59 protein-coding genes and 1 tRNA gene (2 of these 60 running past the window's edge) are annotated in these 55,314 nt (G+C 72.3%); 18 read left to right on the top strand and 42 right to left on the bottom strand.

Features of this window, described 5'->3' with window-relative positions:
- Positions 1 to 482, top strand: partial view of an alpha/beta fold hydrolase gene (locus H0S66_RS00775; RefSeq protein WP_179617049.1) — the final stretch only. 595 nt of this gene lie to the left of the window's left edge; the window shows 482 of its 1,077 coding nt (coding positions 596-1,077); its start codon lies beyond the left edge, outside the window; the stop codon is at positions 480 to 482.
- On the opposite strand, the gene H0S66_RS00780 is transcribed toward H0S66_RS00775, so the two are convergent.
- The 5 genes from H0S66_RS00780 to H0S66_RS00800 are packed head-to-tail and all read right to left on the bottom strand — an operon-like array spanning position 479 to position 4,412.
- Entirely contained in the window at positions 479 to 1,003 is a 525-nt protein-coding gene (locus H0S66_RS00780) for a ferritin (RefSeq protein ID WP_179617050.1), read from the bottom strand. The genes H0S66_RS00775 and H0S66_RS00780 overlap by 4 nt on opposite strands.
- 57 nt (positions 1,004 to 1,060) lie before the next feature.
- Positions 1,061 to 1,285: a hypothetical protein gene (locus tag H0S66_RS00785; RefSeq protein WP_179617051.1), complete on the bottom strand. Its 225-nt coding sequence runs from the start codon at positions 1,283 to 1,285 to the stop codon at positions 1,061 to 1,063.
- Between the two features lie 43 nt (positions 1,286 to 1,328).
- Positions 1,329 to 3,365 (bottom strand): protein meaA, encoded by a 2,037-nt coding sequence (locus H0S66_RS00790; protein ID WP_179617052.1) that lies wholly within the window; start codon positions 3,363 to 3,365, stop codon positions 1,329 to 1,331.
- Between the two features lie 51 nt (positions 3,366 to 3,416).
- The gene (locus H0S66_RS00795; RefSeq protein WP_179617053.1) at positions 3,417 to 3,725 is read right to left on the bottom strand and encodes an STAS domain-containing protein; all 309 of its coding nucleotides are present in this window, start codon (positions 3,723 to 3,725) and stop codon (positions 3,417 to 3,419) included.
- Between the two features lie 60 nt (positions 3,726 to 3,785).
- Positions 3,786 to 4,412: a hypothetical protein gene (locus H0S66_RS00800; RefSeq protein WP_179617054.1), complete on the bottom strand. Its 627-nt coding sequence runs from the start codon at positions 4,410 to 4,412 to the stop codon at positions 3,786 to 3,788.
- Positions 4,413 to 4,470: 58 nt separating this feature from the next.
- Here H0S66_RS00800 and H0S66_RS00805 point away from each other — a divergent pair, with 58 nt between their 5' ends.
- Positions 4,471 to 5,043, top strand: coding sequence for a cob(I)yrinic acid a,c-diamide adenosyltransferase (locus H0S66_RS00805; protein ID WP_179617055.1), 573 nt, complete (start codon positions 4,471 to 4,473; stop codon positions 5,041 to 5,043).
- 10 nt (positions 5,044 to 5,053) lie between these two features.
- A complete protein-coding gene (locus H0S66_RS00810; RefSeq protein ID WP_179617056.1) occupies positions 5,054 to 5,815 on the top strand; it encodes a hypothetical protein in 762 nt (253 codons plus the stop codon).
- A 9-nt stretch (positions 5,816 to 5,824) separates the two neighbouring features.
- On the opposite strand, the gene H0S66_RS00815 is transcribed toward H0S66_RS00810, so the two are convergent.
- The 25 genes from H0S66_RS00815 to argS form a co-directional block, all read right to left on the bottom strand.
- Positions 5,825 to 7,039, bottom strand: coding sequence for an MFS transporter (locus H0S66_RS00815; protein WP_179617057.1), 1,215 nt, complete (start codon positions 7,037 to 7,039; stop codon positions 5,825 to 5,827).
- Positions 7,040 to 7,377: 338 nt separating this feature from the next.
- The gene (locus tag H0S66_RS00820; protein WP_179617058.1) at positions 7,378 to 7,824 is read right to left on the bottom strand and encodes a DUF2550 domain-containing protein; all 447 of its coding nucleotides are present in this window, start codon (positions 7,822 to 7,824) and stop codon (positions 7,378 to 7,380) included.
- Between the two features lie 77 nt (positions 7,825 to 7,901).
- A complete protein-coding gene (locus H0S66_RS00825; RefSeq protein WP_179617059.1) occupies positions 7,902 to 8,300 on the bottom strand; it encodes a F0F1 ATP synthase subunit epsilon in 399 nt (132 codons plus the stop codon).
- Positions 8,300 to 9,754 carry a F0F1 ATP synthase subunit beta gene (gene atpD / locus H0S66_RS00830; RefSeq protein WP_179617060.1) on the bottom strand — a complete coding sequence of 485 codons (1,455 nt, stop codon included), beginning with the start codon at positions 9,752 to 9,754 and terminating at the stop codon, positions 8,300 to 8,302. Before atpD ends, H0S66_RS00825 begins: the two co-directional genes overlap by 1 nt.
- An 18-nt stretch (positions 9,755 to 9,772) precedes the next feature.
- Positions 9,773 to 10,687 (bottom strand): F0F1 ATP synthase subunit gamma, encoded by a 915-nt coding sequence (locus tag H0S66_RS00835; protein WP_179617061.1) that lies wholly within the window; start codon positions 10,685 to 10,687, stop codon positions 9,773 to 9,775.
- 2 nt (positions 10,688 to 10,689) lie between these two features.
- The gene (gene atpA / locus H0S66_RS00840; RefSeq protein WP_179617062.1) at positions 10,690 to 12,327 is read right to left on the bottom strand and encodes a F0F1 ATP synthase subunit alpha; all 1,638 of its coding nucleotides are present in this window, start codon (positions 12,325 to 12,327) and stop codon (positions 10,690 to 10,692) included.
- Positions 12,328 to 12,377: 50 nt separating this feature from the next.
- Complete coding sequence (locus H0S66_RS00845) at positions 12,378 to 13,196, bottom strand: F0F1 ATP synthase subunit delta (protein WP_179617063.1); 819 nt, start codon at positions 13,194 to 13,196, stop codon at positions 12,378 to 12,380.
- A 1-nt stretch (position 13,197) separates the two neighbouring features.
- The gene (locus H0S66_RS00850; RefSeq protein ID WP_179617064.1) at positions 13,198 to 13,737 is read right to left on the bottom strand and encodes a F0F1 ATP synthase subunit B; all 540 of its coding nucleotides are present in this window, start codon (positions 13,735 to 13,737) and stop codon (positions 13,198 to 13,200) included.
- A gap of 35 nt (positions 13,738 to 13,772) precedes the next feature.
- Positions 13,773 to 13,979, bottom strand: coding sequence for an ATP synthase subunit c family protein (locus H0S66_RS00855; RefSeq protein ID WP_219633601.1), 207 nt, complete (start codon positions 13,977 to 13,979; stop codon positions 13,773 to 13,775).
- Positions 13,980 to 14,100: 121 nt separating this feature from the next.
- Positions 14,101 to 14,892, bottom strand: coding sequence for a F0F1 ATP synthase subunit A (gene atpB / locus H0S66_RS00860; RefSeq protein ID WP_218876399.1), 792 nt, complete (start codon positions 14,890 to 14,892; stop codon positions 14,101 to 14,103).
- A 103-nt stretch (positions 14,893 to 14,995) separates the two neighbouring features.
- A complete protein-coding gene (locus tag H0S66_RS00865; RefSeq protein ID WP_246305189.1) occupies positions 14,996 to 15,238 on the bottom strand; it encodes an AtpZ/AtpI family protein in 243 nt (80 codons plus the stop codon).
- Positions 15,239 to 15,265: 27 nt separating this feature from the next.
- Positions 15,266 to 15,754: a hypothetical protein gene (locus tag H0S66_RS00870; RefSeq protein WP_179617065.1), complete on the bottom strand. Its 489-nt coding sequence runs from the start codon at positions 15,752 to 15,754 to the stop codon at positions 15,266 to 15,268.
- Positions 15,755 to 15,907: 153 nt separating this feature from the next.
- Entirely contained in the window at positions 15,908 to 17,053 is a 1,146-nt protein-coding gene (locus H0S66_RS00875; protein ID WP_179617066.1) for a glycosyltransferase family 4 protein, read from the bottom strand.
- A 10-nt stretch (positions 17,054 to 17,063) separates the two neighbouring features.
- Positions 17,064 to 17,741, bottom strand: a complete 678-nt coding sequence (locus H0S66_RS00880) for an L-threonylcarbamoyladenylate synthase (RefSeq protein WP_246305190.1) — start codon at positions 17,739 to 17,741, stop codon at positions 17,064 to 17,066.
- Positions 17,738 to 18,580, bottom strand: a complete 843-nt coding sequence (gene prmC, locus H0S66_RS00885; RefSeq protein WP_179617067.1) for a peptide chain release factor N(5)-glutamine methyltransferase — start codon at positions 18,578 to 18,580, stop codon at positions 17,738 to 17,740. The genes H0S66_RS00880 and prmC overlap by 4 nt, the downstream gene beginning before the upstream one ends.
- On the bottom strand, positions 18,581 to 19,654 hold the full coding sequence (gene prfA, locus H0S66_RS00890; protein ID WP_179617068.1) for a peptide chain release factor 1: 1,074 nt from the start codon (positions 19,652 to 19,654) through the stop codon (positions 18,581 to 18,583).
- Between the two features lie 109 nt (positions 19,655 to 19,763).
- The gene (rpmE, locus tag H0S66_RS00895) at positions 19,764 to 19,973 is read right to left on the bottom strand and encodes a 50S ribosomal protein L31 (protein WP_179617069.1); all 210 of its coding nucleotides are present in this window, start codon (positions 19,971 to 19,973) and stop codon (positions 19,764 to 19,766) included.
- Between the two features lie 130 nt (positions 19,974 to 20,103).
- Complete coding sequence (locus H0S66_RS00900) at positions 20,104 to 21,633, bottom strand: ATP-binding protein (RefSeq protein WP_179617070.1); 1,530 nt, start codon at positions 21,631 to 21,633, stop codon at positions 20,104 to 20,106.
- A gap of 14 nt (positions 21,634 to 21,647) precedes the next feature.
- Positions 21,648 to 22,019 (bottom strand): response regulator transcription factor, encoded by a 372-nt coding sequence (locus tag H0S66_RS00905; RefSeq protein WP_179617071.1) that lies wholly within the window; start codon positions 22,017 to 22,019, stop codon positions 21,648 to 21,650.
- Between the two features lie 151 nt (positions 22,020 to 22,170).
- Positions 22,171 to 24,030, bottom strand: a complete 1,860-nt coding sequence (gene rho, locus H0S66_RS00910) for a transcription termination factor Rho (protein ID WP_338037228.1) — start codon at positions 24,028 to 24,030, stop codon at positions 22,171 to 22,173.
- Between the two features lie 185 nt (positions 24,031 to 24,215).
- On the bottom strand, positions 24,216 to 25,127 hold the full coding sequence (gene thrB / locus H0S66_RS00915; RefSeq protein WP_179617072.1) for a homoserine kinase: 912 nt from the start codon (positions 25,125 to 25,127) through the stop codon (positions 24,216 to 24,218).
- A 4-nt stretch (positions 25,128 to 25,131) separates the two neighbouring features.
- A complete protein-coding gene (gene thrC / locus H0S66_RS00920; RefSeq protein ID WP_179617073.1) occupies positions 25,132 to 26,259 on the bottom strand; it encodes a threonine synthase in 1,128 nt (375 codons plus the stop codon).
- Positions 26,256 to 27,569, bottom strand: coding sequence for a homoserine dehydrogenase (locus H0S66_RS00925; RefSeq protein WP_179617074.1), 1,314 nt, complete (start codon positions 27,567 to 27,569; stop codon positions 26,256 to 26,258). The genes thrC and H0S66_RS00925 overlap by 4 nt, the downstream gene beginning before the upstream one ends.
- Complete coding sequence (gene lysA, locus H0S66_RS00930; RefSeq protein WP_179617075.1) at positions 27,566 to 28,984, bottom strand: diaminopimelate decarboxylase; 1,419 nt, start codon at positions 28,982 to 28,984, stop codon at positions 27,566 to 27,568. Before lysA ends, H0S66_RS00925 begins: the two co-directional genes overlap by 4 nt.
- 5 nt (positions 28,985 to 28,989) lie before the next feature.
- Positions 28,990 to 30,663, bottom strand: a complete 1,674-nt coding sequence (gene argS, locus H0S66_RS00935) for an arginine--tRNA ligase (RefSeq protein WP_179617076.1) — start codon at positions 30,661 to 30,663, stop codon at positions 28,990 to 28,992.
- A gap of 144 nt (positions 30,664 to 30,807) precedes the next feature.
- Between argS and H0S66_RS00940 the strand changes: the two genes are divergently transcribed.
- Together H0S66_RS00940 and H0S66_RS00945 are read left to right on the top strand one after the other, a co-directional pair.
- A tRNA-Arg gene (locus tag H0S66_RS00940) sits at positions 30,808 to 30,880 on the top strand.
- Between the two features lie 288 nt (positions 30,881 to 31,168).
- A complete protein-coding gene (locus tag H0S66_RS00945; RefSeq protein WP_179617077.1) occupies positions 31,169 to 32,695 on the top strand; it encodes a hypothetical protein in 1,527 nt (508 codons plus the stop codon).
- Positions 32,696 to 32,792: 97 nt separating this feature from the next.
- Here H0S66_RS00945 and H0S66_RS00950 read toward each other — a convergent pair whose 3' ends face one another.
- A complete protein-coding gene (locus H0S66_RS00950; protein ID WP_179617078.1) occupies positions 32,793 to 33,689 on the bottom strand; it encodes an LCP family protein in 897 nt (298 codons plus the stop codon).
- The gene (locus H0S66_RS00955; RefSeq protein WP_179617079.1) at positions 33,686 to 34,321 is read right to left on the bottom strand and encodes a hypothetical protein; all 636 of its coding nucleotides are present in this window, start codon (positions 34,319 to 34,321) and stop codon (positions 33,686 to 33,688) included. Before H0S66_RS00955 ends, H0S66_RS00950 begins: the two co-directional genes overlap by 4 nt.
- A 142-nt stretch (positions 34,322 to 34,463) precedes the next feature.
- Here H0S66_RS00955 and H0S66_RS00960 point away from each other — a divergent pair, with 142 nt between their 5' ends.
- From H0S66_RS00960 to H0S66_RS00970, 3 genes are read left to right on the top strand one after another with little or no spacing between them, the layout of a single operon-like run.
- Positions 34,464 to 38,228: a multifunctional oxoglutarate decarboxylase/oxoglutarate dehydrogenase thiamine pyrophosphate-binding subunit/dihydrolipoyllysine-residue succinyltransferase subunit gene (locus H0S66_RS00960; protein WP_179617080.1), complete on the top strand. Its 3,765-nt coding sequence runs from the start codon at positions 34,464 to 34,466 to the stop codon at positions 38,226 to 38,228.
- A 12-nt stretch (positions 38,229 to 38,240) separates the two neighbouring features.
- Positions 38,241 to 38,417 carry a DUF6104 family protein gene (locus tag H0S66_RS00965; protein WP_179617081.1) on the top strand — a complete coding sequence of 59 codons (177 nt, stop codon included), beginning with the start codon at positions 38,241 to 38,243 and terminating at the stop codon, positions 38,415 to 38,417.
- A gap of 48 nt (positions 38,418 to 38,465) precedes the next feature.
- The gene (locus tag H0S66_RS00970) at positions 38,466 to 39,113 is read left to right on the top strand and encodes an acetoacetate decarboxylase family protein (protein ID WP_179617082.1); all 648 of its coding nucleotides are present in this window, start codon (positions 38,466 to 38,468) and stop codon (positions 39,111 to 39,113) included.
- Between the two features lie 36 nt (positions 39,114 to 39,149).
- Here the strand turns inward: H0S66_RS00970 and H0S66_RS00975 are convergent, their stop codons facing one another.
- The 3 genes from H0S66_RS00975 to H0S66_RS00985 are packed head-to-tail and all read right to left on the bottom strand — an operon-like array spanning position 39,150 to position 41,675.
- On the bottom strand, positions 39,150 to 39,377 hold the full coding sequence (locus tag H0S66_RS00975) for a hypothetical protein (protein WP_179617083.1): 228 nt from the start codon (positions 39,375 to 39,377) through the stop codon (positions 39,150 to 39,152).
- A 46-nt stretch (positions 39,378 to 39,423) separates the two neighbouring features.
- The gene (locus H0S66_RS00980) at positions 39,424 to 40,536 is read right to left on the bottom strand and encodes a fatty acid desaturase family protein (protein ID WP_179617084.1); all 1,113 of its coding nucleotides are present in this window, start codon (positions 40,534 to 40,536) and stop codon (positions 39,424 to 39,426) included.
- Between the two features lie 26 nt (positions 40,537 to 40,562).
- A complete protein-coding gene (locus tag H0S66_RS00985; protein WP_179617085.1) occupies positions 40,563 to 41,675 on the bottom strand; it encodes a ferredoxin reductase in 1,113 nt (370 codons plus the stop codon).
- A gap of 182 nt (positions 41,676 to 41,857) precedes the next feature.
- On the opposite strand from H0S66_RS00985, the gene H0S66_RS00990 reads away from it, so the two are divergent.
- Positions 41,858 to 42,478 (top strand): TetR family transcriptional regulator, encoded by a 621-nt coding sequence (locus H0S66_RS00990; RefSeq protein ID WP_179617086.1) that lies wholly within the window; start codon positions 41,858 to 41,860, stop codon positions 42,476 to 42,478.
- A gap of 585 nt (positions 42,479 to 43,063) precedes the next feature.
- Positions 43,064 to 43,390, top strand: a complete 327-nt coding sequence (locus H0S66_RS19990) for a hypothetical protein (RefSeq protein WP_218876400.1) — start codon at positions 43,064 to 43,066, stop codon at positions 43,388 to 43,390.
- Here H0S66_RS19990 and H0S66_RS01000 read toward each other — a convergent pair.
- The 5 genes from H0S66_RS01000 to H0S66_RS20230 all read right to left on the bottom strand — a co-directional run bounded on the left by H0S66_RS01000 (position 43,359) and on the right by H0S66_RS20230 (position 47,410).
- Positions 43,359 to 44,048, bottom strand: a complete 690-nt coding sequence (locus H0S66_RS01000; protein WP_179617087.1) for an SDR family oxidoreductase — start codon at positions 44,046 to 44,048, stop codon at positions 43,359 to 43,361. The two genes, H0S66_RS19990 and H0S66_RS01000, sit on opposite strands and share 32 nt — an antisense overlap.
- A gap of 13 nt (positions 44,049 to 44,061) precedes the next feature.
- Positions 44,062 to 45,030 (bottom strand): zinc-binding dehydrogenase, encoded by a 969-nt coding sequence (locus H0S66_RS01005; RefSeq protein WP_179617088.1) that lies wholly within the window; start codon positions 45,028 to 45,030, stop codon positions 44,062 to 44,064.
- Positions 45,031 to 45,040: 10 nt separating this feature from the next.
- The gene (locus H0S66_RS01010) at positions 45,041 to 45,835 is read right to left on the bottom strand and encodes a serine hydrolase domain-containing protein (RefSeq protein ID WP_180923739.1); all 795 of its coding nucleotides are present in this window, start codon (positions 45,833 to 45,835) and stop codon (positions 45,041 to 45,043) included.
- 80 nt (positions 45,836 to 45,915) lie between these two features.
- Positions 45,916 to 47,124, bottom strand: a complete 1,209-nt coding sequence (locus H0S66_RS01015) for an NAD(P)-dependent malic enzyme (RefSeq protein ID WP_179617090.1) — start codon at positions 47,122 to 47,124, stop codon at positions 45,916 to 45,918.
- A 157-nt stretch (positions 47,125 to 47,281) separates the two neighbouring features.
- A complete protein-coding gene (locus tag H0S66_RS20230; protein WP_258017048.1) occupies positions 47,282 to 47,410 on the bottom strand; it encodes a S26 family signal peptidase in 129 nt (42 codons plus the stop codon).
- Positions 47,411 to 47,706: 296 nt separating this feature from the next.
- On the opposite strand from H0S66_RS20230, the gene sodN reads away from it, so the two are divergent.
- The 3 genes from sodN (at position 47,707) to H0S66_RS01035 (ending at position 49,544) form a co-directional block, all read left to right on the top strand.
- On the top strand, positions 47,707 to 48,108 hold the full coding sequence (gene sodN / locus H0S66_RS01025; protein WP_179617091.1) for a superoxide dismutase, Ni: 402 nt from the start codon (positions 47,707 to 47,709) through the stop codon (positions 48,106 to 48,108).
- A gap of 140 nt (positions 48,109 to 48,248) precedes the next feature.
- Entirely contained in the window at positions 48,249 to 48,668 is a 420-nt protein-coding gene (locus H0S66_RS01030) for an ATP-binding protein (protein WP_179617092.1), read from the top strand.
- A 3-nt stretch (positions 48,669 to 48,671) separates the two neighbouring features.
- A complete protein-coding gene (locus tag H0S66_RS01035) occupies positions 48,672 to 49,544 on the top strand; it encodes an RNA polymerase sigma factor SigF (protein ID WP_258017050.1) in 873 nt (290 codons plus the stop codon).
- Positions 49,545 to 49,642: 98 nt separating this feature from the next.
- Here H0S66_RS01035 and H0S66_RS01040 read toward each other — a convergent pair whose 3' ends face one another.
- The gene (locus tag H0S66_RS01040) at positions 49,643 to 50,047 is read right to left on the bottom strand and encodes a hypothetical protein (protein WP_179617093.1); all 405 of its coding nucleotides are present in this window, start codon (positions 50,045 to 50,047) and stop codon (positions 49,643 to 49,645) included.
- Positions 50,048 to 50,287: 240 nt separating this feature from the next.
- Between H0S66_RS01040 and H0S66_RS01045 the strand changes: the two genes are divergently transcribed.
- Positions 50,288 to 50,539 (top strand): WhiB family transcriptional regulator, encoded by a 252-nt coding sequence (locus H0S66_RS01045; RefSeq protein WP_068113543.1) that lies wholly within the window; start codon positions 50,288 to 50,290, stop codon positions 50,537 to 50,539.
- Between the two features lie 19 nt (positions 50,540 to 50,558).
- Here H0S66_RS01045 and H0S66_RS01050 read toward each other — a convergent pair whose 3' ends face one another.
- Positions 50,559 to 52,037, bottom strand: coding sequence for a sensor histidine kinase (locus H0S66_RS01050; protein ID WP_179617094.1), 1,479 nt, complete (start codon positions 52,035 to 52,037; stop codon positions 50,559 to 50,561).
- 89 nt (positions 52,038 to 52,126) lie between these two features.
- Between H0S66_RS01050 and H0S66_RS01055 the strand changes: the two genes are divergently transcribed.
- The 4 genes in view from H0S66_RS01055 to H0S66_RS01070 are tightly spaced (at most 24 nt apart) and all read left to right on the top strand, a layout consistent with a single transcriptional unit that may run on beyond the window.
- Complete coding sequence (locus H0S66_RS01055; protein ID WP_179617095.1) at positions 52,127 to 52,978, top strand: DUF2785 domain-containing protein; 852 nt, start codon at positions 52,127 to 52,129, stop codon at positions 52,976 to 52,978.
- Positions 52,979 to 53,002: 24 nt separating this feature from the next.
- Positions 53,003 to 54,718, top strand: a complete 1,716-nt coding sequence (locus H0S66_RS01060) for an acetolactate synthase (RefSeq protein ID WP_258017051.1) — start codon at positions 53,003 to 53,005, stop codon at positions 54,716 to 54,718.
- A gap of 5 nt (positions 54,719 to 54,723) precedes the next feature.
- Entirely contained in the window at positions 54,724 to 55,209 is a 486-nt protein-coding gene (locus H0S66_RS01065) for a GNAT family N-acetyltransferase (RefSeq protein ID WP_258017052.1), read from the top strand.
- Positions 55,206 to 55,314, top strand: the 5' end (the start) of a protein-coding gene (locus H0S66_RS01070; RefSeq protein ID WP_179617097.1) for a thioesterase family protein. 272 nt of this gene lie beyond the right edge of the window; only the first 109 of its 381 coding nucleotides appear in the window; it begins with the start codon at positions 55,206 to 55,208; its stop codon lies beyond the right edge, outside the window. Before H0S66_RS01065 ends, H0S66_RS01070 begins: the two co-directional genes overlap by 4 nt.

Here is a 55,314-nt window from a genome sequence, read left to right on the forward strand (position 1 = left end):
ACGTCGAGGGCCTGGTGCTGATGTCGTGGACCGACACCCAGTTCACCAGCCGCGCCGTCGCCGAGGCCACCCGCCAGGGCACGACCTGCCTCTCCGCCGACTACGCGAGCTTCGGTGAGACCCGCGCCGACTACCGCGACCTGCTCTTCGCCTCCGCGCCCGCACGGGTGCAGCGCCAGGCCGCGCGCCAGCGCAACGACGTGCCCTGCGGCGACGTGCTGAGCCTGGGCGCGATGGTGACGTCGCTGACCCTGGGCACCGGTGACATCGAGGCGCCGGCCCTGCTCCTGTTCGGCGACCAGGACGTCCGCACCCGTGCGGGCGCCGCCGAGCGCCAGGCCGACCGGTTCCGCTCCAGCGAGGCGGTGCGCACCCGCACCTTCAGCGGCGCCGGCAGCGCGCTGCCGCTCGAGCGGTCGGCTCCGCGGGTGCGGCGCGAGGTGCTGTCCTTCCTGACCACCACCCGCGGCGGGCGCGACTAGGAGCCGGCGGCGCGGGGCGCGGTGGGGTCGTCGATCCCGGCGTCCTGCTCGCGCGCGACGTACTCCTCGATGTCCTCGACGTCGTCGAGGTTGCGTCGCACGACGGCCAGGAGGTCCGACATGGTCGCGATCTCCTCGACCTGCTCCTTGATGAACCACTGGAGGAACTGCTCGGAGGCGAAGTCCTGCTCCTCGCGCGCGGTGCGCACCAGGTCGTAGATCTGCTCGGCGACCTGGCGCTCCTGCTCCAGCGCCAGGGCGACCGGCCCCACGACGTCGTCGAAGGAGCACTGCGGTGCCGGCACGCCGGGGATGACGACGGACGCGTCGGTGTCGAGCAGGTACTGCATCATCATCATGGCGTGGTCGCGCTCCTCCAGCGCCTGGGCGTAGAAGAACGCCGCCATCTGCGGCATCGTCTCGGCGTCGTAGTGCACGGCGCAGGCCAGGTACTGCTGGTGGGCGGCCAGCTCGTGGCCGATCTGGGCGTTGAGCTGGTCGACGAAGCGCGGTGCGGGCACGGGGTTCCTCCGGAGGTCTGGCAGGTGAGGGTGGCAGGTGGCGGGCGACCCCGCAGGTCAGGCCGAGGCGGCCAGCTGCTTCTTGGTCACCTTCGAGCCGTCGAGCCGCACGAGCCGGCGCTTCTTGACGGTGTAGCCGGAGGGAAGGGTGCCCTCCTTGAGCATGCGCAGGGGGCAGCGGCCGCACTTGCTGCGCGACTCGCAGCACTCGGTCTTCGGCAGGCGGACCACGGTCGCGCCCTTGCTGCCCTTGCCGCTCTTCTTGCCCTTGCTCTTGCCCATGCAGGCACGGTAGCACGCAGTTAGGTGAGGCTTACCTGCTCGCTCAGCGGTCGGTCGGCAGGTCGTTGGCCCGGCGGATCACGTCGACGATGCCGCCCATGATCTCGGTCAGGCCGAAGTCCTTGGGCGTGTAGACCGCTGCGACACCCTGCTCGGCGAGCTTGCGGGCGTCGGAGTCGGGGATGATGCCGCCCACGATGACGGGGATGTCACCGGCCCCGGCCTCGCGCAGCCCGGCCAGCACCGCCGGCACCAGCTCCATGTGGGAGCCCGAGAGGATCGAGAGGCCCACGCAGTGCACGTCCTCGGCGACGGCCGCCGAGACGATCTGGGCCGGGGTGAGCCGGATGCCCTGGTAGACGACCTCGAAGCCGGCGTCACGGGCGCGCACCGCCACCTGCTCGGCACCGTTGGAGTGCCCGTCGAGACCGGGCTTGCCGACCAGCAGCCGCAGCCGCCCGCCCAACTCCTCGCCGGTGGCCCGGACCCGCTCGCGCACGGCGGTGAGCTCGGTGCCCGCCTCCGCCACGCCCACGGCACCGGAGACCCCGGTCGGGGCGCGGAACTCGCCGAAGACCTCGCGCAGCGTGCCGGCCCACTCACCGGTCGTGGCGCCGGCGCGGGCCGCGGCCAGCGTCGGGCCCATCAGGTTCTCGCTGCCCTTGGCCGCCGCGGCCAGGGCGGCCAGCGCGTCGGCGACCTCCTGCTCGTCACGCTGGGCCTTCCAGGCGCTCACCGACTCGCGCGCCGACTGCTCGGCACGGGGGTCGGCGGTCATGATGGCGCCGTCGAGGTCGGAGGTCAGCGGCGAGGGCTCGGTGGTCTCGTACCGGTTGACGCCGACGATGATCTCCTGGCCGTCCTCGATGCGTGCGCGGCGCGCAGCGTGCGCCGAGACCAGCTCCTCCTTCATGTAGCCCGACTCGACGGCCGCGATCGCGCCGCCCATCGCCTGGACCCGGTCGATCTCGGCCTTGGCGCCGGCGACCAGCTCGGCCACCTTGGCCTCGATGACCGTGGAGCCCTCGAAGATGTCGTCGTACTCGAGCAGGTCGGACTCGAAGGCCAGCACCTGCTGCAGGCGCAGCGACCACTGCTGGTCCCAGGGCCGCGGCAGGCCCAGCGCCTCGTTCCACGCCGGCAGCTGCACGGCGCGGGCGCGGGCGTTCTTCGACAGCGTCACCCCGAGCATCTCCAGCACGATGCGCTGCACGTTGTTCTCGGGCTGCGCCTCGGTCAGGCCCAGGGAGTTGACCTGGACGCCGTAGCGGAACCGGCGCATCTTGGGGTCCTGCACGCCGTACCGCTCGCGGGTGATCTCGTCCCACAGCTCGACGAAGGCGCGCATCTTGCACGTCTCCTCGATGAAGCGCACCCCGGCGTTGACGAAGAAGCTGATGCGCCCCACGACCTTCTCGAAGTCCTCGTCGGCCACCTGGCCGGACTCCTTGACCTGGTCGAGCACCGCGATCGCGGTGCACAGCGCGTAGGCCAGCTCCTGGGTCGGGGTCGCCCCGGCCTCCTGCAGGTGGTAGCTGCAGATGTTGATCGGGTTCCACTTCGGGATCTGGTGGACCGTGTAGGCGATCATGTCGCTGATCAGGCGCAGGGAGTGCTCGGGCGGGAACACGTAGGTGCCCCGCGACAGGTACTCCTTGATGATGTCGTTCTGGGTGGTGCCGGCCAGCTGGGCGGCGACCTCCTCGGGCGACAGGTCGGGGTTCTGCTCCTCCGCGACCACCTGGTACATCGCCAGCAGCCACATCGCGGTGGCGTTGATGGTCATCGACGTGTTCATCGACGTCAGCGGGATGTCGGCGAAGAGGTGGCGCATCTCGCCCAGGTGCGGCACCGGCACGCCCACCTTGCCGACCTCGCCGGTCGACATGACCGAGTCGGGGTCGTAGCCGGTCTGGGTCGGCAGGTCGAAGGCCACCGACAGGCCGGTCTGGCCCTTCGACAGGTTGTTGCGGTACAGCTCGTTCGACGCCTGGGCGGTCGAGTGGCCGGCGTACGTGCGCATCACCCAGGGGCGGTCCTTCTCAGGACGCTCGAGCAGGGGTCGGTCCTTCTCCGTCATGGACAGAGGGTAGAACGGGATCTACGCGCTGGTAACCGCCTCCGGTGTGGCTTATCCGACACCGAGCGCGGGCCGGTCGACGTCGACGACCCGGATCAGGTGGGACAGGTGCAGCAGGCGACGCACGGCAGGGCCGCACCCGCGCAGGGTCAGGTGGCCGCCGCGCAGGTCGGCGGCCCGGCTGGCCACGGCCAGCACCCGCAGCGCGGTCACGTCGGCGCCTTCGACGGCGCTGAGGTCGACCACGACGTGCTCGTGGTGGGCCAGGTGCTCGTAGACCGCCGTGCGCACCTCGGTCGTGCTGCGCACGTCGAGGTCGCCGACCAGTCTCACGGTCGCTCCGTCGGTGCTGATCTGCATGTGCCCTCCCACCCTGCCGGGCCCGCTCCCCCGATGGAACGGGACTCCGCGAGGTCGTCCTCACCCACCTTGACGCGTCAGCGGCCCGGATGGTTGCACCGAACGGGCACTTTTCTCGCGTGTCGCCCCGACCAGGGCCAGACCCGCGGTGCCCACGGCCAGCAGGGCCATCCCGGCGACGCCCTCGGGGGCGAAGATGTGGCCCGCGTGGACCAGCCAGGCGCCGGGCAGCAGCGGCAGCCCCGCCAGCGCCCGCGGCCCCCGTCGCACCACCTGGTCGGCCAGCAGCAGCACGACGCAGACCAGCAGCGCCCACGAGCCCACCTCGCCCAGGGGCGTGCCGATGCGGAACATCTGGCTGACCGCGGGCGGGCGGGGCACGTCGGGGCCCAGCTGGTGGGTGACCCAGCCGGCTCCGATGCCGCTCACGACGTCGAGCGCGGTGTAGAAGGTCGCGTAGACGTAGGCCGAGACCCGCACCAGCCAGGCCAGCGGGTCGCTGCGCCCACGCACCAGGACCGCCAGCGCCAGCCCCACGAGCGGGAAGACCAGCAGGCCCGGCAGGTGCAGGGCGTACCAGCGCCAGGCGGTCTCGTAGGACAGCGAGTGCGGGTGGAAGAGCCCGGCCACGGCCAGGCTCAGGCCCGGCAGGCCCAGCAGCAGCGGCCAGAGGAAGTCACGTCGCACGACGCGAACCTACGCACGGCCCGCTGGCGCCGCGACCACCCGTGGCTACCCTTCAGCCATGGTCAACCTGACGCGCATCTACACCCGCACCGGCGACGCCGGCGAGACCCGGCTCGGCGACATGAGTGTCACGACGAAGACCGACACCCGGCTGCAGGCCTACGCCGACGTCGACGAGGCGAACGCGCACCTGGGCCTCGCGGTCGCGCAGGGCGACCTCGAGGAGGAGGTCGTCGCCGTGCTCGTGCACGTGCAGAACGACCTGTTCGACGTGGGCGCCGACTTCTGCACCCCGGTCGTGCCCGACCCCGAGTACCCGCCGCTGCGGATCACCCAGGACTACGTCGACCGGCTCGAGGGCTGGTGCGACGTCTACAACGAGCCGCTCGAGAAGCTGCGCTCGTTCATCCTGTCCGGCGGCACGGTCGGGGCCGCGCACCTGCACGTCGCCCGCACCGTCGTACGCCGCGCGGAACGCTCGGCGTGGGCGGCGCACGCCGAGCACGGCGAGAGCATGAACCCGCTCGCGATCACCTACCTCAACCGCCTCTCCGACCTCGTGTTCATCCTGGCCAGGCACGCCAACCGCGAGCGCGGCGACGTGCTGTGGGTGCCCGGCGGAGAGCGCTGAGGAGACGACGATGACCCCCGACCGGTTCTGGCGGCTCATCGACCTGCTCGACGGCACCGCCGACGAGGAGTCGGTGCAGCTGATCGAGGCGGCGCTGGCCCCGGGTGAGGAGGAGACCTTCGCCGACGCCGTGCTCGACCACGTCGACCGGCTGCTGGCGCGCCGCGAGGCCCTCGTCGCGCACGCCTGCGACAGCCCGTACCCGGTCGCGGCGGCGGTCGTGGCGGCCGGGCGCGAGGTCTACGAACGCGAGCTGACGCTCGACGGCCCGCTCGACCCGGCGCAGTGGCAGGCGCACGAGTCGGAGGAGCTGCTGGTGGTGGGGCTCGGCGAGCCGGACCCGTCCCGGCCCCGCGGCAGCGACCAGACCTGGGCCGAGCAGCTGGGGCTGCACCTGCAGTGGCGCTCCACCCAGGTGCCGGAGGGAGTCCTGACGAGCTGGGGCGCGGAGATCGCCGAGCTCGACGGCGTGGTCGGCGACGACCCCTCCTTCGGCCGGATCCCGACCGACGACCCGCAGTGGCACGAGGCGCTGAGCCGGCTCGCCGCCGACCCCGAGTTCCACCGGCGTCGCGAGGCCGTCGCCGACCTCGAGCTGCACGTCGTGGTGCGCGACACCGACGAGGCCACGCTGAGCGCCTACCCCGACGCCGAGGCCGCCGAGCACGTGGTGCTCGTCGTCCCGGTGGGGGCGCTGACCGCCGATGCCGACCGCGCCGAGGCCTACGTCGAGGCCGTGGTCACGATGCTCGTGTCGTTGACCGAGGGGTAGGCGCCAGGGCTAGGACCCGACGACGTCGCTGCGCACCCGGGTGGCCCCGACGCTGAGCGCGGCCGGGAGCATGAGCGCGGCGACGACCAGGAGCACCTCCAGGGTGCCGATGCGGTCGGCGAGCCGGCCCAGCAGCGGCGGCCCGGCCAGGAACGCCCCGTAGCCGATCGTCGAGACCACCGAGACCCGCAGCGCCGCCCCCTCCGGGTCGTCGGCGGCGGCGCTCATGCCGACCGGGAAGCCCAGCGAGGCACCCAGACCCCACACCAGGATGCCCAGCGCGACCAGCACGAGCGTGCCACCCAGCGCGGTCAGCAGCGCGCCCAGCAGCGCCAGCCCGGCACAGCCGAGCAGCACGGGGGCCCGCCCCCACCGGTCCAGGAGCAGGGGGCCCACCAGCCGCCCCACGGTCATCGCCACCACGAAGAGCGTGAAGCCGGCCACCCCGACCCACTGCTCGACGCCGTAGCCGTCGATGAGGGCCAGCGACAGCCAGTCGTTGGCGGTGCCCTCCACCATCGCGAAGCACAGCACCATCACCCCGATCGCGAGCGTGCGCGGCTCGGTCCACGCCGAGCGACGCACGGGACGCACCAGCGGCGAGAGGGGCTCCGCGGCCGGGGGCTGCGCCGGCCAGAAACGGGCTGCACTCCCCCAGGCCAGCACCAGCGCGACGACGCTGACCGCCAGCAGGTGTGCCAGCAGGGGCAGCCCCAGCGCCAGGACCAGCACGCCGACCCCCGCCCCGAGGATCGAGCCCAGGCTCCAGCCGGCGTGGAAGCGCGGCATGATCGTGCGGGCCAACCGCCGCTCGACCTCCGCGGCCTCGACGTTCATGGCGACGTCCCAGACGCCGATGCCGGTGCCGTGCACCAGCAGACCCGCCGCCGTGAGCGGCAGGGAACCGGCGGTGACCCCGACGGCGGCCACCGCCAGGCCGCAGGTGTCGAGGCCGGCGCCCAGACGCACGGTGGCGCCGGCCCCGATGCGGGTGATGACGTGGCCGGTGCTCGGCAGCGCCACCAGCGACCCGATCGCCACCGCGAGCAGCAGCAGGCCCAGCGCCCCGTTGCTCAGGGCCAGGCGCTCGCGCACGTCGGGCAACCGCGAGACCAGCGAGGCGAAGACCAGCCCGTTGAGGACGAACGTGAGCGCCACCGCGTCGCGGGCGCGCCGGAGGGTGGGGTCGGTCCCGTCCAGGGCCCGGTCAGCGGTGCGGAGCATGCGGCCATGGTGCCAGTTGACCGGTCAACCAACCAAGCGACGAGCAGTCCCGTCAGCAGCGAGGCCCCCACCGTTGGTTGAGCAGCGAGGGCCGCGCCGTTGGTTGAGCAGCGAGGGCCGCGCCGTTGGTTGAGCAGCGAGAACCGAAGGCTCGAGCGTCGTCGAAACCCCGCAACCACACGGCGTACGGCGGGCGCGGTCCTCACCGGGTCTCGACGACGCTCCTCGCTGGCGCTCGTCCCTGCTCGACCAACGGGATCGTTGGTTGAGCAGCGAGGGCCGAAGGCTCGAGCGTCGCCGAAACCCCGTGAGCACACCGCGTACAGCAAGCGGGGAGCTCAGCGGGAGCCGGGCATCTCCGCGCCCGGGGGGCGGGCCTCCAGCCACGACTGGAAGCCGGTCAGCGAGGAGGCGCTCATGGCCAGCTCGACGTCGCCCGCGTCGCTGCGGCACACGATGACCACGTGGTCGGGGAAGAGCGAGGACTGCTCGGGGCCCTCGGTCGCGCGCCGGCGCTCGTAGGTGAGGTCGGTGCGCTGCCAGGTGCGCTTGGGGCGGGGCGAGAGGGAGAAGATGCGGAACCACTCCAGCTGCTCGCCGGAGTAGCGCCCGATGCCGAGAAGCCAACCGCGCCCGGCCCTGTCGGACCGGACGCGGTGGCTGAGCTCGAAGGTGCCGCCGTCACGTGCGATGACGCGACGACGCACGACCAGGGCGAGGCCGTAGAGGAGGACGAGCACCAGGAGCACACCGGCTGCGTCGAGCAGCCACTGCCACACCGGCATCCACGTCCCCCTGCCTGAGTCCCGACCGCGTTGAGGACATCACCTTAGCGGCACGGTCGGGACCCTGGCAGGCGGGGTCAGCCCGCCTTCTCGGCTGCCCGGATGCGCGCCTGCGCACGACGCAGGTGCAGCTCACGCTCGTCGCCGGTGGGCATGCCCTCGGCAGCCTCCAGCGCCGCGTGCGCCTCGTCGATCTTGATCTCCTCGGCCAGCAGGGCGTGCTGGGTCAGGATCGAGACCCGGTCACCGGCGACGGAGAGGAACCCGCCGTCGACGGCCGCGTGCACGACCCCCTCGACCGCGCTGATCTCGACAGCGGCCTCGGTGAGCAGCGACAGCAACGGGGCGTGACCGGGCAGCACGCCCAGGTCACCCTCCGTCGTGCGGGCGATGACCATCGACGCCTCGCCGGACCACACGGTCCGGTCGGCGGCGACGAGCTCGACCTGCAGGCCGGTGCCGACGTCGTCCGCCATCAGAGGTTCTTCTGGATCTCGGCCCACTTCTTCTCGACGTCGTCCAGACCGCCGCACATGAAGAAGGCCTGCTCGGCCACGTGGTCGTACTCGCCCTCGGCGATCTTGTTGAACGCCTCGATCGTGTCGGCGACCGGCACGGTCGAACCCTCGATGCCGGTGAACTGCTTGGCCACGTAGGTGTTCTGCGACAGGAACCGCTGGATGCGGCGGGCGCGGGACACGATGACCTTGTCCTCCTCCGACAGCTCGTCGACACCGAGGATGGCGATGATGTCCTGGAGCTCCTTGTTGCGCTGCAGGATCTGCTTGACGCGGATCGCGCAGTCGTAGTGCTCCTTGCCGATGTACTGCGGGTCGAGGATCCGCGACGTCGAGGTCAGCGGGTCCACGGCCGGGTAGATGCCCAGCGAGGCGATCTCGCGCGACAGCTCGGTCGTCGCGTCGAGGTGCGCGAACGTGGTGGCCGGCGCCGGGTCGGTGTAGTCGTCGGCGGGGACGTAGATCGCCTGCATCGAGGTGATCGAGTTGCCTCGCGTCGAGGTGATCCGCTCCTGCAGCACACCCATCTCGTCAGCCAGGTTGGGCTGGTAGCCCACGGCCGAGGGCATCCGACCCAGCAGGGTCGAGACCTCCGAGCCGGCCTGGGTGAAGCGGAAGATGTTGTCGATGAAGAGCAGCACGTCCTGGTTCTGCACGTCGCGGAAGTACTCCGCCATCGTCAGCGCCGAGAGCGCGACCCGCAGGCGGGTGCCCGGCGGCTCGTCCATCTGGCCGAAGACGAGGGCGGTCTGCCCGAGGACGCCGGCCTCCTCCATCTCGACGATGAGGTCGTTGCCCTCACGGGTGCGCTCGCCGACACCGGCGAACACCGACACACCACCGTGGTTCTTGGCCACACGGGCGATCATCTCCTGGATGAGCACCGTCTTGCCCACGCCGGCGCCGCCGAACAGGCCGATCTTGCCGCCCTGCACGTAGGGGGTCAGCAGGTCGATGACCTTGATGCCGGTCTCGAACATCTGGGTCTTCGACTCGAGCTGGTCGAAGGCCGGAGCCTTGCGGTGGATGCCCCACCGCTCGTGCTCGGCGAGCTGCTCGCCCTCGCTGAGGTTCAGCACGTCGCCGGTCGCGTTGAACACGCGGCCGAGCGTCACGTCGCCCACCGGCACCATGATCGGCTCACCGGTGTCGACGACCTGGCCGCCGCGGACGAGGCCGTCGGTCGGCTTCAGCGAGATCGCGCGGACCATGCCGTCACCGATGTGCTGGGCCACCTCGAGGGGCAGCACCGTGGTCTCACCGTTGAGGACGACCTCGGCGGTGAGCTTGTTGTAGATCTCGGGCATGTTGTCGACGGGGAACTCCACGTCGACGACCGGGCCGATGACGCGGGCGATGCGGCCCACGCTGGCCCCGCCGGCCTGGGTGGTCTCTTCAAGCGTTGCAGTCATGTCTCTCACTCACTCCACTTATTCGGCACCGGCGTTGGCGTCGGCGAGCGCGTTGACGCCACCGACGATCTCGCTGATTTCCTGGGTAATGCCGGCCTGGCGGGCCTGGTTGGCGATCCGCTTGTACTTCTTGATGAGCTCTTCGGCGTTGTCGGTGGCCGACTTCATCGCCTTCTGGCGGGCGGCGAGCTCGGAGGCAGCCGCCTGCAGCAGGCAGAAGAAGATCCGCGACTGCACGTACTGCGGCAGCAGCCCGTCCAGGACGGCCTCGGGCGAGGGCTCGAACTCGTAGAGCGGCAGCAGCTCGGACTCGTCGGGGGCCTCCTCGCCCTCGACGACCTCGAGCGGCAGCAGCCGCACCGCGGTCGGCTCCTGGGTCAGCATCGACACGAAGCGCGTGTAGACCACGTGCACCTCGTCGACGTCACCCTCCTCGCCCTGCTCGCGCAGGAACCGCTCGATGAGCGTCTCGCCGATCTCGGCCGCGACGTCGTACGAGGGCTGGTCGGAGAAGCCGGTCCAGGTCTGCTCCACGGGGCGCTGGCGGAACTTGTAGTACGCCTCGCCCTTGCGGCCCGCGATGAAGGTGTCGATCTCCTTGCCCTCCTCGCGCAGCCGCTCGGCAAGCCTCTCGGCCTCCTTGAGCACGCTCGAGGAGTAGGCCCCGGCCAGGCCACGGTCGCTCGTCACGATCAGGACGGCGGCCCGCTTGGGGTTCTCCTCCTCCTTGGTCAGCGGGTGGTCGACGTCCGAGAACGTCGCCACCGCCGACACCGCACGGGTCAGCTCACGGGCGTACGGCGCTGCCGCCTGTGCCCGCTGCTGCGCCTTGACGATCCGGGACGCAGCAATGAGCTCCATGGCGCGCGTGATCTTCTTCATCGACTCGGTCGACTTGATCCGCGCGCGGTACTCACGCAGCGATACGGCCATGGTCAGCCCCGCTTCTGCTTGACGATCTGCTCCTGGCCGAGCTCGTCGTCCTCCATCGCCTCGGCCTCGGCCTCGTGGCCGACCTTGATCGAGCCGCCGTCGGAGGTCTCGAACTGGTTGAGGAAGGAGTCGTACGCGCTCTCCAGGCCGGCCTCGTCCTCGAACTTCTGCGTCTCGCGGATCGAGGACAGGATGCCCTCGTGCGAGCGGCGCACGTAGTCGATGAACTCCTGCTCGAAGCGGATCACGTCGCCGACGGGCACGCGGTCGAGACGACCGGTGGTGCCCAGCCACATCGAGACCACCATGTCCTCGAGCGGGTACGGCGAGTAGGCCGGCTGCTTGAGCAGCGCCATCAGGCGCTGGCCGCGGTCGAGCTGCTGGCGCGAGGCGGCGTCGAGGTCGGAGGCGAACATCGCGAACGCCTCCATGGCGCGGAACTGCGCCAGGTCGACCTTGAGCGAGCCGGTGACCTTCTTCATGGCCTTGGTCATCGCCGCACCACCCACGCGCGAGACCGAGACACCCACGTCGATGGCGGGGCGCTGGTTGGCGGCGAAGAGGTCCGACTGCAGGAAGATCTGGCCGTCGGTGATCGAGATGACGTTGGTCGGGATGAACGCCGAGACGTCGTTGGCCTTGGTCTCGATGATCGGCAGACCGGTCATCGAGCCCGCGCCGAGCTCGTCGGAGAGCTTCGCGCAGCGCTCGAGCAGCCGGCTGTGCAGGTAGAAGACGTCACCGGGGTAGGCCTCGCGGCCCGGCGGGCGACGCAGCAGCAGCGACACGGCGCGGTAGGCCTCGGCCTGCTTGGTCAGGTCGTCGAAGACGATCAGGACGTGCTTGCCGTCGTACATCCACTGCTGGCCGATGGCCGAGCCGGTGTAGGGGGCGAGGTACTTGAAGCCGGCGGAGTCCGAGGCGGGCGAGGCCACGATGGTGGTGTACTCCAGCGCGCCGGCCTCCTCGAGGGCGCCACGCACCGAGGCGATGGTCGAGCCCTTCTGGCCGATCGCGACGTAGATGCAGCGCACCTGCTTCGTCGGGTCGCCGGAGTCCCAGTTCTGCTTCTGGTTGATGATCGTGTCGATCGCGATCGTGGTCTTGCCGGTCGCGCGGTCGCCGATGATCAGCTGACGCTGGCCGCGCCCGATCGGGGTCAGCGAGTCGATCGCCTTGATGCCGGTGGCCATCGGCTCGTGCACCGACTTGCGGTCCATGACCGTCGGGGCCTGCAGCTCCAGGGCGCGGCGGCCGGCGGAGGAGATCTCGCCGAGACCGTCGATGGGGTTGCCGAGCGGGTCGACGACGCGACCCATGAAGCCGTCGCCCACCGGGACCGAGAGGATCTCGCCGGTGCGGCGCACCGTCTGACCCTCCTCGATCTTGTCGAAGTCACCCAGGATGACGACGCCGATCTCGCGGGTGTCGAGGTTCAGGGCCAGGCCCCGGGTGCCGTCCTCGAACTCCAGCAGCTCGTTGGCCATCGCCGACGGCAGGCCGCTGACGCGGGCGATGCCGTCACCGGCGGAGGCGACGTAGCCGACCTCTTCACGGCTCGACGCGTCGGGCTGGTAGTCGGCGACGTACTTGGCGAGCGCGTCACGGATCTCGTCCGGACGGATGGAGAGCTCCGTCATCTTGGTGCCTTCTCTCTTGTGTCTCTACGAAGTCGGGTTGGTGCGGGCGGTCAGCCGACGAGGCGGCGGCGGGCGTCGTCGAGACGGCTGGAGATCGTCCCGTCGATGACGTCGTCGCCGATCTCGACCCGGATGCCACCGATCACGGCGGGGTCGACGACCACGTTGAGGTGGACGGGACGGCCGTACTGGCGCTCGAGGGCGCCGGCGAGCCGGGCGCGCTCGTCCTCGGGCAGGTCGCGAGCGACCCGCACCGTGGCGACGCCCTGCTGCTGGGCGGCGGCGGCGACCTTCTGGTACTCGGCCAGCGCGACCGCCACCGTGCGGTAGGTGCCGGCGAGCGCCTGGGTGACCAGGCTGGTCGTGGCGGGCAGGGCCTTGTCGCCGAGGAGGTCCTCGACGAGGCGGGCCTTGTCCTGGTGCGAGCGGGCGGGGTCGGAGAGGGCGTCACGCAGGGCGGGCGTCGTCTTGACGGCCTGCCCGAACGCGAACATCTCGTCGGCCAGGCGCGAGGCCTCGCCACCGGCCGAGCGCACCAGCGCCACGACGCTGAGGTGCTCGAGGGCGTCGGCGAGGTCGCGGGTGGCCGTCCAGCGACGGCTGACCGCCGAGCGCAGCAGGCCCATGGCCTGCTCGCTCACCTTGCCGCCGACGACCTGGCCCACCAGGCCCTGACGGGCCTCGGGGGCCACCGAGGCGTCGGTGACGAAACGGCGCAGCGCACCCTCGCCCCGCAGGGTCGTCGCGACCGAGAAGAGGTCGCGACTGACCTGCGCGGCGACCTCCGGCGAGCCGGAGACGGAGGTCTCCAGCTCACCGGTCAGCGTGGCGACGGCGTCGGCCGATGCTCCGCGGAAGTCCGAGGTCATCTCAGTTGACCCCCGGCGTCCCGGTCTCGAGGTCGGCGAGGAAGCGCTCGACGACGCGGCCCTGACGGGCCTCGTCCTCCAGGCTCTCGCCGACGATGCGACCAGCCAGGCCGGTGGCCAGCGATCCGACCTCGGCACGCAGCGAGGCGACGGCCTGCTGGCGCTCCGCCTCGATCTGCGCCTTGCCGGCCTCGACGATGCGGGTCTGCTCGGCCTGCCCCTGCGCACGCAGGTCGCTGACGATCGCAGCGCCCTGCTCGCGTGCCTCCTCACGGATGCGCGCCGCCTCGTGGCGGGCGTCCGCGAGCTGGGCCTCGAGCTCGGCGAGCTTGGCGTCGGCCTCGGCCTGCTTGGTCTCGGCCGCCGCGAGGCCGCCCTCGATGGCGGCGGTGCGGTCGGCGTAGGCCTTCTCGAAGTTCGGGACGACGAACTTCCAGATCAGGCCGAGCAGGATGAGGAACCAGACTGCGCCGAGGATGATCTCGGACAGGTGCGGGATCAGCGGGTTGAGCTCTTCCGCTGCCCGAACGGACTCAGACATGTATCACCTCGTGAGGTAGGGCGCCGAGGCGTAGGTCACTGGATGGCGAAGGCGAGCGCGATGCCGATGATCGCCAGGGCCTCGGCGAGCGCGAAGCCGAGGATCGCGATCGACTGGAGGCGCGACTGGGCCTCGGGCTGGCGGGCGACACCGTTGATGTAGGCAGCGAAGATCAGGCCCACAGCGATCGCGGGACCGATCGTGGCGACGCCGTAGCCGAGCATGTTGAGAGAGCCGGTCACAGCTTTCCTTTCGTCGTGACGCAGGGCGCGTCGTGGAGTCTCATGACTTTGTTGACCATATGAAGTTGTGGGAATCGGGGGTGCGGGGCGGGCCCGCACGGTGCGCCGGGGCGCGTGCGGCTCAGTGCTCCTCGGCGACCGCACCGGCGACGTACATCGCGGTGAGCAGCGTGAAGACGTAGGCCTGCAGGAACATCACCAGCAGCTCGAGGGCGCTGACGAGGAAGAACATCAAGATGGCGCCGACGCCGCCGACGATGTTGAGCACCGAGGGCGAGGCCTCCACCAGCAGGTACTCCCCGCCCAGGGCGAAGAGGATCAGCAGCAGGTGGCCGGCGAACATGTTGGCGAAGAGTCGCAGCGCGAGCGTGACGGGGCGCACGACGATGTTGGAGAGGATCTCCAGGGGGACGATCAGCAGCAGCATCACGCCGCTGACGCCGGCGGGCACCGCGACGTGCTTGAGGTAGCCCAGCGCGCCGTGCTTCCAGATGCCGACGCCGTTGTAGAGCAGCCACGAGAGCAGTGCGAGGCCGTAGGCGTAGCCCGAGTGCGAGAACGTCGGGAACTGCACGATCGGGATCATGCCGAAGTAGTTGTTCACCAGGACGAAGGTGAACAGCGCGAAGAGGTAGGGCACGAACTTCATGAAGTGCTCGGAGCCGATCGACTCACGAGCGATCGAGTTGCGCACGCCGCCGTAGACGAACTCGCCCGCGAACTGCATTCGCCCGGGGACGACGGCGGCCTTGCGCGACATCGCGTAGAAGAGCGCGAAGATCAGCACCACGGACAGGCTGATCATCACCATCGGCTTGGTGACCTCGCCGACGATCGGCGGCAGGTCGAAGTCAGCCGGCCCGGGTGGCGTGAAGCCTCCCTCGGCCATGATCACCGCAACGGTGTCAAGCATCAACGCCCTGTCTCCTTCGTGTCGCATTCTGTGCAGAAGATCGTGCCGGTGCTGCTGGTCTTGGTGGTGCTGGGGTACGAGCCGGGGTTCGTGCCGGAGCTGCTCACGCGTCGTGCTCCGCGGGCTTCTCGGGTGCCCGTCCGAAGCGGACGATCACCACGTAGAAGCCGAGCACCGCGCCGAGCACGAGTCCCACCGGCAGCAGGAACGAGGTTCCCAGCCAGCGGTCCCCCGCCCACCCGAGGCCCCCGTAGAGGAGCACACCGGCGCCCAACGACCCGAACGCGGCCCAGGGGTCCGTCGACGGCTCGCTCGAGCGATCGGGGACGTGGTCGTTCGGCGCCATGGCGATCCGGACGATAGCAGTCGCGCGTCACGTCGCGTCACCCGCGTCCTGCTCGGTGCCGGCCGCCGGGCGGACCGGCGTGCGCAGGTCGTAGACCGGGATGCGCACGCGCACCGCGGCGGTGACCTGCCCGGCCATCCACGCCAGCACCACGGCCAGCAGACCGCCGAAGAGCCAGCGTCGCTCAGCGACCCCCGCGAAGGCCGGCTGCTGGGACAGCGTCACCAGCAGGACCACCACGAGCATCAGCTGGAGCGTGTAGGTCAGCAGCGCCACCATGAGCGAGGCGTGCGGCATCAGGCCGCTGACCACGTCGACGGTGACCGAGCCGAAGAGCAGCACGGCCAGGACGGCCAGGGACCCGATGAGCGCGGCGCCCGCGGCGTCACCGCCGGCGAGGACCAGGCCGGCGCCCGCGACCAGGAGGCCGGGCACCAGCGCCGCCGTCGCCACGGCCCCGTGCAGCGCGACCGCGCCGGGGCGGCGGTCCTGCGTGGCGGTCGTCGCGGAGGTCATCGGCGGCCGTTCTCTGGGGGGCAGACGGAGGTCGAGTCGGTGCTCGCGGACCCTGCCGCAGCACCTCGTGAAAACTATCACAAGGGGTCCGTGCCCCGGCAAGTGGAACGATCCAGGCCGGTCCGGAGGGTTGTCCGCGGGGTCCGTCGCGGGTCAGGGCGAGGGGCCGACCGGCACGGCGTGGCCCGGGCGGTGCAGCACCGGCAGCAGGAAGGTCAGGGCCACGGTCAGGGCGCCTCCCCCGACCAGGGCGGCCACCACCCAGGGTCCGGAGTACAGGCTGGCCAGCACCGTGCCGAAGGCGACCAGGGCCGCCCACATCCACATGATCAGCACCGCCCGGCGCTGCGAGTGCCCGATCTCGAGCAGGCGGTGGTGCAGGTGCTGCTTGTCGGGCGCGAACGGCGAGCGGCCGGCGCGGGTGCGGCGCACGACCGCGAGGACCAGGTCGAGCAGTGGCACGACCAGGATCGTCACCGGCAGCAGCAGCGGCAGCAGCGTGGGCGCCAGGCTCGCCTGCGACCCCGCGCCGCCCTGCGAGAGCTCGGAGCCGGCGAACTGGCCGGTCAGGGTGACGGCGCTGGCCGAGAGCACCAGCCCGATCAGCATGGATCCCGAGTCGCCCATGAAGAGCCTGGCGGGGTTGAAGTTGTGGGGCAGGAAGCCCACGCACGCTCCCGCCAGCGCTACCGCCAGCAGGGCCGCGGTCGTGGCCCGCGAGGTGTTGTTGAGGCTGGTGAGCTGGTAGCAGAAGACGAAGAAGGCCAGCGCGCCCACGCCGACCACCCCCGCGGCGAGCCCGTCGAGGCCGTCGACGAAGTTGACCGCGTTGATGGTCGCCACCACCAGGAAGCCGGTCAGCAGGGCGCGCTGGGCCGGGTCGAGCGAGAAGACCTGGCCGTCGGGACCGGTGAAGAAGTAGAACTGGACCCCGAAGGCCACCAGGAAGCCGGCCGCCAGCAGCTGCCCGCCGAGCTTGGTCAGCGCGTCGAGCTCGAAGAGGTCGTCGAGCACCCCCACGGCGCAGATCAGCGCACCCGCGATGATCACCACGCCGGCGTCGCGGAAGACGAACGGGCCGCTCAGCGACAGGAACGGCAGCTCCCTGGCCACCAGGTAGGCGGCGACCAGGCCGCCCAGCATCGCCAGCCCGCCCAGGTAGGGGATCGGCTCGGCGTGCACGTCGCGGTCGCGGACGCGGGCCACGGCGCCGGTGCGCAGGGCGATCTCGCGGGCGATCACCGTCAGCAGGTAGGTGACCGCCGCGGCGACCAGGAAGACCAGGATGTACTCGCGCACGCTCGGCCGCTCAGTCCTCGGCGGTCAGGGTCGCGCCGAGGGGCTCCAGGACGGCGTTGAGCTGCTCCAGCGACAGCGCGCCGACCCGCAGGACGCGTCCCTGCGGCCCGGTCACGTCGACGATCGTCGAGGGCTGCGCCCCGTCGTCGCCGCGGGGGCTCGGGCCGGCGTCGACGATCACGTCGACGTGCTCGCCGAGCATCTCCTCGGCGGCGTCGGCGTCGGTGGCGGCCGGGAGCCCCGTGCGGTTGGCCGAGCTCACGGCCAGGGGGCCGGTGCGCTCGAGGAGCTCGCGGGTCACCTCGTGGTCGGGCATCCGCACCGCCACGGTGCCCCGGGTGTCGCCCAGGTCCCACTGCAGCGAGGTCTGCTGGTGGCACACGATCGTGAGCGGACCCGGCCAGAACGCCTCGACCAGCGCCCGCGCGTAGCCGGGCACCCGCACCGTGAGGGCGTCCAGCGTGGTCGCCGCGCTGACCAGCACCGGGGGCGGCATGTCGCGACCGCGCCCCTTCGCCTCCAGCAGGGCCCGCACCGCGGCCGGGTCGAAGGCGTCGGCCCCGATGCCGTAGACCGTGTCGGTCGGCAGCACGACGAGGCCGCCGCGCTGGATCGCCAGGCTGGCGGCGTCGAGCGCCTTCTCGCGCTCCTCGGGTGTCGAGGTCCCGTGGCGTTCCATGGGGCTCATCGTGCCAGCCTGGCCGTCACGAAGCGCGCACGCCCTGCCAGGTCGTGGTGGTCGCGCACGTCGCGCCAGCGTCCCGTGCGGCTGAGCACCTCGGGCGCCGAGGCACCCTGCACGTCGGCGTGCTCGGCTCCCAGCACTCCCCCGGGCCGCAGCAGCACCGCGGCCCGGCGCTCCAGCACCCGCAGCGCGTCGAGGCCGTCCTGGCCGGAGAAGAGCGCCAGGTGGGGGTCGTGGTCGCGGGCCTCGGGCGAGACCGACTCCCAGGCCTCCAGCGGCACGTAGGGCGGGTTGCAGACGACCACGTCGACCGTGCCGACCAGCTCCTCGAGCTCGGTGGCCATGTCGCCGAGGCGCAGGTCGACCCCGGTGCCGGCCAGGTTGCGCTCAGCCCAGGCGTGCGCGTCGGGATCGAGCTCGACGGCGTGCACGTGCGCGTGCGGCACCTCGTGCGCCACCGCCTTGGCGACCGCCCCCGAGCCGGTGCACAGGTCGACGACGACCGGCTCGTCGAGGGCCAGGGCCTGCTCGACGGCCCAGCCGGCCAGCAGCTCGGTCTCGGGCCGGGGCACGAACACGCCCGGCCCCACGGCCAGCTCGACGTGGCGGAACCAGGCGCTGCCGGTGAGGTGCTGCAGCGGCTCGCGGCTCGCGCGCCGCGCCACCAGGGCGTCGTACGACGTCACGGCCCGGGGCTCGACCTCGTCGACCAGCACCAGCCGGCCGCGGTCGGTGCCGAGCACGTGGGCCAGCAGCTCGGCCGCGTCGTGCTCGGGGCTGGCGACCCCGGCGGCGCGCAGCCGCTCGACGGCCGAGGCCAGGACGGCCCGGCGCGCAGGCACTCAGTCCTCCAGCGCCGCGAGGCGCGCGGCCATGTCGGTGTCGATGCACGACTGCAGCACCGGACCGAGCTCCCCGTCGAGCACCTGGTCGAGGTTGTAGGACTTGTAGCCGGTGCGGTGGTCGGAGATGCGGTTCTCGGGGTAGTTGTAGGTGCGGATCCGCTCGGAGCGGTCCACGGTGCGCACCTGGCTGCGCCGGGCGTCGCTGGCCTCGGCGTCGGCGGCCTCCTGGGCGGCGGCCAGCAGGCGGGCGCGCAGGATGCGCATCGCCTGCTCCTTGTTCTGCAGCTGGCTCTTCTCGTTCTGGCAGCTGGCCACCATGCCCGTCGGCACGTGCGTGATGCGCACCGCCGAGTCGGTGGTGTTGACGCTCTGCCCACCGGGCCCGCTGGAGCGGAAGACGTCGATGCGCAGGTCGTTCTCGTCGATGCTGACGTCGACCTGCTCGGCCTCGGGCAGCACCAGCACCCCCGCGGCGCTGGTGTGCACCCGGCCCTGCGACTCGGTCACCGGCACCCGCTGGACCCGGTGCACCCCGCCCTCGAAGCGCAGCCTCGCGTACGGCGCCTCACCGGGCTCGGGCGTGCCCTTGGCCTTGACCGCCACGGTCACCGACTTGTAGCCGCCCAGGTCGGACTCGGTGGCGTCGAGGATCTCCACCGCCCACCCGTGGCGCTCGGCGTAGCGGGTGTACATCCGCAGCAGGTCGCCGGCGAAGAGGGCCGACTCCTCGCCGCCCTCCCCCGACTTCACCTCGAGCAGGGCGTCCTTGTCGTCGGCCTCGTCGCGCGGCACCAGCAGGCGCCGCAGCCGCTCGGCAGCCTCCTCGCGGCGCGCGTCGAGCTCGACCGCCTCCTCGGCGAACGACGGGTCCTCCCCCGCCAGCTCGCGGGCCGCACCGGCGTCCTCGCCGAGGCGCTGCCACTCGCGCCAGGTGCGGATCACCGCGGACAGCTCGGAGTAGCGACGGTTGAGCCGCTTGGCCAGGCGCGCGTCGGCGTGCGTCTCCGGCTCGGCCAGCCGCGCCTCGAGCTCGGCGTGCTCCCCGAGCATGCTCTCGACGGCCTCGAACATCGGTGGGCTCCTGTGCGGCTGGCTGGGGTGGGCGGGCCTACGACGGCTGGGACAAATGACGAGCGCCGGTCCACCGCTGCTGGGCGGTGGACCGGCGCTCGTCAGGGTGCTACTTCTTCTTGGCGTAGCGGGCCTCGAAGCGGGCCACGCGGCCGCCGGTGTCGAGGATCTTCTGCTTGCCGGTGTAGAACGGGTGGCACTGCGAGCAGACGTCGGCACGCATGGTGCCGGAGGTCGCGGTGCTGCGGGTGGTGAAAGTGCTGCCGCAGGTGCAGGTCACCTGGGTCTCGGTGTACTCCGGGTGGATGTCCTTCTTCATGCTTCCCTCTTTCGTCGGGGCCGCCGGGTCGCCGCCGTGGTGTCCGCGGGTGCGGTGCGGTGACGTGAACCGGAGCCGGTCGTATTGTGCCAACCAACGGCGGCACCTTCCAATTCCGTGCTAGCCGGGGCTACGACGGACCGGTCTGCACCGGGAGGCGCAGCACCACCCGGGTGCCGCGGCCCTCCTCGGAGTCGATGCGCACGTCGCCGCCGTGCTTGTCGACGATGGTCTGCACGATGCGCAGCCCCAGGCCGGTGCCGGCGATCTCGTTGGTCACCGCGTTGGAAGCCCGGAAGAAGCGGCTGCCCAGCCGCTCGAGCTCGGCGGCGGGGATGCCGATGCCCCGGTCGCGCACCGCCACGACGGCCGTCGCGCCGTCGTCGGACTCCTCGACGGACAGCGACACCGAGACACGGCCCTGGTCGAGGCTGAACTTCACCGCGTTGCTCAGCACGTTGAGGAAGGCCCGGCCCAGCATCGGACGGTCGGCCAGCACCATCACGGGTGCGGCGCCGAGGTCCTGCTCGAGCGAGATGCCCCGGCCCGAGGCGGTGATGGAGACGTCGGTGACGGCGTCGCGCACCAGCGGCACCAGGTCGACCGACTCCAGCGTGGTCGTCCGGTTCTCGGCCTTCGACAGCGTCAGCAGGTCGTCGATCAACGTCTTGAGCCGCGCCACGTTGCGCCGGCTCGCCTCGAGGATGCGCTCGTGGCGCGGCGTCATGGTGTCCTCGAACTCCTCGGCCACCATCTCGAGGTAGCCGTGGATCGTGGTCAACGGGGTCCGCAGCTCGTGGGAGACGTTGGAGACGAAGTCGTCACGGGCGGTGTCGAGCACCCGCAGCTCCTCGGTCACCTTCTGCTCCACCGCGCGCGCCCGCGACTGGGCGTCGGCCAGCTCGTTGAGGGCCAGCGCCACCGAGCGCACCTCGCGCGGGCCGTCGAGGCGGGCTCGCGCCGAGGGGTCCTTGGCCATCTGGTGCACCACGGCCTCGAGGGCCACCAGCGGACGCGACACCTCGGCCAGCAGCCGGCGGCGCGAGCGACCGACGACCAGCCAGCCCAGCAGCGTCAGCACCGCTACCGAGGCGATGGTGGCCCGCAGCCGCCACGTCGCGTCGGCGCTCGCCTCGCGCACCCGGCTGCCGAAGAGCCCGGAGGTCTCCTGGTGGGCGGCCCGCACCTGCTCGAAGAGGCGCTGGCCGTTGCGGTAGCGAGCCATCCGGAAGGTCTCGGCGCCACCCGGGGCCCGGACCCGGGGCTGGGCGTAGTCGTCGAGCCAGCGCTCCGCCGCGGCTCGCTGCTGCTGCACCAGGCCCAGCAGCCGCGCGTCGTCGGCGGCGTACTGCTCCACGACCTGCTGGTGGCCCGGCAGGCGGGCGAGCGCCTGCTGGTAGTCGTCGAGGGCGCCGGGATCACCGCTGCGCGCCCACGCTCCGACAGCCGACTCCAGGTCGGTGAGGTCCTGCAGCACCGACTGGTTGGCCACGGAGGCCGGCTGGAGCCCCTCGGTGAGGTCGTCGACCGCGCGCGTGGAGAGCACCACACCCAGGATGGCGATCAGCGCCAGCACCCCGAGCAGCACCGCCAGGCGGTGCAGCGCCGGGGTGACCGTCCGGGCGACGGTGCGCGGGCTCGCGCTCTCGGCGACGACCACCGGGTCCTGGCCGCTCAGACCGACCGCGACAGCAGCGCCTCGACCCGAGCAGCGAGCTCGCGTGGGCTGAAGGGCTTGGTGATGTAGTCGTCGGCACCGGAGTCGAAGCCCGACTCGACGTCGGACTCCTGGGCGCGCGCGGTGAGCAGGATGACCGGCAGGTCGGCCAGCCCCGGGTCGGCACGGATGGCCCGGATCGCCTCGAGCCCCGAGACCCCCGGCATCATCACGTCGAGCACGGCCAGGTCGGGACGCGCCGCCTGGCAGGCCTCGACCGCTGCGGCGCCGTCGGCCACCGCGGTGATCTCGTGGCCCAGGGTGGAGAGCTTGAACTCCACCAGCTCTCGGATGTCGACGTCGTCGTCAGCGACCAGGATGCGTGCCACGGTACGAGGCTTCCTCTCTCTCCGGCTGACCCTCCGGCCTCCCGAGGAGAGCCGCCAGCATGTGGGTGACAGCGTATCCACATCGCTGTCGCGACGATGGGCACACCGCCGATAAAGGTGTCGGCTCCCCGCCCGGGGGCGCCGGTTCTGCTCAGCCGCGCGCGGCGCGGCGCGGCGAGCGCTGGAAGGCGCTGAGCATCTCGTAGTTGGTCTGGGTGCTCGTCAGCCGCTCGCGCAGCTCGCGCACCGCCTCCACGACCCCCTGGCCGGCCAGCGAGTCGAGCAGCGACTGCACGACCGGCAGCTCGCCCTCCCCCAGCAGCAGCTCGGTGTGGCGGGTGCCCGAGCGGGCCACGTCGACAGCGGGGAAGACCCGCTGCTGGGCCGCCTCGCGCGCCAGCCGCAGCTCCATGTTGGCGGTGCCGGTGAGCTCCTCGAAGATCACCTCGTCGACCTTGGAGCCGCTCTCGACGGTCGCCGTCGCGAGGACCGTCAGCGACCCGCCGTTCTCGATGTTGCGCGCGGCACCGAAGAACTGCTTCGGCGGGTGCAGCGCGGTCGAGTCGACCCCGCCCGAGAGCACGCGGCCGTTGCCGGTGCCGGCCAGGTGGTAGGCGCGACCCAGGCGGGTGATGCCGTCGAGGAGCACGACGACGTCGTGGCCGAGCTCGACCAGCCGCTTGGCGCGCTCGATGGCCAGCTCGGCCACCACGGTGTGGTCGGAGGGCTGGCGGTCGAAGGTCGAGGAGATGACCTCGCCCTTGACCGAGCGCTCGTAGTCGGTGACCTCCTCGGGCCGCTCGTCGACCAGCACCACCATCAGGTGGCACTCGGGGTTGTTGGCGCTCAGCGACGCGGCGACGGCCTGCAGCACGGCGGTCTTGCCGGCGTGGGCGGGCGAGCTGATCAGGCCACGCTGGCCCTTGCCGATGGGGGCCACCAGGTCGATGGTGCGCCCGATGAGGTCGTCGGGACCCTTCTCGAGGCGCAGCCGCTCCGAGGGGTGCAGGGGCGTCATCTTCTCGAACTCGACCCGGGTGCGGGCGGCCTCGGGGTCCGCCCCGTTGACGCTCTCGATGCGCACCATCGGGTTGAACTTCTCCTTGCGCTCGCCCTCACGGGGCTGGCGCACCTGCCCCACCACGGCGTCACCGCGGCGCAGCCCGAACTTGCGGACCATCGACAGCGACACGTAGACGTCGTCGGCGCCCGGCAGGTAGCCGCTGGTGCGCACGAAGGCGTAGTTGTCGAGGACGTCGAGGATGCCCGCGGCCGGCACCAGGACGTCGTCCTCGAGCACGGTGGTGTCGGGCTCGTTGCGGCCCCCGCCGCCGCCTCCGCCGCCCGTGGTGCGACCCCGGTCGCGGTCACGCCCACGCCGGCGCCGGCTGCGGCCGCGGCCGTCACCGTCGTCGTCGCCCTGGTCCTGCTGGTTCTGGTTCTGGTTCTGCTGGTTCTGGTTCTGCTGCTTGCCCTGGTTCTGCTGCTTGTCCTGCTGGGACTGCTGCTGCTTGTTCTCCTGCTGCTTGTCCTGCTTGTCCTGCTGGGACTGCTGCTGCTTGTCCTGCTTGTTCTCCTGCTGGCCACGACCCTGCTGCTCGCGCGACCTGCCCTGGTCCTTGGCCTGCTGGTCCTTGGGCTGCTGGTCCTTGGGCTGCTGGTCCTTGGGCTGGCGGCGCGGCTGCCCCTGCTGCGGGGCCGGCTCCTGCACCGGCTCCGGGGCCGGCTGCTCGGCGCGCGAGCGGGTGCGCTGCCGCGTGGTCGTGGTCGTGGTCGTGCGGGTCGCCCCGGCCGGGGTCCCGGCCGGCTCCGACGACTCGGTCGAGGACTTGCCCGACGACTGGGCAGCCTTGATGGCCTCGACCAGCTGGGCCTTCTTCATCGAACCGGCGCCCGAGATGCCCAGGCCCCCGGCCAGCGACTTGAGGTCGGCGATGAGCATCCCGTTGAGCCCCCCGGAGCGCTTCTTCGGCGTGCTGGCCTCGGTGGCGGGGACGGAGTCTTGCGTCACGTGGGTCCTATCGACGTCTCACGGAGCCGACCGGCGCGGGCCGGAGGCTGCTGGTCACTGGTCCGCGCACCGCACGGCGGTGAGGGGACGCACCGCACAGATCGCGGGTGCACGCCGGAAGAGCTGGTCGTCGGCGCGGCGCCACAGTAGCACCGGCCGGCGCCGGTGCGGCTCCACCGGTCGCCTCACAGCACCCGTACGCCGTCGGTGTCGACCGCGAGGTACGACGACCACCACCCCGCGGGGCAGCGCTCCAGCAGCGACGCCGTCAGCGCGGTGCCCGGGCCGTCGCAGAAGGCCAGCACCGTGGGCCCGGCCCCGGAGACGACGGCGGCCACGCCGTCGGCGCGCAGCTCGTCGACGAGTGCGAGCGACTCGGGCATGGCCGGGCGGCGGTAGTCCTGGTGCAGGTAGTCACGGGTGGCGCGCAGCAGCTGCTCGGGCTGCCCGGCCAGCGCGGCGACCAGCAGGGCCGCGCGCCCGGCGTCGGCGGCCGCGTCGGCGTGCGGCACGCTCGCCGGCAGCAGGCCCCGGGCGGCCTCGGTCGAGACCGGGGTCGGCGGCACCATCACGACCGCACCCACCCGCGGGTCGACCGGGCAGCGCACCGCGTAGAAGCCGCCGTCGTCCTCGCTGCCCGCGACGACGAACCCGCCCAGCTGGGCCGGGGCGACGTTGTCGGGGTGCCCCTCCATGGCTGCGCACAGGTCCAGCACCGCCTCGTCGTCGAGCAGCAGCCCGCCGCCGGCGACCAGGGCGCGCCCCAGGGTGACCCCGGCGACGATCGCGGCCGAGGAGGAGCCGAGCCCGCGGGCGTGCGGGATGACGTTGTGGCAGCGCAGCCTCAGGCCGGCCGGGCGCACCCCCATGGCGTCGAAGGCCGCCTGCATCGCGCGCACCACCAGGTGCGTGGCGTCGCGCGGCACGTCGTCGGCCCCGGCGCCCTCGACGAGCACCTCGACCCCGTCGCCGACGACCTCGGCCTCGAGCTCGTCGCGCAGGTCGAGCGCCAGGCCCATCGAGTCGAAGCCGGGGCCGAGGTTGGCCGAGGTGGCCGGCACGGAGACCCGGACCGGCCCGGTGACGAAGGAGGTCATCGGGTCAGGCGAGACCGGCGGCACGGGCGGCGGCGACCACGTCGTTGTCGATGACGGTGTCGACGATGCCCGGGCGGCCCTGCTCGGCCTGGGCGACCGAGAACGCCTCGAGGGCCGTGGCGGTGTCCTTGAGGCCGTGACCGGTCACGGTGACCACGACGGTCGAGCCGGCGTAGGACTCCCCCGCCTCCAGCTCGGCCAGCAGGCCCGCGACGCCCGCCGAGGAGGCCGGCTCCACGAAGACGCCGTCGTGCTGGGCGAGCAGCCGCTGCGCGGTGAGGATCTGCTCGTCGCTGACCGCGGCGAACCGGCCGCCGGACTCCTCGGCGGCCTCGACCGCCAGCGTCCACGACGCGGGGTTGCCGATGCGGATCGCGGTGGCCTTGGTCTCGGGCTCGGGGAAGGGCTCGCCGGTCACCAGCGGGCTGGCGCCCTCGGCCTGGAAGCCGCGCATGACGGGCCGCTTGGTGGCGCGGCCGAGCTCGGCGAACTGCCGGTAGCCCATCCAGTACGCCGAGATGTTGCCGGCGTTGCCGACCGGCAGCAGGTGGTAGTCGGGGGCGTCGCCGAGGAAGTCGACGATCTCGAAGGCGGCGCTCTTCTGGCCCTGCAGGCGCACCGGGTTGACCGAGTTCACCAGGGCGACCGGGTACTGCTCGGCCAGCTCCTTGGCGATGTGCAGGCAGTCGTCGAAGTTGCCGCGGACCATGATCACCTGGGCGCCGTGCACGATGGCCTGGGCCATCTTGCCGGCGGCGATCTTGCCCTCCGGGACCAGCACGAGCGGGGTCAGGCCCGCCTTGGCGGCGTACGCCGCCATCGAGGCGGAGGTGTTGCCCGTGGAGGCGCAGACCACGGCGCGGGCGCCCTCGTGCTTGGCCACGGAGATGGCGGCGGTCATGCCGCGGTCCTTGAAGGAGCCGGTCGGGTTGTCGCCCTCGACCTTGAGGTGCACCTCGGCGCCGGTGAGGCCCGAGAGCCACTCGGAGTGCACCAGCGGGGTGCCGCCCTCGCGCAGCGTCACCGCGGGGGCGTCCTGGGGGATCTCGAGCAGCTCGCGGTACTCCTCGATGACACCGCGCCACTGGTGGGTGGCACGGCCGGCCTCGCGGTCGAGCTGGTGGGTGCTCACTCTGCTCCTCCTTCGACGCGCATGACCGAGCTGACCTCGCGCACGCTGTCCATCTGCTGCAGGTGCTCGACCGTCGCGCGCAGCTGGGCGTCGGTGGCCTCGTGGGAGACCACGACCAGCTGGGCGTCGTCGTCGCGGCCCTCCTGGCGCACGGTGCGGATCGAGACGCCGTGCTCGGCGAACGCGGTCGCGACCGTGGCCAGCACGCCGGCGCGGTCGTCGACGTCGATGGCCACGTGGTAGCGGGTGCGCGCCTCGCCCATCGGCAGCACGGCCCGGTCGGCGTACGCCGACTCGCCGGCGCCGGTGACGCCCTCGCGGCGGTTGCGGGCCACGGTGACCAGGTCGCCGAGCACCGCGGAGGCGGTCGGCGAGCCGCCGGCGCCGGGGCCGTAGAACATCAGCTGGCCGGCGGCCTCGGACTCGACGAAGACCGCGTTGTAGGCCTCGCGGACCGAGGCGAGCGGGTGGGTGCGCGGGATCATCGCCGGGTGCACCCGCACCGAGACGGCCTCCTCGCCGCCGGGCTGCTCGCGCAGCTCGCAGATCGCGAGCAGCTTGACCACGCAGCCCATCTCGGTCGCCGAGGCGACGTCGGCGGCGCTGACCTCGGTGATGCCCTCGCGGTGCACGTCGGAGGCGGTGACCCGGGTGTGGAAGGCCAGCGAGGCCAGGATCGCGGCCTTGGCCGCGGCGTCGAAGCCCTCGACGTCGGCGGTCGGGTCGGCCTCGGCGTAGCCGAGCTCCTGGGCCTCCTCGAGCGCGTCGCCGAAGCCGGCGCCGGAGGAGTCCATCTTGTCGAGGATGAAGTTGGTGGTGCCGTTGACGATGCCCAGCACGCGGGTCACCTTGTCGCCGGCCAGCGACTCGCGCAGCGGGCGCAGGATCGGGATCGCGCCGGCCACGGCCGCCTCGTAGTAGAGGTCGCGCCCGGCCTTGGCGGCCGCCTCGAAGAGGGTCGGGCCGTCCTCGGCCAGCAGCGCCTTGTTGGCCGTCACCACCGAGGCGCCGTTCTCGAGCGCCGAGAGGATCAGGCTGCGGGCCGGCTCGATGCCGCCGATCACCTCGACGACGAGGTCGACGTCGTCGCGGGCCACCAGGCCCTCGGCGTCGGTGGTCAGCAGCCCCTCGGGCACCTCCACCTCGCGGGCCGCGTCGAGGCGGCGCACGGCCACCCCCACCAGCTCGACCGGCGCGCCCACGCGGGCGGTCAGGTCGGCGGCCTGCTCCTCGAGCAGGCGCACCACCTGAGAGCCCACCGAGCCACAGCCCAGCACGGCCACCTTGAGCGGCTTGCCACTCTCCGTCACGACTCGATCACCTCGGGGTCATCCACGTCCGTTGCCAACAGGTCCTGCTCAGTCTCACGTCGTACGACGACGCGCGCGACCCCGTCCCGGACAGCGATCACCGGCGGACGGAGCGTGTGGTTGTAGTTCGAGGCCATCGAGCGGCAGTACGCACCGGTGCCGGGGACGGCCACCAGGTCGCCGGGAGCGACGTCGCCGGGCAGGAACTCGTCCTTGACCACGACGTCGCCGGCCTCGCAGTGCTTGCCGACGACCCGCGCCAGCACCGGGGCGGCCGCGGAGGCCCGCCCGGCCAGCGTGCAGGAGTAGTCGGCGTCGTAGAGCGCGGTGCGGATGTTGTCGCTCATCCCGCCGTCGACCGAGACGTAGGTGCGCACGGCACCGCCGTCGAGGCGCACCGGCTTGACGGTGCCGACCTCGTAGACGGTGCACACGGACGGGCCGACGATCGCGCGCCCCGGCTCGATGGACAGGGCGGGGGCCTCGATGCCGAGCGCGCGGCACTCGTGCTCGACGATCGCGGACATCTCCGCGGCCAGCTGCGCGGGCTCGGCCGGGTCGTCCTGGGTGGTGTAGGCGATGCCGAAGCCACCGCCGAGGTCCATCTCGGGCATCGCGACGCCGAGCTCGTCGGCGACCCGGGCGTGCAGGGCCAGCACCCGGCGCGCGGCGACCTCGAAGCCGGAGGAGTCGAAGATCTGGCTGCCGATGTGGGAGTGCAGGCCCAGCAGCTCGAGCCCGGGCGCCTCGTGGACGCGGCGCACCGCCTCGAGCGCGTCGCCCGAGGTGATGGAGAAGCCGAACTTCTGGTCCTCGTGGGCGGTCGCGATGTACTCGTGGGTGTGCGCCTCGACGCCGGCGGTGACCCGCACCATCACCCGCACCGTGGTCCCCATCCGCGTGGCGACCTCGGACAGGCGCTCGATCTCGGCGGTGGAGTCGGCGATGACCCGGCCGACGCCCAGCCGCACCGCCCGCTCGATCTCGGCGGGCGACTTGTTGTTGCCGTGGAAGCCGACCCGCTCCATCGGGAAGCCGGCGCGCTCGGCGACGGCCAGCTCGCCGCCGGTGCAGACGTCGAGGCACAGCCCCTCGTCGGCGACCCAGCGGGCGACGGCCGTGCACAGGAACGCCTTCCCGGCGTAGAAGACGTCGTAGTCGGCGAACGCGTCACGGAAGGCCGCGGCGCGCGAGCGGAAGTCGGCCTCGTCGAGGACGTACGCCGGGGAGCCGTGCTCGGCGACCAGGTCGGGCAGGGCCACCCCGCCGACGCTGAGCACCCCGTCGTCCTTGCGCGCCGAGCGCGACCAGAGGTGCTCGACCAGCTCGTTGGGGTCGGCGGGCTGGCGCAGCCAGGCGGGACCCTTGAGGGCCCCGTCGGCGTGCGCCCATCCGGCCTCGTGGGAGACGGGCACTCAGCTCACATCCGTTCCGGCGCCGAGACCCCGAGCAGGCGCAGTCCGTTGGCCAGCACCGTGCGGGTGGCGGCCACCAGCACCAGGCGGGCCCGGTGCAGGTCGTTGGGCTCCTCGTCGCCCATCGGCAGCACGCGGCAGTTGTCGTAGAAGCGGTGGTAGACCCCCGCGGTGTCCTCCAGGTAGCGCGCCACCCGGTGCGGCTCGCGCAGCTCGGCGGCGCTGGCCACGACCCTGGGGAACTCCGCCAGTGCGCGCAGCAGCTCGCCCTCCTTCTCGTGGGAGAGCAGGGCGGGGTCGAAGTCCTCGGGCACCGAGCCGGGCCCGGCGAAGCCGAGGTCGGCAGCGTTGCGCAGGATCGAGGAGATCCGGGCGTGCGCGTACTGGACGTAGAAGACGGGGTTGTCGCTGGACTGCTTGGTCATCTCGGCGGCGTCGAGCGTCAACGGCGAGTCGGCCGGGTAGCGGGCCAACGTGTAGCGCAACGCGTCGACCCCGATGAGGTCGACCAGCTCCTCGAGCGTCACTAGCGTGCCGGCACGCTTGGACAGCTTGAGCTCCTGCCCGTCCTTCATGATCTTGACCATCTGCCCGATGAGGACCTCGATGTGGTGGTCGGGGTCGTCACCCGCGCAGGCAGCCATCGCGCGCAGACGGTTGACGTAGCCGTGGTGGTCGGCGCCCAGCAGGTAGATGCACCGGTCGAAACCACGCTGGCGCTTGTCCACGTAGTACGCCGTGTCGCTGGCGAAGTAGGTCAGTGAACCGTCGCTCTTGATGAGCACCCGGTCCTTGTCGTCGTCGAAGTCCGTCGTGCGCATCCACAGGGCGCCGTCGGCGTCGAAGAGATGGCCCTGTCCACGCAGCTTCTCCAAGCCGGCAGCCACGTCGTCACTGTCGTGCAGGGACCGCTCTGAGAACCAGACGTCGAAGCGAGTCTCGAAACGCTCGAGCTGGTCCTGCTGCTGGCGCAGCTGCAGGGCGTAGGCAGCCTCCCGGAACGCGGTGTGGCGCTCACCTTCAGGAAGGTCCACGATGCCGGGATCGGCAGCGACGACCTCGCGGGCAAGGTCAGCGATGTAGCCACCGTGGTACCCGTTCTCGGGCGTAGGTCGGCCCAGCGCGGCTGCCTCGACCGAAGCCCCGAAGAGGTTCATCTGGTTGCCGCGGTCGTTGATGTAGAACTCGCGCGTCACCTCTGCGCCGGCCGCGTCGAGGACCCGTGCCACCGCGTCACCGACGACCGCCCACCGGGTGTGCCCGAGGTGCAGGGGGCCGGTCGGGTTGGCCGAGATGAACTCCACGTTGATGCGCTCGCCGCTCAACGTGCTCGTGCGGCCGTACTCGTCCCCCGACTCGACGACCTGCGCGGCCACGGCGCCCTGGGCCCCGGCGGACACCGAGATGTTGAGGAAGCCCGGACCGGCGATCTCGACGTCGGCGACCCCCTCGACCGCGCCGAGGCGCTCGCGCACCAGCTCGGCGAAGGCCCGCGGGTTCATCTGGGCCTTCTTGGCCAGCTGCAGGGCCACGTTGGTGGCGTAGTCGCCGTGCCCCTTCTGCCGGGGTCGCTCCACCGTCACGCTCGCAGGGACGCCGTCCGGCAGGGTGATCGCACCCTGGTCGGACAGCGTCGTCAGCACGTCGACGATCACGGCGGAGAGCTGTTCGGGAGTCACCCGTCCAGCCTATCGGCGCGCACGGTCGTGACCTGCATCGATGTCGGGGCCTGGGACGCCCCGTCACGGCGCCCCACCGGATTCGTCCGCCCGACCCCGTGGTTGTAGGGTGACGCCGTCCCGCAGCCGCGTGCCGTGGGACCTGCCTCCGTAGCTCAGGGGATAGAGCACTGGTTTCCGGTACCAGTGGCCGCAGGTTCGAATCCTGCCGGGGGCACCCATCGGTGAGGCCCGGGTCTACGAACGACAGACCCGGGCCTTCGTCGTCCCGCGGGCCCTTCTCCGGCCCCGCCACCCGTCCCTCACGGGTCCCCACCGGGCCCGACCACCCGTTCGTACTGGTCTGTACCAGCCCGAACGGACTACCTAACCCCACCCCTGTTCCCGCGTTTGACCTGTCGAGGGATCGCGCGACTGGTCCCCGCCGGGAGGGGAGGGTGCTCCACACGCTTCTTCCGGTCCCCCACGTCCCGCAGCGCCGCTGCGCCGATGAAAGTAGGAGAGCGTGAAGAAGTCCTTCAAGAGGGCCGCTGCGGCGTCCGCCGTCTGCGCGGTCAGCCTTGCCGGCACCCTCGCCACGAACCCCACCGCCGTCGCCGGCGAGGCCGCCGAGGCGCGCGCCAGCCAGAAGGCGATCACCGACTTCGGCATGAAGGCCCTCGCCTTCGGCACCAAGGTCTCGGTCGGCGGCATCGACATCAAGAGCCTCAAGGACTCCCTCGACATCCTGGCCTGCACCCGCAGCGCCGGGGTGGAGCGCGTCAAGCCCTCCAAGCTCAGCACCGAGCAGATCACCAGCCTGATCGCCGAGAACGCCCCCGTCGACATCGCGAAGCTGATCAGCATCTCCCCCAGCACCAGCCGCACCTCGACCTACCGCGACGGCGCCGTCACCGGCACCCGGGCGGTCAACACCATCGCCGACATCACCCTCGGCGGCGAGCTGGTGCAGGACCTCAAGATCCCCACCCTGAAGATCCAGGGCCTCAACGCGGTCGCGGACTCCTTCCACGACCCCGCCGACACCGATGGCGACGGCAACCCCTTCGGCACCGACGAGAGCTTCGGCTTCGAGGGCATCTCGCTCGACTACGAGGGCACCGTCGTCGAGGGCACCCCGCTCGCCGACCTGCTCGACATCGTCAACCAGGTCGCCGCCCCGGTGAACGAGATCGTCGACGAGCTCGTCACCCTGCTGCTCGACCAGGTCGGCCAGATCATCGAGATCCCGGGCCTGGGCTCGATCGGTCTCGGCAGCTCCTTCAGCAAGGTCGACGACACCTCGGCCGTCTCGGGCGCCAACGCCCTCAAGATCGAGGTCGACCCCAGCGACGAGGGCAACGACTCCGCGGTCCTGCTCAAGCTCGGCTACGCCCAGTCGCGCATCTCCGACTCCAAGCCCTCCGGCGTCTTCCGCTCGACCATCATGGGCCTGGACTTCGAGGCGCTGCCGCTGAGCGACGACGTGTCGCTGCTGCACCTCGGCGGCATCGGCACCGAGTCGATCCCCTGCGAGGGCACCGGCAACAAGAAGGTCGTCAAGAGCATCGAGGGCGACCGGGCCATCCCGCTGAACATCCCGGGCCTGGGCGGCGTGGCCGTGCTGAACGGCCTGGAGTACTCCTACAAGGCCAAGCAGATGTCGCGCGGTCGCGCCCGGTCGATGGCCAAGAGCTCGCTCGGCTCCTTCTCGATCCCGCTCCTCGACCTCGAGGTCACCGGCATCAGCTCCAAGCTCAACCTCCTCAGCCGTGAGGGCGAGCGCGTGCGCGGCTCCAAGAACCCCAAGTTCAAGGTCGCCGACATCCTCTACAAGGGCGAGAGCCTGATGCCCGCGGGTGGTCTCAAGATCCGCGAGACCGTCGAGTTCACCATCGACGAGCTCGGTGGCGAGAAGGGCTTCCTCACCTTCGGTCCCCGCTACAGCCGCAACTACTACGGCGCGAAGCTCTCGGCCCTGAGCCTGGAGATCCCCGCCGCGCAGCTCAAGCTCGACCTCGGCTGGCTCGAGTCGCAGATCTACCCGCGCTGACCCCGCTGACCGGCTAGCCCGGTCCAGCACGCGCACCCCGACCGGGGCGGCCCACCAGGGCCGCCCCGGTCGTCCGCGTCCCGGGGTGGTGCCGGGCTCAGCAGCCGCGCGGCAGGGTGGCGTCGCCCCGTGCCGCCGCACCCAGGCGCCTGGCCTGGGTCAGGTTGGGCCGCACCACGCTCATGCCGCGGATGGTGGCCACCGAGCCCCCGACGACGCAGGTGGTGATCCGCGAGGCGTCGACGCGCGCCACGGCCCGGGCCAGCCGGAAGAGCTCGCCGGGACCCAGGTCGGTGGACATGTGCTGCACGACGCTGAGCACTCCCCGCTCGACGAAGCCGGGCTTGTCGGCCTTGGCCCGGATCTCCGCCCCGATCCCGCGCAGCACCCGCTGCTGGTTGGCCGAGCGCGCGAAGTCCCCGCCGGCCAGGGTCTTGCGGATGCGCGCGAAGGCCATCGCGCCGTAGCCGTTGAGGCGGATCCGCCCCTGGGCGAAGCCCTCGGGCTTGAGCGAGCTGTCGGAGAAGCGGCGCGGGTTGGTGACGGTGATGCCGCCGATGTCGTCGACGAGGTCCTCGAAGAAGGGGAACCTGGTGACCATCACGTAGTCGGGCTGGACGCCGACCATGCCGGCGACCGTGCGCCCGAGCAGCTCGGGCCCGCCGAGCACCATGGCGGCGTTGACCCGGTTGGCGGAGTGGCCCGGGATCGCCACGAACGAGTCGCGGGGGATGCCGATCGCCGACGCGGCGCCGGTGCGGGAGTCGATGCCCACCATCTGCAGGGCGTCGCCGCGCGAGCGGGTCATCGACTGCCCGGGGCGCGCGTCGGAGCCCACGGCGAGGATCCACACGACGTCGGGCGTCAGGTCGACCGCGCCCGAGCGCTGCGCGCGCACCAGCGCCACGTCGTCGGGGGCCACCTCCGGCGCCGGCACCACGACTGCGGTGGTGGCCAGGACCGCGCCCAGCAGGCCGGTGCGGAGGGCCTTCACGACGTCCCCCCGGCCCGAGGGCCGGTGACCGGCTTCGGTCCCTGCAGGACGTCGTACCCGAAGACCTTCCAGCCCTCCCGGTAGAGCATGAAGAGGCGGGCGCTGACCCGCACCTGCCGGTTCACCTCGCCGCGGGTGCGGTAGTCGAGGGTGGTGCGGGCGGTGACGGCCCGGGCGGTCTCGCGGGTGGCGAGGATGTCGACGACCACGCGGCGGCGCACCGGCACCAGCGAGTCGATCCGCTCCCCGAGCCGGTGGCTGGTCATCCGGTCGAGGTCGCGGCGCGCGGCGCGCGCCGCGCCCGGGGTGAAGCCCGGGAACACGTCGCGGTAGCGGCGGCGGGGGTAGTCGGCGTCCACGAACGCAGCGTCCCACCACCGGTCGACCGCCCGGCCGACACCGGTGGCGACCCTACGACGCTTCAGGGGGCCGAGGCCGCCGACGACCTCGCCCACCTCGACGTTGGTGCGCACGGTGCGCGCCGCCGCGGAGCGGTCCCCGCCCCCTCGTCCGGGGCGTTGCGCGCCCGGTCCGTCGTCGGTGCAGGCGACCAGGACGGGGGTGGCGGCCAGCGCCGCCACCAGGCCGGTCGCCACGGCCCGTCGGGCCCGGCCGGGGGGTGCCGAAGTCATGGTGTGGTCCTCCAGGGGTGTTAGTCCGACAACACCCTGTCCGAAAGGAGCCCCAACCTCGGCATTTGCTGGCACGGGGGTCTAGCCTTGACCACCGACTCCACCCATCCACGCGCGCTCATCGGAAGAGGCGAAGCAAGCCGTGCCGCAGTCCCCCAGCAGTTCCCCCTCCACCTCCCCCGAGGTCTCTGACGACTTCGGGGCCAACGAGTGGCTCGTGGAGGAGATGTACGAGCGCTTCAGCAAGGATCCGAGCAGCGTGGAACCGAGCTGGGCGGAGTACTTCAAGGCCAACGACAACGGCGCGACGACGACGCCGACGGCCCAGAAGAAGCCCGAGCAGAAGACCGAGAAGGCGCAGAAGCCGGAGCCGGAGCAGGCTCCCACCGAGAAGACCCAGAAGACCCAGCAGACCGCCCAGCAGAAGCCGCAGGCCACGGGGTCCGACGCCCCGGCCCCGGTCGCGAAGCCGCGCCCGGAGTCCAAGGCCGCCGAACCCTCGAAGGGGACCTCGACCCCGATGGCCAAGGAGTCCAAGCCGCCCGCGCCCGCCGAGGTGAGCGACGAGCCGACCTACAAGGTGCTGCGCGGCGCCCCGGCCCGCACCGCGGCCAACATGGACGTCTCGCTGACCGTGCCGACCGCCACCTCGGTCCGCTCGGTCCCGGTCAAGCTGCTGTGGGACAACCGCACCGTCATTAACAACCACCTCGCCCGCGCACGCGGCGGCAAGGTGTCCTTCACCCACCTGATCGGCTACGCGCTGGTCAAGGCGCTGAAGTCGATGCCGGAGATGAACAACTCCTACGCCGAGGTCGACGGCAAGCCCAACCTGGTCACCCCGGCCCACGTGAACCTGGGCCTGGCCATCGACCAGAAGAAGTCCGACGGCACCCGCCAGCTGCTCGTGCCGAGCATCAAGGGCTGCGAGTCGATGGACTTCGCCGGCTTCTGGACCGCGTACGAGGACATGGTCAGCAAGGCCCGCGACAACAAGCTGGGCGTGCCCGACTTCCAGGGCACCACCATCAGCCTGACCAACGTCGGCGGCCTGGGCACCAACCACTCGGTGCCGCGCCTGATGACCGGCCAGGCCGCCATCATCGGCGTGGGCGCGATGGAGTACCCGCCCGAGTGGCAGGGCGCCTCGGAGGAGGCCATCGCCCGCAACGCCATCTCGAAGGTCATGACGCTGACCTCGACCTACGACCACCGCGTGATCCAGGGCGCGCAGTCGGGCGAGTTCCTCAAGCGGGTCCACCAGCTGCTGCTGGGCCAGGACGGCTTCTACGACGAGATCTTCCGCTCGCTGCGCATCCCCTACGAGCCGATCCGCTGGGGCCACGACATCGCCACGTCGCACGACGACGAGATCAGCAAGCAGGCCCGCATCCTCGAGCTGATCCACGCCTACCGCGTGCGTGGGCACATGATGGCCGACACCGACCCGCTGGAGTACCGCCAGCGCACCCACCCCGACCTCGAGATCGAGTCGCACGGGCTGACCCTGTGGGACCTCGACCGCGAGTTCGCCACCGGCTCCTTCGGCGGCACCGGGCGCCGCTTCATGCGCCTGCGCGACATCCTCGGCATCCTGCGCGACTCCTACTGCCGCACCACCGGCATCGAGTACATGCACATCATGGACCCCGAGCAGCGCCGCTGGATCCAGGAGCGCGTCGAGCAGCCGCACACCAAGCCGCCCCGCGAGGAGCAGCTGCGGATCCTGCTCAAGCTCAACCAGGCCGAGGCCTTCGAGACGTTCCTGCAGACCAAGTTCGTGGGTCAGAAGCGCTTCTCCCTCGAGGGCGGCGAGACCACGATCCCGGTCATCGACGAGCTGTGCGAGGCCGCGGCCGAGTCGGGCCTCGACGAGGTCACCATCGGCATGGCCCACCGCGGTCGCCTCAACGTGCTGGCCAACATCGTCGGCAAGAACTACTCGCAGATCTTCCGCGAGTTCGAGGGCAACATCGACCCGCGCACCGTGCAGGGCTCCGGCGACGTGAAGTACCACCTCGGCGCCGAGGGCGAGTTCGAGGCCGAGAGCGGCGAGACCGTCAAGGTCTCGGTCGCGGCCAACCCCTCGCACCTCGAGGCCGTCGACCCGGTGCTCGAGGGCATCGCGCGCGCCAAGCAGGACGTGCTGGACCAGGGCAGCGCCTACCCCGTGCTGCCGCTGCTGGTCCACGGCGACGCCGCGTTCGCCGGCCAGGGCGTGGTCGCGGAGACGCTCAACCTCTCCCAGCTGCGCGGCTACCGCACCGGCGGCACCGTGCACGTGGTGGTCAACAACCAGGTCGGCTTCACCACCTCGCCGGGCTCCTCGCGCTCCTCGCTCTACTGCACCGACGTGGCCCGGATGGTCCAGGCGCCGATCTTCCACGTCAACGGCGACGACCCCGAGGCCTGCATCCGCGTGGCCCGCCTGGCCTTCGAGTACCGCCAGGCCTTCAACAAGGACGTCGTCATCGACCTGGTGTGCTACCGCCGTCGCGGGCACAACGAGGGCGACGACCCGTCGTACACGCAGCCGCTGATGTACGACCTGATCGAGCAGAAGCGCTCGGTGCGCAAGCTCTACACCGAGTCCCTCATCGGTCGTGGCGACATCACGATCGAGGAGGCCGAGCAGGTCCTCAAGAACTACCAGCAGCAGCTCGAGCGCGTCTTCACCGAGGTGCGCGAGGCCACCGGCCAGCCCTCGGAGTGGACCACGGTCCCCGACTACCCCGAGAAGCCGACCGGCGAGGCCGACACGTCGGTGCCGCTGGAGTACCTCAAGCGGGTCGCCGACGCCTACGTCACCCCGCCCGAGGGCTTCACCGTGCACCCCAAGGTGATGCCGCAGCTGCAGCGTCGCGCCAAGGCGATCACCGAGGGCCCCATCGACTGGGGCACCGGCGAGGTGCTGGCCTTCGGCGCCCTGCTGATGGAGGGCCGTCCGGTCCGCCTGGCCGGCCAGGACTCGCGCCGTGGCACGTTCGTCTCGCGCTTCGGCACGATCATCGACCGCGTCAACGCCGACGAGTGGACGCCGCTGTCCTCGCTCACCGAGGACCAGGCCAAGCTCTACCTCTACGACTCGCTGCTCTCCGAGTACGCCGCGCTCGGCTTCGAGTACGGCTACTCCGTGGCCCGTCCCGAGGCGCTGGTGCTGTGGGAGGCGCAGTTCGGCGACTTCGTCAACGGCGCGCAGACGGTCATCGACGAGTTCATCTCCGCCGGTGAGACCAAGTGGCGCCAGCAGTCGGGCGTCGTGCTGCTGCTGCCGCACGGCTACGAGGGCCAGGGCCCCGACCACTCCTCGGCGCGCATCGAGCGCTTCCTGACCATGGCCGCCGACGAGGCGTTCGTGGTCGCGCAGCCCTCGACCCCCGCGTCGTACTTCCACCTGCTGCGCCAGCACTCGCTGGGCGAGGCGCACCGGCCGCTGATCGTCTTCACCCCGAAGTCGATGCTCAAGCGCAAGGAGGCCGCCTCGCAGCCCGAGGACTTCACCTCGGGCACGTTCCGGCCCTTCATCGGCGACGCCGACGCGGACGCCTCGAAGGTCGACACGCTGCTCATCTGCTCGGGTCGCGTGACCTGGGACCTGATGGTCGAGCGGGCCAAGCGGGAGGGCTCGGAGCGCTTCGCTATCGCGCGCATCGAGCAGCTCTACCCGCGCCCGATCGACGACATCAAGGCCGAGATCGCGCGCTACCCGCACCTGAAGACGGTGCGCTTCGTGCAGGACGAGCCGCGCAACATGGGCCCGTGGCCGCACTACCAGCTCAACGTGTGGCCCGAGGTCGACGCCCAGGTGGAGCCGGTCACCCGGGAGGAGTCCTCCTCCCCGTCGGTCGGTACCGCGAAGCGCCACCAGGCCGAGCAGAAGGACCTGCTCGACCGGGCCTTCGCCTGAGCGGCGCCCGCCATGTACTTCACGGACCGGGGCATCGAGGAGCTCGAGCGGCGCCGGGGTGACGAGGAGGTCACCCTGGCGTGGCTGGCCGAGCAACTGCAGGCCTTCACCGACACCCACCCCGAGCACGAGAGCGCGGTGGAGCGGCTGGCGACCTGGCTGGCCCGGCTGGACGATCCGGAAGACTGACCTGTCAGATTCGGCGTGCAGGGGCGGGAGCGTGGCTAGAATCCGGCCATGAGCACGGACTCCCCCTCCTCCCCCGCACCCGACAGCCCCGCCGCGGCGTACCCGCCGGCGCCCTGGCGGATGGTGGGCCAGATGTGGGTCTCCGTCTTCCGGGTCGCCGACGACGTCGACGCCGCCCACCCGCGGGGCATCTACGGGGCCGCCTTCGTCTCCTACGAGGAGGGCAGCCCACTGACCTACTCCGAGCTGCTCGTCGCGCGCGTGCTGCGCACCCCGGCGGGCGACCGCCGGGTCAGCATCACCGACATCTGGGTCGACTCCCCCGCGTCGGTGGCCGGCGGCCGCGGGCTGTGGGCGATCCCCAAGGGCCTGGGTGACTTCGAGTCCTCCACCTCACGGCGCGGGCCGCTCGAGCGGGCCCGGTGGTCGATGAGCACCGACGGCGCGCCCGTGGCCAGCGCCCGCTTCAGCGATCTCTCCGCCATCGCGCCCCGGCTGCCGGCCAGGGGCGGGGTCTGGCAGGCGCCCATCGACGCCCACACCGTGCCGGTCGAGACCGACATGGTCGGGCGCTCCAGGCTGGCGCCCGGCACCAGCAGCTGGACCTTCGACACCGCCGGCCCGCTGGGCTGGCTGGCCGGACGTCGCTCCCTGGCCTCGTTCCGCCAGCGCGACTTCACGCTCTCCTTCGGTTGAGCGCGAGCCGGCCGGTTCGAACCGGCCGGCTCGCGCTCAGTCCTCGGCGTGCCGGTGGGCGCGGCGCGCGGCCTCGCGGATCTCGAAGACCTCGGTGGCCAGGCCGCCGAGCGCGCCCGCCACGCCCCGGACCGCACCGGTGATGATGGTCGCGACCTCGCCCACGGTGCTGGCGGTGGCCTCGATGGCGCTCTGGGCGGCGTCCTTGCCGATCTCGGCGCGGCTGAGCCGCTCCTCGCCGCGCTGCTCGGGGGTCTGGCTCATGGGCCCAGTCTCACCGTGATCGGTCGCGTTGACCAGGTGGGCTGGCTCACGCCGCCGCCGGCTGGGCCTGCGCGGCCGGCTGCTGCGCGCGACGACGGTCCGGCAGCGCCAGGCGGCAGATCTTGCGGGCCACGCTGACGAGCTGCTTGCCCAGGGGGCCGGTGTTGTAGGGCAGGCCGTAGCGCTCGCAGATCTCCTTGACCTCCCCGGAGATCTCCGGGTAGCGGCGCGCCGGCAGGTCGGGGAAGAGGTGGTGCTCGACCTGGAAGGACAGGTTGCCGGTCATCAGGTGGAACAGCCGGCCGCCGTCGATGTTGGCCGAGCCGCGCAGCTGGCGGTAGTACCAGTGCCCGCGCGACTCGTCGCGGCACTCCTCCTCGGAGAAGGTCGCCACCCCGGCCGGGAAGTGGCCGCAGAAGATGATGTTGAACGCCCACACGTTGCGCACCAGGTTGGCGGTCGCGTTGCCGGCCAGCGTCAGCGGGAACAACGGCCCGGTCAGCGCCGGGAACAGCAGGTAGTCCTTGAGGGCCTGGCGCCGGACCTTGCGCATGATGCCCGCGTGCAGGGCCTTGTTGTCGGCCAGGGTGCGCCGGCCCGCGACGATGTTCTCGACCTCGAGGTCGTGCATCGCCACGCCCCACTCGAAGAAGACCATCAGCAGCAGCGCGTAGACGGGGTTGCCGAGGTAGTAGGGGTGCCAGGGCTGGTCCTCGTCCATGCGCAGAATGCCGTAGCCGATGTCGCGGTCCTTGCCGAGCACGTTGGTGAACGTGTGGTGGATGTAGTTGTGGGAGTACTTCCACTGCTCGGAGGGGCACACGTTGTCCCACTCGTACATCCGCGAGCTCAGGCCGGGCTCGCCCATCCAGTCGTACTGCCCGTGCATGACGTTGTGGCCGATCTCCATGTTGTCGAGGATCTTCGACACGCTCAGGGCCGCGACGGCCACCGGCCACGCCGGCGGCAGGTAGAACAGGGCCCGACCCGCCACCTCGAGCCGGCGCTGCAGGCGCACGACGCCGTGGATGTAGTCGGCATCCGCCTCGCCGAGGTCGGCCAGGACGCGTTGGCGGATCGCATCCATCTCGGCGCCGAGGGCGTCGAGCTGGTCCGGGGTGAGGCGGGTGCTGGTGCTGGTGCTGGTGCTGGTGGTCATGGGGTGTTCCTCTCGGGGTGGAGGGGTCAGAGGTCGACGGAGCAGTCGCCGACCGGTGCGGAGACGCAGATGCGCACGTCCTCGTCGGGCCGTGAGGACTCCTCGCCGGTGACGACGTCGCGCACGGTGCCGCTGGTCTTGCGGCTGGTGCAGGTGAAGCAGATGCCCATCCGACAGCCGGTCTCGGGCCGCAGCCCGAGCGCCTCGGCCTGCGCCAGGAGGGTCTCGCCGGTGTTGGTCGCGCCCAGCCCGCTACGGGTGAAGCTGGTCTCGCCCTGCGCAGGCCCCGCGCCGGCGGCGGTCGCAGGCGCCTTGAAGTGCTCGACGCGCAGCCGCGCACTGCCGTCGTACGCCGCCGCCACGGCGTCGACGAGCGCCGTGGGGCCGCAGACCCAGGTGTCGGTGTCGCGGAAGCCGGGGACCAGGCGCGCCAGCGCGGCCGGGCTGAAGCGGGTGCCGCCCCGAGCGGTGTGCACCAGGTGCACGTCGACGTGGTTGTCGAAGCGCGCCACGGCGGCCAGCTCCTCGGCGTAGATCTGCTCCTGGGGGCTGCGGGCGTAGTGCAGGAAGGTGACGGGACGGTTGGCCCGCCCGTCGTAGCCGTCGCGCAGCAGCGTGCGCAGCATCGACATCACCGGGGTGATGCCGGAGCCGCCGCTGACCAGCAGCAGCGGGTGCGGGGTCGGGGTGGCGGGGCTGGCGTGCATGGTGAAGTCGCCGCCCGCCTGGCTGAGGTGGAGCAGGTCGCCCGGCCGGGCCCGGGTCGCCAGGTGGCGCGAGAGCGAGGTGCGCTCGTCGGTGTCGTCGTGGGCGCGCACGGTGAGGGTGAAGCGCTCGCCCGGGGCGGAGGCGGCCGAGGAGAGGGAGAAGCAGCGCGTGGCGCGTCGGGCCCCGGGCAGGTCGACCCCCACCTGCACGTGCTGGCCGGCCCGGTGCCCGCGCCAGGTCGACGTCGGCTGCACCGTCAGCGTGGTGACCGGGTGCACGCCTGTCGTCTCGGGACGGACCTCCACGACCCGGCCACGGACCTCGTGGGCCGCCCAGAGCGGGTTGACCTGCTCGAGGTAGCGGTCCACCCCGTGCGGGGACGCGAGGGCCGCGACGGCTCGGGACCGCAGGACGGCGCTGACGAGGCGCATGGCCACCTCCGGGGATTCGGTGAACGGGCGTACACCGAAATAGCACCACCCCGCGTCAGTGGCGTCAACGTCCGTCCCCGGTGATCCCCACCACCTGCACCGTCGCCGCCCCGTCGTCCGCCCCGTCACCAGCGCGGTGGGCCACGACGACCGGGCGCCGCGCCCGGCGATAGCATCGACCCGTGACCGAGACCCGTGTCGAGCGCAAGGAGCGCACCCGACGAGCCATCCTCGACGCGGCCCTCGAGTTGTGCGAGGACAGCAGCCTCGTGGCGCTCTCGCTGCGCCAGGTCGCCAAGGAGGTGGGCATCGTGCCCACCGGCTTCTACCGCCACTTCGACTCCATCGAGTCGCTGGGCCTGAGCCTGGTCGACGAGTCGTTCGCCTCCCTGCGCGCGCTGCTGCGCGACGTGCGCCGCGACGACACCTCGACCACCGACATCGTCGACGGCTCGGTCTCGATCCTCGTCGACCACGTGCACCGCCAGCGCTCGCACTTCGCCTTCATCGCGCGCGAGCGCACCGCCGGTCAGCCCGCGGTGCGCGAGGCGATCCGGCACGAGATCGAGCTCTGCGAGCGGGAGCTGGCCACGGACCTGGCCCGGCTGCCCGGGACCACCGCGTGGTCGCCGGAGGACCTGCGCATCCTCTCGGCGCTGATCGTCTCGGCGATGGTCGCCGTCGCCGAGGAGATCCTGGCCGCCGCGGGGCGGCCGGAGGCCGAGGAGCAGATCGTGCACGAGGCCCGCACCCAGCTGCGGATGGTGCTCGTCGGCGCCCTCAACTGGCGCTCGCGCACGTGAGCAGCCGTCGCTCCCACCTCGCCGGCGCCCTGCTCGACCCCGCTTCCCGGGCGTGGTGGCGTGCGGCCGGCCGCCGCGTGGACCTCGAGGGCGAGCACGCCTGGCTGCAGGCGCCCACCAGCAGCGCCTCATTGGTGGGCGACACCTGGCTGGCCCAGGAGGCGGACCGGCTCGGCGGGCGGGTCACCGAGGGCCGCGCCGACGCCGGGCTCATGGCCGACCTGGCCGCCCTCGACGGCCCCGGCTTCGCCGCGAGCGACCTGCGCGCGGAGGTGCGTGACTTCTACGAGCACACCGCGTCGTGGCGGATGGAGGTGTGGACCGGCTGGCAACCGCTCTTCTGGCCCGGTGGCGAGCTCGTCTCCCGGCGCTTCGGGCGCCGGGTGGGCCAGCTGGCCCTGCCGATGCGGCCGCTCGACGTCGCCCGTGGGATGGACAGCCGGGTCTCGGTCATCACCGACCGGCACGGCGCCCAGCAGGCCGCCGGGTGGCTGCGCACCCTGCGCTCGACCGGCGAGTACGTGTACTCCGGCTGCTACTCCCTGCGCCGCCTGCCCGGCTCCGACCGGCTCCGACCGGCCCAGCGTGCACGTCGCGTTCCCCCTGGAGCACGGCAACGTGCAGGTCTTCCTGCGCCCGGAGGTGGGCCCCGGCGGCTCGCTGGTGCTGCGCTCCCCGTCGCGGGCCTTCGGCGGCGACGGCTGCTACGTCACCGTGCGCCACCGCGGGCGCACCTTCGCCGCGCGGGCACCGGTGCGCGAGCGCTTCCACGTCCACGTCGACGACGAGGGCGTGCTGCGCACCGACCACCACCTCTCGCTGTGGTCGGCCCGGGCGGTCTCGCTGCACTACCGCCTGGAACGGCTGGCGCCGCCCCGGGCTACCCCCGGGGTCGCACCGTCAGGTCGCTGAGCACCGCGTCGTCGGGCAGGTCGAGGGCGTGCAGCACCGCGCCGACCACGGTCGCGGGGTCGATCCACTGCGACGGGTCGTAGTCCTTGCCCTCCTGGGCGTGCACCTTCTCCTGCATCGCGGTGGCGGTGCGTCCGGGGTAGACGGAGGTCACCCGCACCCCGTGGGCCGCCTCCTCGGCGCGCAGCGAGTCGGCCAGCGCCTTGAGCCCGTGCTTGCTGGCGGCGTACGCCGACCACTGCGGGTGGGCGAAGAGCCCGGCACCCGAGTTGACCAGCACCACGGTGCCGCGCGCCGCGCGCAGGGCGGGCAGGGCCAGCCTCGTCAGCACGGCCGGCGCCACGAGGTTGACCGTCACCTGCTCCACCCAGGCAGCGGTGGACAGCTCGGCGACCGGGCCGAGCTCGACCACCCCGCCGGCGTGGACCAGGGAGTCGAGGCGCGCGGGCAGCCGGCCCTCGAGCGCGTCGACGGCACCGGGGTCGGCCAGGTCGGCGACGACCGTGCGCGCCCCGGGGTGCGCCGCCTCGAGCTCGGCGGCGCGCTCCTCGGAGCGGGCCAGCAGCCAGGTCTCGTCGCCGCGCTCACGCAGCCGCTGGGCGAGCACCTCCCCGATGCCGGAGCCGGCGCCGGTGAGCAGGTGGGTGCGGGGGCTCATCGCGGGCGCCTCCTCAGCGGGTCAGCACGATCTTGCCGAAGACGTCACCGTCGATCATGGCGGCGAAGCCCTCGGGTGCCCGGTCCATCGGCAGGGTGCGGTCGACCAGGGGGCGCGCACCGGTGGCGTCGAGCATCGAGACCAACGAGGCCAGCTCGTCGCGCGTGCCCATGGTGGAGCCGACCACCGAGAGCTGGAGGAAGAAGATGCGGGTCAGCTCGGCGTCGTCGAGCTGGGGACCCGAGGTGGTGCCGCTGATGACCAGGCGACCGCCGGGCTTGAGCGAGCGCACCGAGTGCGACCAGGTGGCGCGACCGACGGTCTCCATGACGGCGTCGACCTTGACCGGCAGCCGGGCGCCGGACTCGAAGACCTCGTGGGCGCCGATCTCAAGCGCCCGGGCGCGCTTGGCCTCGTCGCGGCTGGTGGCCAGCACCCGCAGGCCGGCGGCACGGCCCAGGATGATCGCCGCGGTGGCGACGCCGCCGCCGGCGCCCTGCACCAGCACGGTGTCGCCCGCGGTGAGCTGGCCACGGGTGAAGAGCATCCGGTAGGCGGTCAGCCACGCGGTGGGCAGGCAGGCGGCCTCCTCGAACGACAGCGAGGCGGGCTTGGGGACCACGTTGCGGCGCGGCACGACCACCTTGTCGGCGAAGGTGCCCTGGTGCCGCTCGGAGAGCAGCGAGCGCTTCGGGTCGAAGGTCTCGTCGCCGCTCCACGACGGGTCGCTGACCACGGCGTGCACGACGACCTCGTTGCCGTCCTCGTCGAGCCCGGCGGCGTCGCAGCCCAGGATCATCGGCAGCGACTCGTCCTTGAGGCCCACGCCCCGCAGCGACCACACGTCGTGGTGGTTGAGCGAGGCGGCCTTGACGGTGACGGTGGTCCAGCCCTTGGGGGCGACCGGGTCGGGACGCTCCCCCACCACCAGGCCGGAGATCGGGTCGTCGGAGGAGAAGGACTCGGCGTAGACGGCGAACATGTGGGTCACGTTACTGCTCGACCGCGAGCCTGAGCCGGCGCAGGGCCAGCAGGTCCACACTGCGGGCATGGTTGCTCAGCACGACGACCGCGACCCGCTCCGCCGGGACGAAGCCGACGAAGGAGCGGTAGCCGCCGGTCCCACCGTTGTGCCACCACAGGTGGTCGGGCCGGTCGTGGCGCAGCCACCCCAGGCCGATCGTCTGCCCGCGGGTCACCCGGGGCTGCTGGGTGAGCCGGACCGCCTCGCCCAGCGGCGTCGAGGCGGGGTCGAGCTGCGCCTCGAGGTAGACCAGCAGGTCGTCGACCGTCGAGCGCAGGGCGCCGGCGCCCGGCATCCCCGCCAGCGGCCACGGGGCGGCGGGGGCCGACCTGCGGCGGTGGCCGGGCACCAGCCGGGAGCGCTGCTCGTCGCTGAGCCGGTCGTCGGTGGCGGTGGCCACCAGGCCGAGGGGGGCGCACACGCGCTGCTGCACGAGGTCGCCGTACGACGTGCCGGTGGCGTGGGCGAGCGCCTGGCCGAGCACCCCGACGCCGAGGTTGGAGTAGTGCACGGTGCCGGTGCCGGGCGTGCGCCGCAGCCGTGCCCGGCCGAGCGCCTCGAGCAGGCCGGAGGTGTGGGTCGCGAGGTGGGCCAGGGTGATCTCGACGCCGTCGCGGGCGGGCACGCGCGTCCCCGGCAGCAGGGCCGTGAACGTCTTGGTGATCGAGCCGATCTCGTGGAGGCTGCGCCCGTCGGGGACAGCCCCCTCGCGGGCACGGCCGACGACCCGGGTCGAACCGTCCCGCTCGCGGACGCCCACCACCAGGCCGGCCCGGCGCCGGACGGCCCGGTCGAGCGCCGCCCCGACGTCGTCGGTGCTCCAGCCACGTGCGTACCCCCGGGTCAGCGGCGGGCGACCCCGTCGCGGCGCGCCGCCTCGGCGACCGCGCTGGAGACGGCGCCCGGCACCCGCTCGTCGAACGGCGAGGGGATGATGTAGGTCTCGCTGAGGTCGTCGCCGACCAGCTCGGCCAGCGCGTTGGCCGCCGCGAGCTTCATGCCCTCGGTGATCCCCGTGGCGTGGACGTCGAGCGCCCCGCGGAAGATGCCGGGGAAGGCCAGCACGTTGTTGATCTGGTTGGGGAAGTCGGAGCGCCCGGTGGCCACCACGCGGGCGTACTTGTGGGCCACGTCCGGGTGCACCTCGGGCGTGGGGTTGGCCAGGCCGAAGATGATCGAGTCGGGCGCCATCCGCGCCACGTCCTCCTCGGGCACGGTGCCGCCGGAGACGCCCAGGTAGACGTCGGCGCCGGCCAGGACGTCGCCCAGCGAGCCGGTGCGCCCGGTCTTGTCGGCGGTCATCTCGGCCAGCGCGCGCTTGACCGGCGTCAGGTCGCCGCGCGAGGAGTGCAGGACGCCCTTGCGGTCGGTGACCGCGAGGTCGGTGATGCCGGCCTCGAGCAGGATCTTGGCGACCGCGACACCGGCGGCGCCGGCACCGGAGATGACCACCCGGGTCGTCGCCGGCTCGCGGCCGGTCAGCTTGAGGGCGTTCTTGAGCGCCGCGAGGGCCACCACGGCGGTGCCGTGCTGGTCGTCGTGGAAGACCGGGATGTCGAGCATCTCCTTGAGACGGTCCTCGATCTCGAAGCACCGGGGCGCCGAGATGTCCTCGAGGTTGACGCCGCCGAAGCTCGGGGCGAGCCGCGCGACGGTCTCGATGATCTGCTCGGTGTCGGTGGTGTCGAGGCAGATCGGCACGGCGTCGACGCCGCCGAACTGCTTGAAGAGCACCGCCTTGCCCTCCATCACCGGCATCGCGGCCGCCGGGCCGATGTCGCCCAGGCCGAGCACCGCGGTGCCGTCGCTGACCACGGCCACGGTGTTGGGCACCCAGGTGTAGTGCTGGGTCATGCTCGGGTCGGCGGCGATCGCCTCGCACACCAGCGCCACACCGGGGGTGTAGGCCAACGACAGGTCGGCTGCGTCCTTCAGCGGCGCGGTCGCGGCGACCTGCATCTTGCCGCCCACGTGGAGGTCGAAGACGGGGTCGCCCTCGAACGGGTGGGTGGTGGCGGTGGCCGGCTGGGGCGGCACGGGGACTGAGGACATCTCGTTGAGGTCTTTCCAGGCTGAGGGCCGTCGGGGACGGATCCGGCTCGACGGGCGGGGTGGTGCCTCGGAGCGCCGGGACCCATGCGGGGTGCGCGTGCTCGCAGTCTGGCACAGCGGACCCGCCCCTCCGAGGGGCGTCCCACCGTGCGGCGGGTCACATCCGGCCGCACCGCGGGCGCGGCCACACCCGGGCCACGACGACGCCCCGCACGTCGTCCTCCGGCACCGGGCCCCGGTGCCGCGAGTCGACGCCGACCTCCGGGTCGTCGCTGAGAGCCACCACCCCGGGGCCCCCGACGCCGTGCGCCGGCGCTCGGTGGCGCGCTTGACCGCCAGGGTGCCGTCGGCGAGCCGGCGACGACCACGCGCCCCGGTCGTACCGGCCGCCGGTAGGAGACCAGCAGCCGGTCGCCGGGGCGCAGCCCCGGGCGCATCGAGTCCCCGCGCACCAGCGCCCAGCCCCAGGGCAGCGCCCGGCGGGCGGGCCGGGGCGGCCGGCCCGCCCGAGCGGGTGGGGACGTGTGACTCACGCGGAGTAGTGTCCCAGCCAAGAGTCAGACGACGTACGAGAGGACCTGCATGTTCGCCAAGCTGTTCGCGCCCACCATCGAGGTGTCTGCCCACTGCGACCTGCCCTGCGGTGTCTACGACCCCGCGCAGGCCCGCATCGAGGCCGAGTCGATCAAGGGCATCATCGCCAAGGTCGCCGACAACGACGACCCTGACTTCCGCACCCGCGCCATCATCATCAAGGAGCAGCGCGCCGAGATGGTCAAGCACCACCTGTGGGTGCTCTGGACCGACTACTTCAAGCCCCCGCACTTCGAGAAGTACCCCCAGCTGCACGTGCTGGTCAACGAGGCCACCAAGCTCGCCGGGGCCTCCGGCGCCAAGGGTGCCCTCGACGCCGACGTGGCCGACCAGCTGCTCGCCAAGATCGACGAGATCGCCGAGATCTTCTGGGAGACCAAGAAGGGCTGAACCACCCACGCGGCCCGCGACGGGTCGATGCGTTTGCGAGGGCCGGGCCCGGGGTAGCACCTCGGGGCCGGCCCTCGTGCCGTCAGCAGCCCCTCCTGCCCACTAGGGTGCGAGCACCCACACCCGTGAAGGACGGCTCCATGTCTGCCACCTCAGCGACCACCGGCCCGGTCGCGGACCGACCCGACGTCGAGATCCGCCTGCCCGCGGACGGCGCCTACGTCTCGGTGCTGCGCACGACCACCGCCGGCCTGGCCGCTCGGCTCGACTTCACGATCGACGACATCGAGGACCTGCGCATCGCCGTGGGCGAGGCCTGCGCGATGGTGCTGCCCGAGGCCGACGAGGTCTCCGACCTGACCGGGCAGTTCCACCTGCGCCCGGGCCAGCTGACCGTCTCGGTGGCCGTCACCGCCACCGAGCCCTCGGCCCCCGACTACGACAGCTTCGCCTGGCAGGTGCTGACCACGCTGGCCGACTCGGCCACCGTCGGCACCAGCGAGGGCCGGTTCGTGGTCACGATGGTCATGCACCCCACCGCCCTCGGCGAGGGCAGGTAGCCGGTGCCCGCCTCGCTCCCCCCGGACCCTCCGGTCGGGGTCCCGACCCTGCTGCCGGGGGAGGCGCCCCCCGACCCGCCCGAGAACGACGACGCGACCCGCCGCCGGCTGGGCATCGAGACCACCCGTCGACGCAGCGCCGAGCTCTTCCGCGAGATGCGCGACGAGGAGGCCGACGCCGCGGTGCGCGAGGGCGCCCGCGACTCGCTGGTGCACCTGCACCTGCCGCTCGTCGAGCACTGCGCGCGCCGCTTCCGCAACCGCGGTGAGCCCTTCGAGGACCTCGTGCAGGTCGGCACCATCGGGCTCATCAAGTCCGTCGACCGCTTCGACCCCGAGCGCGGGGTGGAGTTCTCGACCTACGCCACCCCCACGATCATCGGCGAGATCAAGCGCTACTTCCGCGACAAGGGCTGGGCCATCCGGGTGCCGCGGCGGCTGCAGGAGCTGCGGATGCAGATCAGCGCCGCGACCGCCGAGCTGACCCAGTCGCTGGGCCGCTCCCCCACCGCCTCCGAGCTCGCCGCCCAGGTGGGCTGCAGCGTCGAGGAGATCATCGAGGGCATCGAGTCCTCCAACGCCTACTCGACGCTGTCGCTGGACGCCACCGACGACTCCGACGACGGCACCGCCTCGATGCTCGACGCCATCGGCGCCGAGGACGCCGGCCTCGAGCACGTCGAGATCCGCGAGTCGCTCAAGCCGCTGCTGGACCGGCTCGAGCCGCGCGAGAAGCGCATCCTGCTGCTGCGGTTCTTCAAGAACCAGACCCAGTCGCAGATCGCCGAGGAGATCGGGGTCTCCCAGATGCACGTCTCGCGCCTGCTCAGCCGCACCCTCGACCAGCTGCGGGCCTCGCTCGAGACCCCCGACTGACGGCCGAGCAGTCAGTTCTGAACCTTCCACCGGTCACTTGTGCACCGCGCAAGGTGCAAAAGTGACCGCTCGATGGTTCAGAAGTGACCGGTCGGCCGTCAGGGGTGGGGCTCGTCGCCGAGGGCGCGCATGGTCTCGGGGTGGACCAGCCCGGCGATGGCGATGCCGCTGCTGAGCACCAGCACCACCACGACCGCCCAGGTGCCGCGGAAGCTCCAGGCCAGGCCGAGCCCGATGAGCTGGGCCAGCAGCAGCGGGCCGCGGGCCCAGGTGGCGGTGCGCGTGAGCGCCCAGGAGCAGGCCAGCAGCAGGAGACCGAAGAGCGCGAAGAAGGCGGACGTGGTCGTGCCGAGGGCCAGCCGCTCGGTCGAGAGGTTCGCCAGCTCGGCGCCGGCGAGCAGCAGCAGCACCAGCCCCTGCACGGCCCCGATCGAGGCCGCGACCACCAGCGGCGCGGGCGCTCGGTCGCGGTCAGGGCTGCTCAGGGGGTCCACGGGGTCCACAGGGCAGGAGCCTAGAGGGGCGTGCACGGGACCTCGGCAGGCACCGGTAGGCAAATTGTGGCGGCTGTGACGTAGGAGACCCACCATGATGCGGCCCAGGGGGTTGTTTAACGGTCCAATCGTTGGGACGCTTGTCGCTGCGCTCGTCGACGCGTGCACCGTTGCGTGCCCGTCGCCGCAGCCTCGCAGGCCCTGCCACCCCTGGCCTGCACGTCGTACAGAAAGAGGGACACCCCAGCCATGGATTGGCGCCACCGTTCGGCCTGCCTCGACGAGGACCCTGAGCTGTTCTTCCCCATCGGCAACACCGGCCCGGCCATCCTCCAGATCGAGGAGGCCAAGCAGGTCTGCCGACGCTGCGACGTGCGCGAGCTGTGCCTGCAGTGGGCCCTCGAGGCCGGCCAGGACCACGGCGTGTGGGGTGGTCTGAGCGAGGACGAGCGCCGCGCGCTCAAGCGCCGCAACGCCCGCGCCCGGGTGCGCACCGCCTGAGGGAGCCTGCCCACCACGACTAGTCCAGGGGTACGTCGATGTCGACGCGGGTGCCGGGACCGTGCGGCACCTGCCCCAGCGTGAGGTGACCGCCGAGCTCGGACTCGACCAGCGTGCGCACGATCGAGAGCCCCAGGCTCGTCGACGACGCCAGGTCGAAGCCCTCGGGCAGCCCGTGGCCGTCGTCGTCGACGGTCAGGTGCAGGCTCGAGCCGGGTCGCTGCACGCGCACCGTCACCACGCCCTCGCGGGCGTCGTCGGCGCTCGCGTCGTACCCGTGCTCGACGGCGTTCTGCAGCACCTCGGTCAGCACCATCGACAGGGCTGTCGCCGACTCCGAGGGCAGCCGCCCGAAGGTGCCCTCGCGCCGCACCCGCACCCGGCCGGGAGCGGCGCTGACCTCGGTCACCATCCGGCCCAGCCGGTCGGCGATCTCGTCGAAGTCGACGTCCTCCTCGACGGCCTGGCTCAGCGTCTCGTGCACGATCGCGATCGAGCCGACGCGTCGCACCGCCTCCTCGAGGGCGTCGCGCGCCTCCGGTGAGTCGATGCGGCGCGCCTGCAGCCGCAGCAGCGCAGCGACGGTCTGGAGGTTGTTCTTGACCCGGTGGTGGATCTCGCGGATCGTCGCGTCCTTGGTGATCAGCTCCCGGTCGCGGCGGCGCAGGTCGGTGACGTCGCGCACCAGCACCAGCGCCCCGAGGTGCTCGTGCTCGGAGCGCAGCGGGATCGAGCGCGCGATCAGCGCCACCCCCTCGCCGCCGAGCTCGGTGTCGCGGTGCACCCGACCGCCCATCACGGCGCTGAGGGTCTCCTCGTCGACGCGGCGCCGCGGCGGCACCAGCGACCGGGTCAGGTCGGGCAGCACGTGGCCGGCCAGGTCGCCGGAGAGCCCCAGCCGGCGGAAGACGGACTGGGCGTTCGGGCTGGCGTAGACCACCCGCCCGGCGGCGTCGACGCGCACGAAGCCGTCGCCGACGCGCGGGGAGTCGGCGTGGTCGCTGCGCTGGCCGGGCGGCGGGAAGTGGCCCTGCGCGATCATCCGGGTCAGGTCGGCGGCCGACTGCAGGTAGGCCAGCTCGAGACGGCTGGGGGTCCGCACGCCGAGCAGGTTGGTGTTGCGCGCGACCACCGCGATCACCCGGCCGCGGCGGCGCACCGGGATCGTCTCGACGCGCACCGGCATGTCGTCGCGCCACTCCGGGTCGCCCTCGCGCACCAGCCGCCCCTCGGCGCGGGCCCGGTCCAGCAGCGGGCGCTCGCCGGTGGCCACGAAGTCGCCCAGCACGTCGTCGACGTACGCCGTCGGCGCCGTCGTGGGGCGCATCTGGCCCGCGGCCCAGAAGCCCGAGCCGCTGCGGTCGGGCAGCCAGAGCACCAGGTCGGCGAAGGACAGGTCGGCGATGATCTGCCAGTCGGCCTGGAGCAGCTGGAGCCACGCGACGTCGTCGTCGTCGAGGTCGGTGTGGCTGCGCACGAGCTCGCTGAACGTCGACACGCCGACAGCCTAGGCCCGTGCCTCGGCGGGTCGGCCCGGCGACCGGTCCGCGGGTGCGTCCGGGGGTGGTGTTTGGCAAGATGTGCGCCATGTCGGCGTCGTACTGGAACCAGGTGCTCGCCGACGGTCTGACGGTCCCCGAGGACCGTCCTCTCGGGGACCTCACGGCAGAGCTCACGCGCATGCTCGGAGACCCCGACCCAGGCCGTCGGGACGAGATCGCACTGCAGACCCTCGCTGCCTGGATCGAGCGCGGGGTCTACGACGACCTCCTGGTCGGCCTGGGCGACGGGATGAGCGAGGGGCTGCGGGTCGGGATCGAGACGCCCGGCACCGACGACGTCTTCCGGCGCAGCTTCTCGGCCCTGGTGCTCGGGGTCTGCCTCGAGCGCGCCAACGCCGAGGACCTGCTCGGCCGCTCCACCGTCCTCGACTGGGGCGACCGGCTGGCCACCTGGCTGCTGCGCGAGCAGGACCTGCGCGGCTTCGTCGAGGGCAAGGGCTGGGCGCACGCCGTCGCGCACGGCGCCGACGCCATCGGGGCCCTGGGCGGCTCCCCCCACCTGGAGGCACCCGAGCTGACGGTGCTCCTCGACGTGCTGGCCGACCGGGTGCTCGCCGAGCGGCTGCCCGGCCAGCCGCCGCTCGACCACGGCGAGCTGGACCGCCTGGCGATCGCCACGCTGCGGCTGCTGCGCCGCGACCTGCTGCCGCTCTCGGTGCTCGAGCCCTGGGTCAACCGGGTCGCCACCGTCGCGACCGAGGCGATGGCCGGCCCCGTGGGCCAGGACCCCTACCCGCGGCGCAACCACGCCGAGGGGTTCCTGCGCGCGCTCTACGTGCAGCTCGCGCTCACCACCCGACCGCCCGCGGTGCGCGCCGACCTGGTGCTCGTGGTGGTCGACGCGCTGCGACGCACCAACCACGCGTTCCTCACCTGAGGACTCGTCGGTAACCTGCGTCACATGAGTGAGCAGACCACCGACCAGGGCGCCGACCGGCCGGCCGCCACCACCTCCGCGCGACCGGGCGAGGAGCTCACCGGCCATGCGGGCGTGCTCGCCACCGCCGCCGCCCGCGCCCACGGGGTCGAGACGATGTTCACGCTCTCGGGCGCGCCCACGTCTTCCCGATGTACGACGCCGCGGTCACCCGCCGACCCGCCGGTGCGCCTGCTCGACGTGCGCCACGAGCAGACCGCGGCCTTCGCCGCGGAGGCCACCGGCAAGCTCACCCGGGTCCCGGGCCTCGCGGTCCTGACCGCCGGGCCGGGCGTGACCAACGGCGTCAGCGCGATCGCCCAGGCCCAGTTCAACGGCTCCCCCATGGTCGTCGTCGGGGGCCGCGCCCCGCAGAACCGCTGGGGCTCCGGCAGCCTGCAGGAGCTCGACCAGCCGCCGATCCTGGCGCCGGTCTCGAAGCTCGCCAGCACCCTGCCCACCGCCGCCGAGGTGATGGGGGGCATGGACGAGGCCTTCGCGCTCGCCCGCTCCTCGCACCGCGGCCCGGTCTTCGTCGACGTGCCGATGGACGAGTTCTTCAACAGCGCCACCGGCGTGGTGCCCGCGGGCGGCGAGCAGCGCGGGGCCGCGCCCGACACCGACGCCATCGACCGCATCGCCGGTCTGCTGGCCGCCGCCCGGCGCCCCGTCGTGGTGCTCGGCACCGACGTGTGGGCCGACCGGGCCGAGGAGGCCGCGCTGCGCTTCGTCGAGGCCACGGGCGTCCCCGCGATCACCAACGGCATGGGCCGCGGCCTGGTGCCCGGCGGCCACCCGCTGCTGGTCACCAAGGCCCGCGGCCAGGCGCTCGGCGGCGCCGACCTGGTCGTCGTGGTCGGCACCCCGCTCGACTTCCGCCTGGGCTACGGCGTCTTCGGGGGCAAGGACGGCGCCCCGGCCGCGCAGGTCGTGCACGTGGCCGACTCCCCCGGCCAGCTCTCCGGGCACGCCGAGCTCGCCGCCTCGGTCAGCGGCGACCTCACGGCCGTGCTCGACGGCCTGCTCGGCGCGCTCGAGCGCCGCGGGCAGACGTCGTACGCCGCCTGGGTGGAGGGCCTGCAGGAGACCGTGAAGGCCGCCACCGAGCGTGACCGGGCGCTGCTGGGCGCCGAGGCCGACCCGGTGCACCCCGCCCGCATCTACGGCGAGCTGGTGCCGCGCCTGGCCGACGACGCCGTCGTGATCGGCGACGGCGGCGACTTCGTCTCCTTCGCCGGCAAGTTCGTCGAGCCCCAGCGCCCCGGCGGCTGGCTCGACCCCGGCCCCTACGGCTGCCTGGGCGCCGGCCTGGGTGCCGCGATCGCCGCGCGGATCGCCCGTCCCTCGGCGCAGGTGGTGCTGCTGCTCGGCGACGGCGCGGCCGGCTTCTCGCTGATGGACGTCGACACCCTGGTGCGCCACGACCTGCCGGTGGTGATGGTGATGGGCAACAACTCCGCCTGGGGCCTGGAGAAGGGTCCGATGCAGATGCTCTACGGCTACGACGTGGCCGCCGACCTGGCGCCGCGCACGGCCTACGACGAGGTCGTCAAGGCCCTCGGCGGCGCCGGCGAGACCATCACCGACCCGCGGCAGATCGGCCCGGCGCTCGACCGTGCCTTCGCCTCGAACGTGCCCTACCTGGTCAACATCATCACCGACGTCGAGGCGGCCTACCCGCGCGCGACCTTCGGCATCTGAGCGCGGTGCGGATCCGGCGGGCGGGGCCCGCAGACCTGGTCGTCGTCGGTGACGTCACGGCGGCGGCGTACGCGCCGTTCCTGGACGGCCCCGACGACCCGTACGTCGCGCGGTTGCGCGACGCGGCGGCGCGCGCCCGCGAGGCGGAGCTGTGGGTGGCCTCCCCCGACGACTCCGACGAGGTGCTGGGCAGCGTCACCGACTGCCCGCCCGGCTCGCCGTGGCGCGAGGTCGCCGTCGACGGCGAGGGCGAGTTCCGGATGCTGTCGGTCGCGCCCGGCACCCAGGGCCAGGGCGTGGGCGCCGCCCTGGTCGAGCACGTCCTGCAGCGCTGGCGCGAGCGCGGCGCCGACGCCGTGGTCCTCTCCTCGCTGCGGGAGATGGCCGCGGCGCACCGGCTCTACGGCCGCCTCGGCTTCGAGCGCCTGCCCGAGCGCGACTGGCAGCCCGTCCCCGACGTCCACCTGATCTGCTTCCGGAGGCACCTGTGAGCACCCCCGTCCACGCCACCACCAGCCACGAGGTCACCGAGGCCGACACCGCGCTCGCGGTGGGCTCCGGCTCGCTGCCCGTCCTGGGCACCCCCCGCCTGCTCG

It is taken from the genome of Nocardioides marinisabuli (assembly GCF_013466785.1).
GTDB lineage: Bacteria > Actinomycetota > Actinomycetes > Propionibacteriales > Nocardioidaceae > Nocardioides > Nocardioides marinisabuli.

Excerpts from the sequence above, each read along its gene's own strand:
- H0S66_RS00785 (WP_179617051.1), bottom strand. The coding sequence starts at position 1,285 with ATGGGCAAGAGCAAGGGCAAGAAGAGCGGCAAGGGCAGCAAGGGCGCG.
- H0S66_RS00790 (WP_179617052.1), bottom strand. The coding sequence starts at position 3,365 with ATGACGGAGAAGGACCGACCCCTGCTCGAGCGTCCTGAGAAGGACCGC.
- H0S66_RS00795 (WP_179617053.1), bottom strand. The coding sequence starts at position 3,725 with ATGCAGATCAGCACCGACGGAGCGACCGTGAGACTGGTCGGCGACCTC.
- H0S66_RS00805 (WP_179617055.1), top strand. The coding sequence starts at position 4,471 with ATGGTCAACCTGACGCGCATCTACACCCGCACCGGCGACGCCGGCGAG.
- H0S66_RS00810 (WP_179617056.1), top strand. The coding sequence starts at position 5,054 with ATGACCCCCGACCGGTTCTGGCGGCTCATCGACCTGCTCGACGGCACC.
- H0S66_RS00815 (WP_179617057.1), bottom strand. The coding sequence starts at position 7,039 with ATGCTCCGCACCGCTGACCGGGCCCTGGACGGGACCGACCCCACCCTC.
- H0S66_RS00820 (WP_179617058.1), bottom strand. The coding sequence starts at position 7,824 with ATGCCGGTGTGGCAGTGGCTGCTCGACGCAGCCGGTGTGCTCCTGGTG.
- H0S66_RS00825 (WP_179617059.1), bottom strand. The coding sequence starts at position 8,300 with ATGGCGGACGACGTCGGCACCGGCCTGCAGGTCGAGCTCGTCGCCGCC.
- atpD (WP_179617060.1), bottom strand. The coding sequence starts at position 9,754 with ATGACTGCAACGCTTGAAGAGACCACCCAGGCCGGCGGGGCCAGCGTG.
- H0S66_RS00835 (WP_179617061.1), bottom strand. The coding sequence starts at position 10,687 with ATGGCCGTATCGCTGCGTGAGTACCGCGCGCGGATCAAGTCGACCGAG.
- atpA (WP_179617062.1), bottom strand. The coding sequence starts at position 12,327 with ATGACGGAGCTCTCCATCCGTCCGGACGAGATCCGTGACGCGCTCGCC.
- H0S66_RS00845 (WP_179617063.1), bottom strand. The coding sequence starts at position 13,196 with ATGACCTCGGACTTCCGCGGAGCATCGGCCGACGCCGTCGCCACGCTG.
- H0S66_RS00850 (WP_179617064.1), bottom strand. The coding sequence starts at position 13,737 with ATGTCTGAGTCCGTTCGGGCAGCGGAAGAGCTCAACCCGCTGATCCCG.
- atpB (WP_218876399.1), bottom strand. The coding sequence starts at position 14,892 with ATGCTTGACACCGTTGCGGTGATCATGGCCGAGGGAGGCTTCACGCCA.
- H0S66_RS00865 (WP_246305189.1), bottom strand. The coding sequence starts at position 15,238 with ATGGCGCCGAACGACCACGTCCCCGATCGCTCGAGCGAGCCGTCGACG.
- H0S66_RS00870 (WP_179617065.1), bottom strand. The coding sequence starts at position 15,754 with ATGACCTCCGCGACGACCGCCACGCAGGACCGCCGCCCCGGCGCGGTC.
- H0S66_RS00880 (WP_246305190.1), bottom strand. The coding sequence starts at position 17,741 with ATGAGCCCCATGGAACGCCACGGGACCTCGACACCCGAGGAGCGCGAG.
- prfA (WP_179617068.1), bottom strand. The coding sequence starts at position 19,654 with ATGTTCGAGGCCGTCGAGAGCATGCTCGGGGAGCACGCCGAGCTCGAG.
- rpmE (WP_179617069.1), bottom strand. The coding sequence starts at position 19,973 with ATGAAGAAGGACATCCACCCGGAGTACACCGAGACCCAGGTGACCTGC.
- thrB (WP_179617072.1), bottom strand. The coding sequence starts at position 25,127 with ATGACCTCCTTCGTCACCGGGCCGGTCCGGGTCTCCGTGCCGGCCACC.
- H0S66_RS00955 (WP_179617079.1), bottom strand. The coding sequence starts at position 34,321 with ATGACTTCGGCACCCCCCGGCCGGGCCCGACGGGCCGTGGCGACCGGC.
- H0S66_RS00965 (WP_179617081.1), top strand. The coding sequence starts at position 38,241 with ATGTACTTCACGGACCGGGGCATCGAGGAGCTCGAGCGGCGCCGGGGT.
- H0S66_RS00970 (WP_179617082.1), top strand. The coding sequence starts at position 38,466 with ATGAGCACGGACTCCCCCTCCTCCCCCGCACCCGACAGCCCCGCCGCG.
- H0S66_RS00975 (WP_179617083.1), bottom strand. The coding sequence starts at position 39,377 with ATGAGCCAGACCCCCGAGCAGCGCGGCGAGGAGCGGCTCAGCCGCGCC.
- H0S66_RS00980 (WP_179617084.1), bottom strand. The coding sequence starts at position 40,536 with ATGACCACCAGCACCAGCACCAGCACCAGCACCCGCCTCACCCCGGAC.
- H0S66_RS00985 (WP_179617085.1), bottom strand. The coding sequence starts at position 41,675 with ATGCGCCTCGTCAGCGCCGTCCTGCGGTCCCGAGCCGTCGCGGCCCTC.
- H0S66_RS01000 (WP_179617087.1), bottom strand. The coding sequence starts at position 44,048 with ATGAGCCCCCGCACCCACCTGCTCACCGGCGCCGGCTCCGGCATCGGG.
- H0S66_RS01005 (WP_179617088.1), bottom strand. The coding sequence starts at position 45,030 with ATGTTCGCCGTCTACGCCGAGTCCTTCTCCTCCGACGACCCGATCTCC.
- H0S66_RS01015 (WP_179617090.1), bottom strand. The coding sequence starts at position 47,124 with ATGTCCTCAGTCCCCGTGCCGCCCCAGCCGGCCACCGCCACCACCCAC.
- sodN (WP_179617091.1), top strand. The coding sequence starts at position 47,707 with ATGTTCGCCAAGCTGTTCGCGCCCACCATCGAGGTGTCTGCCCACTGC.
- H0S66_RS01030 (WP_179617092.1), top strand. The coding sequence starts at position 48,249 with ATGTCTGCCACCTCAGCGACCACCGGCCCGGTCGCGGACCGACCCGAC.
- H0S66_RS01045 (WP_068113543.1), top strand. The coding sequence starts at position 50,288 with ATGGATTGGCGCCACCGTTCGGCCTGCCTCGACGAGGACCCTGAGCTG.
- H0S66_RS01055 (WP_179617095.1), top strand. The coding sequence starts at position 52,127 with ATGTCGGCGTCGTACTGGAACCAGGTGCTCGCCGACGGTCTGACGGTC.
- H0S66_RS01060 (WP_258017051.1), top strand. The coding sequence starts at position 53,003 with ATGAGTGAGCAGACCACCGACCAGGGCGCCGACCGGCCGGCCGCCACC.